The sequence below is a fragment of the Thermovirga sp. genome (assembly GCF_017656375.1).
Lineage (GTDB): Bacteria > Synergistota > Synergistia > Synergistales > Thermovirgaceae > Thermovirga.
The window spans coordinates 1-42608 of record NZ_JACDOB010000014.1 but is presented as its reverse complement, the minus strand read 5'-3'; the positions used below and the strand labels follow the sequence as shown (position 1 = coordinate 42608).

At 44.6% G+C, this 42608-nt stretch carries 32 protein-coding genes and 1 tRNA gene; all 33 read right to left on the bottom strand.

Translation table 11 applies throughout. From position 1 onward, the window contains the following. Positions 1-87: 87 nt before the first annotated feature. Positions 88-2160 carry an elongation factor G gene (fusA, locus tag H0Z23_RS05795; protein ID WP_296868144.1) on the bottom strand — a complete coding sequence of 691 codons (2073 nt, stop codon included), beginning with the start codon at positions 2158-2160 and terminating at the stop codon, positions 88-90. 44 nt (positions 2161-2204) lie between these two features. Further along, positions 2205-2675: a 30S ribosomal protein S7 gene (rpsG, locus tag H0Z23_RS05790; RefSeq protein WP_296868142.1), complete on the bottom strand. Its 471-nt coding sequence runs from the start codon at positions 2673-2675 to the stop codon at positions 2205-2207. 34 nt (positions 2676-2709) lie between these two features. Further along, entirely contained in the window at positions 2710-3081 is a 372-nt protein-coding gene (rpsL, locus tag H0Z23_RS05785) for a 30S ribosomal protein S12 (protein WP_014162795.1), read from the bottom strand. A 63-nt stretch (positions 3082-3144) separates the two neighbouring features. After that, positions 3145-3384, bottom strand: a complete 240-nt coding sequence (locus tag H0Z23_RS05780) for a ribosomal L7Ae/L30e/S12e/Gadd45 family protein (RefSeq protein ID WP_296868138.1) — start codon at positions 3382-3384, stop codon at positions 3145-3147. Positions 3385-3476: 92 nt separating this feature from the next. Next, the gene (rpoC, locus tag H0Z23_RS05775) at positions 3477-8465 is read right to left on the bottom strand and encodes a DNA-directed RNA polymerase subunit beta' (RefSeq protein ID WP_296868136.1); all 4989 of its coding nucleotides are present in this window, start codon (positions 8463-8465) and stop codon (positions 3477-3479) included. Then, entirely contained in the window at positions 8466-12041 is a 3576-nt protein-coding gene (gene rpoB, locus H0Z23_RS05770; protein WP_296868134.1) for a DNA-directed RNA polymerase subunit beta, read from the bottom strand. 182 nt (positions 12042-12223) lie between these two features. Beyond that, positions 12224-12310, bottom strand: a tRNA-Leu gene (locus H0Z23_RS05765). 56 nt (positions 12311-12366) lie between these two features. Further along, positions 12367-13356, bottom strand: coding sequence for an L-threonylcarbamoyladenylate synthase (locus tag H0Z23_RS05760; RefSeq protein WP_296868132.1), 990 nt, complete (start codon positions 13354-13356; stop codon positions 12367-12369). After that, entirely contained in the window at positions 13353-14474 is a 1122-nt protein-coding gene (gene tgt, locus H0Z23_RS05755) for a tRNA guanosine(34) transglycosylase Tgt (RefSeq protein ID WP_296868130.1), read from the bottom strand. Before tgt ends, H0Z23_RS05760 begins: the two co-directional genes overlap by 4 nt. 2 nt (positions 14475-14476) lie before the next feature. After that, entirely contained in the window at positions 14477-15268 is a 792-nt protein-coding gene (locus H0Z23_RS05750) for a TatD family hydrolase (protein WP_296868128.1), read from the bottom strand. Position 15269: 1 nt separating this feature from the next. Then, complete coding sequence (gene metG / locus H0Z23_RS05745) at positions 15270-17210, bottom strand: methionine--tRNA ligase (RefSeq protein WP_296868126.1); 1941 nt, start codon at positions 17208-17210, stop codon at positions 15270-15272. Next, complete coding sequence (rsmI, locus tag H0Z23_RS05740; protein WP_296868124.1) at positions 17207-18046, bottom strand: 16S rRNA (cytidine(1402)-2'-O)-methyltransferase; 840 nt, start codon at positions 18044-18046, stop codon at positions 17207-17209. The genes metG and rsmI overlap by 4 nt, the downstream gene beginning before the upstream one ends. After that, positions 18034-18777 carry a methyltransferase gene (locus H0Z23_RS05735; protein WP_296868123.1) on the bottom strand — a complete coding sequence of 248 codons (744 nt, stop codon included), beginning with the start codon at positions 18775-18777 and terminating at the stop codon, positions 18034-18036. The genes rsmI and H0Z23_RS05735 overlap by 13 nt, the downstream gene beginning before the upstream one ends. Then, a complete protein-coding gene (gene smc / locus H0Z23_RS05730) occupies positions 18777-22199 on the bottom strand; it encodes a chromosome segregation protein SMC (RefSeq protein ID WP_296868122.1) in 3423 nt (1140 codons plus the stop codon). Before smc ends, H0Z23_RS05735 begins: the two co-directional genes overlap by 1 nt. Next, positions 22174-23679, bottom strand: a complete 1506-nt coding sequence (locus H0Z23_RS05725; protein ID WP_296868120.1) for an Rne/Rng family ribonuclease — start codon at positions 23677-23679, stop codon at positions 22174-22176. The genes smc and H0Z23_RS05725 overlap by 26 nt, the downstream gene beginning before the upstream one ends. Then, entirely contained in the window at positions 23669-24292 is a 624-nt protein-coding gene (locus H0Z23_RS05720) for a TIGR03936 family radical SAM-associated protein (protein ID WP_296868119.1), read from the bottom strand. The genes H0Z23_RS05725 and H0Z23_RS05720 overlap by 11 nt, the downstream gene beginning before the upstream one ends. Then, positions 24289-26103 carry a TIGR03960 family B12-binding radical SAM protein gene (locus H0Z23_RS05715; RefSeq protein WP_296868117.1) on the bottom strand — a complete coding sequence of 605 codons (1815 nt, stop codon included), beginning with the start codon at positions 26101-26103 and terminating at the stop codon, positions 24289-24291. The genes H0Z23_RS05720 and H0Z23_RS05715 overlap by 4 nt, the downstream gene beginning before the upstream one ends. Positions 26104-26122: 19 nt before the next feature. Then, positions 26123-27271: a rod shape-determining protein RodA gene (rodA, locus tag H0Z23_RS05710; protein WP_296868116.1), complete on the bottom strand. Its 1149-nt coding sequence runs from the start codon at positions 27269-27271 to the stop codon at positions 26123-26125. Positions 27272-27285: 14 nt separating this feature from the next. After that, positions 27286-27576: a cell division topological specificity factor MinE gene (minE, locus tag H0Z23_RS05705; RefSeq protein WP_296868152.1), complete on the bottom strand. Its 291-nt coding sequence runs from the start codon at positions 27574-27576 to the stop codon at positions 27286-27288. An 18-nt stretch (positions 27577-27594) separates the two neighbouring features. Further along, a complete protein-coding gene (gene minD / locus H0Z23_RS05700) occupies positions 27595-28395 on the bottom strand; it encodes a septum site-determining protein MinD (RefSeq protein WP_296868114.1) in 801 nt (266 codons plus the stop codon). Between the two features lie 91 nt (positions 28396-28486). Continuing rightward, positions 28487-29137: a septum site-determining protein MinC gene (locus H0Z23_RS05695; RefSeq protein ID WP_296868112.1), complete on the bottom strand. Its 651-nt coding sequence runs from the start codon at positions 29135-29137 to the stop codon at positions 28487-28489. Between the two features lie 76 nt (positions 29138-29213). Next, positions 29214-30944 (bottom strand): penicillin-binding protein 2, encoded by a 1731-nt coding sequence (gene mrdA, locus H0Z23_RS05690; RefSeq protein WP_296868110.1) that lies wholly within the window; start codon positions 30942-30944, stop codon positions 29214-29216. After that, positions 30928-31401, bottom strand: coding sequence for a rod shape-determining protein MreD (gene mreD / locus H0Z23_RS05685; RefSeq protein WP_296868108.1), 474 nt, complete (start codon positions 31399-31401; stop codon positions 30928-30930). The genes mrdA and mreD overlap by 17 nt, the downstream gene beginning before the upstream one ends. Continuing rightward, the gene (gene mreC / locus H0Z23_RS05680; RefSeq protein WP_296868107.1) at positions 31398-32174 is read right to left on the bottom strand and encodes a rod shape-determining protein MreC; all 777 of its coding nucleotides are present in this window, start codon (positions 32172-32174) and stop codon (positions 31398-31400) included. The genes mreD and mreC overlap by 4 nt, the downstream gene beginning before the upstream one ends. 42 nt (positions 32175-32216) lie before the next feature. Beyond that, on the bottom strand, positions 32217-33284 hold the full coding sequence (locus tag H0Z23_RS05675; protein WP_296868105.1) for a rod shape-determining protein: 1068 nt from the start codon (positions 33282-33284) through the stop codon (positions 32217-32219). 25 nt (positions 33285-33309) lie between these two features. After that, positions 33310-33945, bottom strand: coding sequence for an MBL fold metallo-hydrolase (locus H0Z23_RS05670; RefSeq protein ID WP_296868102.1), 636 nt, complete (start codon positions 33943-33945; stop codon positions 33310-33312). Then, positions 33945-34397: a D-aminoacyl-tRNA deacylase gene (gene dtd, locus H0Z23_RS05665; protein ID WP_296868150.1), complete on the bottom strand. Its 453-nt coding sequence runs from the start codon at positions 34395-34397 to the stop codon at positions 33945-33947. Before dtd ends, H0Z23_RS05670 begins: the two co-directional genes overlap by 1 nt. 6 nt (positions 34398-34403) lie before the next feature. Further along, positions 34404-36680 (bottom strand): bifunctional (p)ppGpp synthetase/guanosine-3',5'-bis(diphosphate) 3'-pyrophosphohydrolase, encoded by a 2277-nt coding sequence (locus H0Z23_RS05660; protein ID WP_296868148.1) that lies wholly within the window; start codon positions 36678-36680, stop codon positions 34404-34406. A gap of 56 nt (positions 36681-36736) precedes the next feature. Continuing rightward, positions 36737-38395, bottom strand: coding sequence for a DHH family phosphoesterase (locus H0Z23_RS05655; RefSeq protein ID WP_296868100.1), 1659 nt, complete (start codon positions 38393-38395; stop codon positions 36737-36739). Positions 38396-38404: 9 nt separating this feature from the next. Further along, positions 38405-38797 (bottom strand): LapA family protein, encoded by a 393-nt coding sequence (locus H0Z23_RS05650; RefSeq protein ID WP_296868098.1) that lies wholly within the window; start codon positions 38795-38797, stop codon positions 38405-38407. Positions 38798-38831: 34 nt separating this feature from the next. Then, complete coding sequence (locus H0Z23_RS05645; protein WP_296868097.1) at positions 38832-40265, bottom strand: radical SAM protein; 1434 nt, start codon at positions 40263-40265, stop codon at positions 38832-38834. 42 nt (positions 40266-40307) lie between these two features. Continuing rightward, a complete protein-coding gene (gene secF / locus H0Z23_RS05640) occupies positions 40308-41183 on the bottom strand; it encodes a protein translocase subunit SecF (protein WP_296868095.1) in 876 nt (291 codons plus the stop codon). A 21-nt stretch (positions 41184-41204) separates the two neighbouring features. Then, the gene (gene secD / locus H0Z23_RS05635) at positions 41205-42590 is read right to left on the bottom strand and encodes a protein translocase subunit SecD (protein ID WP_296868146.1); all 1386 of its coding nucleotides are present in this window, start codon (positions 42588-42590) and stop codon (positions 41205-41207) included. Positions 42591-42608: the final 18 nt, after the last annotated feature.

Sequence of the window (42608 nt, the reverse complement as noted above, 5' to 3'; positions counted from 1 at the left end):
CGTACCTATGTTCAAATGCGGCTTAGACCTATCAAAATGCTCCTTCGCCATTTCTATTCCCTCCTCATAATTTTTCCTTAAACATTTTTATTTCTTCAAAAGCCCTTCCGCTATAGATTGCGGAACCTCTTCATAGTGAGAAAACTTCATGGAATAAGAAGCCCTACCTGAAGTTTTGCTCCTAAGCTCCGTTGCGTAGCCGAACATTTCTGCAAGGGGCACATACGCTTTTACTATACGAGCATTAGCCCGCATATCCATACCCTCTACCCTGCCCCTTCTGGAGTTAAGGTCTCCCATAACGTCTCCCATGTACTCCTCAGGAGTCACAACTTCTACCTCCATTATTGGCTCCAGCAATACTGGCTGAGCTTTCTTCATAGCCTCCTTAAAGCCCATAGAAGCAGCTATCTTAAACGCCATCTCAGAGCTATCCACCTCGTGATAACTGCCATCTACAAGGGTAGCTCGCACACCAATGACTGGATACCCACCCATGACTCCTGATCCCATCGCCTCTTCTATGCCCTTCTGGACAGCAGGAATATACTCCTTGGGGATGGCCCCTCCTACAATCTTATCGACGAACTCAAATCCAGACCTTTCCTCAAGAGGTTCAATTTCAAGAACTACGTGACCATACTGCCCCCTACCACCAGACTGCCTGATAAACTTGCCTTCCGCAGAAGCTTTTGCCTTTATAGTCTCACGGTAGGCAACCTGCGGCTTGCCGACCCGGACAGAAACTCCATACTCCCTCTTCAATCTATCGACAATTATCTCAAGATGAAGTTCACCCATACCTGATATAATGGTCTGCCCTGTCTCCTCGTCGGTACGAACCTTGAAGGTTGGGTCTTCTTCCGCCAAGCCAACCAATCCCTTTGACAGCTTTACCTGGTCAGCCTTACTCTGAGGTTCTACTGCCAGCGAAATAACAGGCTCAGGGAATTCCAAGCTCTCCAATATCACTGGACGTTTATCACTACACAAGGTGTCACCAGTTTTTGTCGCCTTGAGGCCCGGCAGAGCAACGATCATTCCAGCCTCTGCACGATCCAATTCTTCTCTTTTATTAGCATGCATGCGCAAGATCCTGCCAACTCTCTCTTTTGCCCTAGACGTGGTATTTACGAGCGTCTCCCCGGCATTCACTGTGCCAGAATAAACACGGCAATAAACCAGCCTTCCCACAAAAGGATCTACCACTATCTTGAACGCCAACGCGGCAAAAGCATCATCAGAATCCGGACTTATTTCTACAATTTCACCAGTACTCGGATCCGCACCCTGAACAGGAGGCAAATCCAATGGACTCGGAAGATAATCCACAACAGCATCCAATAAAGGCTGAACTCCCTTATTTTTAAAAGCAGAACCACAAAGAACAGGGAATATCTTAAGATTTACAGTGTTCTCTCTTATTGCTTTCTTAAGGAGATCCTCAGGTACGTCTTCGCCTTCGAGATAAAGCTCCATTATCTCTTCGTCGCAATCTGCCAGCGCTTCAATCATGGCATCTCTTGCAAGTGCAGCCTCTTCTTGAAGCTCGGGAGGCACATCCACTACTTTATATTGAGCCCCCAATTCATCCTGATATAAAACTGCTTTATAGCCAACCAGGTCAATAACACCAGAGAATGTATCCTCGCTTCCTATGGGCATCTGAATGGGTATAGCATTCGCCCCCAGCCTCTCCTTCATCTGAGAGACCACGGCGTAAAAATCTGCCCCAACCCTATCCATCTTATTTACAAAAGCTATCCTTGGCACTCTGTATTTATCTGCCTGCCGCCACACAGTCTCAGACTGAGGCTCAACACCCCCAACAGAACAAAAGACGGCTATAGCGCCATCAAGCACCCTCATGGAACGCTCGACTTCTACTGTAAAATCCACGTGGCCGGGCGTATCAATAATATTAATATGATGATCTTTCCACAAGCAGGTAGTGGCCGCAGAGGTAATAGTGATACCTCTTTCTTTCTCCTGCTCCATCCAATCCATCGTCGCAGCGCCCTCATGAACCTCTCCTATACGGTGCTTACGCCCTGTGTAAAAGAGAATCCTCTCCGTCGTAGTAGTTTTACCTGCGTCTATATGAGCCGCGATTCCTATATTTCTTATTTTCTTGAGCCTGTTTACTTTGTCGTTATCCATAACATTTCACCATCCCGTCACGGCCACATCGCACCTGACGATATCTACCAACGATAATGCGCAAAAGCCCTGTTAGCCTCTGCCATCTTATGGGTATCTTCCCTCTTTTTAACAGAACTACCCTCACCCTTGTAGGCATCCACAAACTCCCTAGCAAGCCTCTCGACCATCGGTATCCCCTTCTTCGCTCGCGCGTACTGAATTATCCATCTCGTAGCAAGCGCCTGCGCTCTATCTGGCTGAACCTCCACAGGCACCTGGTAGGTGGCTCCACCCACGCGCCTTGGCCTAACCTCAACTATAGGCTTGACATTCTCCATAGCCTTCTCAAAAACATCCAAGGGATCAGTATTCAAGCGCTTGGCAGCAATATCCAAAGCCCCGTACATTATCCTCTCCGCCAAACTTTTCTTGCCATCCCACATAATACAATTGATAAATTTTGCTATATCTGTCCTACCAAACCTGGAATCTACTTGTGGCTTTCTTTTACGAACATGACCTTTTCTTGGCATCCTCTAATTGCCCTCCTTCGGAACCCTTTTCAGGCTATTTAGGCCGCCTCGCTCCATACTTCGAACGACCCTGCTTTCTGCCTTCAACACCACCACAATCCAAAGTGCCTCGGACTATGTGATACCTAACACCTGGAAGGTCCTTAACACGACCACCCCTCACAAGTACAACCGAGTGCTCTTGCAAATTATGCCCCACACCAGGAATATAGGACGTAACCTCAAAACCATTAGTCAACCTCACCCTGGCAACCTTACGCAAAGCAGAGTTAGGCTTCTTAGGTGTAACGGTATAAACCCTGGTACAAACCCCTCTGCGCATGGGATTACCCTGTAGAGCCGGGGCTCCCGAACGCTTTTTCTTTTCTTCTCTACCTTTTCTTATAAGTTGATTAATAGTAGGCACAAAGCTCCCTCCTTCATGAGAACTTCCATATATATTAAAATTTATTATATTCAGGCTTTCCTTTTATATGCCAGCCGCAGAAGCAGGCCTATCTATAGCACAAGCTCTACCTAAAACAACCTTGCTATCTGCCCACTCAACTTCCACACCTAAACTGGCTGCCTGTTCCCACAAGCCATCCACAATCGACGGCTCTGCATCCTTCGCAATAAAAACCTTCTTCAAGCTCCCTCTGCTTAGAGCCTTTCTGACAGCTTTTGTCCCCACTACCCTATAGGGCACAGCCAACTCATGTAAGGGCATAGCACCCCCCCTTACTAGGGGACCGACACATGTTATCAATGTCGGCCCCTTATGTCAAGATTTTCTATACTTTTCAAACAACTGATTACGGCTTATTCGAAAATATCTTCTATCCCTTCTCTTCCTTCTCTTTCTTTACCTTCCTCAGACTCAGGCTCATCTCTTTTCAAGGTCACTTGTATTTTTCTATATTCATCTCTTCCAGTACCAGCCGGTATCAGGTGACCTATTATCACGTTCTCTTTCAATCCCTTAAGGTTGTCATGATCACCTCTGACCGCTGCTCCCGCCAAAACTTGGGCAGTCTGCTGGAACGAAGCGGCACTCAGGAAGCTATCAGTATTTAATGCGGCCTTGGTTATACCATGAATAACAGGCTTCCACACCGGTTCGTTTCTAAGACGGCGCACAAAGGAAACTCGCTGAATCACGCTTTTGGTCTCCGACTGCGCGTATATGGGCCTCACAACCAACACATCTGGGTCAGCTTCTACCAAAGAGTCCAACACTCGGTGATTTACATCCATCCCCGCAGAAGCGACAAGATTACCTTTCAGATCCACCACGTCTTCTAATAACACCTTGCCATAAGCCACCTCGGTGAGGGCCTGGCGTAATACGGACTGCCTGGTATGAATATGGCCTTCAACCTCTATGGCCGTCAATTCTTTGGCTATTAAGCCCCTTACGACTCTTCCATCCACCATATGGGCAATATCTTTTACTTCGTTACCTTCTTCGTCAACGGCCTTTGTTAAAGACTTACCCCACAATTCATCTATTAGCTTTTTCTGCATTGCATCAGCAACAGTAATCGTTTCTGGATTCTTCCACACTTTTAGCTCTTTTATGTTTTGTTCTCTAATTATTTTGACAACATCTCCAGTAAGCACTCTATCCTTGAAAGCTACAACTTCGCCATCTAAAACCAAATCATCAGCCAAATATGCCTTATCTTCCAGCTCTTCAAGGAGCTGGACATCTCTTGCTAAATACTCTACAGGCTTACCCTTAGTTAGGAGCGAAAGTTGGCCCGCCGACAATGGGACATTTGCTTCAATTTTCTTGCCTTCTTCAAGCAAAGCAGGCTCCACCAACTCAAAACCTTCCATTTCTCTCCTGAAGGAAGCTTCTCCGACAATTATTCGCAAAGCTCCTTTTTCATCTTCTAAGAGCAACTCGCTGACAGGCGTTCCAGGCATCAATATACGTCTTATTTTATTCTCGTCCAAAACTTCATCCCTGAAAGCCATAACATTTTCCAGATTGCCTTGCCCTTTGGCCTCCTTAAAGACTTTACCCTCTAAAGCATCCACAGCTTCTTCTATAAATTTATTATTTCCAGATCTAATCTCTTCTATTTCTTTTTCTAAGTCTCTGACCCAGACCAAGTCGTTGGCCACAAAGGAGCTATCGCCTTCATCTACTATTCTTACCCTGTTAACCGGAGCGACTTTCCTCAATATGACCTCAATATGCTTGTTGTTTATAGAAACGCCTTGAGAGCGATAGACATCCTGGATGTTGTCCACAAGGTAGTTTTGTACCGATTCTATACCCTCAATCTCCAACAGTTGATAAGGATCTACATAACCTTCTGTCAAGGCTTGCCCTTTCTTTACTTTCTGACCTTCTTCAACTAATAAGTTTTGAGACGCCGGAATTGTAAACGAAGATTTATATTCGACTCCACCCTGTTCTGATGTTATGAAGACCTTTCTTTTACCTTCCATCTCCCTTATTTCGCTTACAACGCCATCCATATCAGCAAGATAGGCAATCTTTTTGGGCTTTCTCACTTCGAAGAGTTGCTCTATCCTTGGGAGACCTTGAGTTATATCTTCTCCGGTTATTCTTACTCCACCAGTATGGAAAGTACGCATCGTAAGCTGAGTCCCGGGTTCCCCTATAGATTGGGCAGCCACTACCCCTACAGCTTCACCTATAGAGACCTTTTTCCTCTGGGACAAGTCTGTGCCATAGCAGGCTCTGCATATTCCGTTTTGGAGCGCACATGTCATTGGGCTTCTGACCATTACTTCTTCTATCCCCAGCTTCTCTATACGCTCCGCTGCGTCATTGTCAATTATTTCTCCAGATTTAACTACGACTTCACCTGTTGATGGATCAACAACATCTACAAGAGCCGTTCTTCCCGCAATTCTTTCATGTAATGGTATTACCACCTTACCATCCCTTACTAGAGGTCTTACAACTATGCCCTTATCTGTTCCACAGTCCTCTTCCGTTATTATCAAATCCTGGGCAACGTCCACTAGCCTTCTAGTCAAGTAACCAGATTTAGCAGTTCTCAACGCAGTATCTGCAAGACCTTTTCTCGCTCCGTGGGTAGAAATGAAGTATTCCAACATGTTAAGCCCTTCTCTAAAGTTTGACACTATAGGATAATCTATTATGCGCCCTGAAGGATCGGCCATAAGTCCCCTTATACCAGCCATCTGTGCAAGCTGGCTCTTGCTACCTCTAGCTCCAGATTGCACCATCATTTTAAGTGAGTTCGTGTCGCTCATGTTGGCCAGTATGGAATCGGCAGCTTGCCTGCTGGCCTCTGACCATAACGTCTCTTTCTGTCTCAAATACTCGTCCTCGGTCAAAATCCCCATCTGGTACTGGGCACTCAGCTCTTCCTCCTCCTCCAAGGCCTTTTTAACAATATCCTGCTTTTGAGGCGGAACAACCACATCGCTCAGACATAGGCTCAAACCACTAACTGTCGCCCAATGGTAACCCAAGGTTTTAATGTCATCCAGCATCTTGACCAATTCTTCATGGTCAACTTTATCGTACGCCGAATCTATAAGGGAAGCTAATGATTTCTTGTTCATTTGTATATTTATAAACCTTAGCTTTTCTGGGATAACGCTGTTAAAGAGCACCCTGCCTGGAGATGTCTCAATCCACTCTTCGTTATACTTCACCTTTATTTTTGCATTGACATGTACTAAGCCATGATCCAACGCGCTAAGAACATCATCGATATCTCTATAGTAGCTGCCTTCCCCTTTGAGGCCATCTCTCATCCCTGTAAGGTAATACACACCCAAAACTATGTCCTGCGTTGGGGTTACCACCGGCCTGCCGCTTGCTGGAGACAACAAATTATTAGCGGACAGCATTATCATTTGAGCTTCAACTCGAGCTTCAATGGACAGAGGCACGTGAACAGCCATCTGGTCTCCGTCAAAATCGGCATTGAAAGCTGCACAGACCAAAGGATGCAGGCGTATGGCCTTACCTTCCATCAACACAGGCTCAAAAGCTTGTATTCCCAATCTATGAAGCGTGGGAGCTCTGTTTAACAATACTGAATGTCCCTTAATAACCTCCTCAAGGGCCTCCCATATCTCCTCTTTTCTCCTCTCTATAGCCCTCTTAGCACTTTTAACGTTAGGGGCTAAGCCTTTTTGCACCAGCCTCTGAATGACAAATGGCTTAAACAGCTCCAAAGCCATATCCTTCGGAAGGCCGCACTGATTAAGTTTCAAACTAGGCCCTATAACGATAACAGAACGACCAGAGTAGTCGACCCTCTTACCTAAGAGGTTCTGTCTGAAACGGCCTTTTTTACCTCTCAAAAGATCAGTAAGGCTCTTCAAGGGCCTGTTACCTGCTCCCAAAACTGCCTTGCCCATTCTGCCATTATCAATAAGAGCATCCACTGATTCTTGGAGCATACGCTTTTCGTTTCTTATTATTATTTCTGGAGCTCTCAACTCCTGCAGTTTTTTCAGCCTGTTGTTTCTATTGATTACACGGCGATAAAGGTCGTTCAAATCCGAAGTGGCAAAACGACCACCATCCAGCTGGACCATTGGCCTCAGGTCTGGCGGGATGACCGGTAAAACTTCCAAGATCATCCATTCTGGCTTACTGCTTCCCTTGCGGAAATCTTCCACAACCTGAAGGCGCTTAATCAGTTTTCTCTTTTTTTGCCCCGTACTTTCGGCAATTTCCTCTCTCAAAGAAGCACTAAGCTCCTCTAAATCTAGCTCTTTCAGCAATGATAGAACACCTTCTGCGCCAATACCAGCCTTGAAGTTTTTATCGTAACTCGCACAGAGGTGATATTCTCTCTCCAGAATAACATCTCCCACCTCAAATGGAGAATTTCCTCCGTTAATGACTATGTAACATGGATCCTCTATCGTCACAGTTTCATGTTGTACAGTAAACCTTCCTGGATATTTTTGCGAAAAAAGCTGATTCTCACTAGCCGAAATAACGTCGCCCTTTGAAAAAGGCAACTTCGACACTGCCGTCACGACAAAACCTTCCTCACTCCCTGCAAGGGCTCTTTCCACCTCGAGTGAGATCCCCTCATTTCTGAGGTTGTTCAATTCAGCTTGGGAAAGAACGTCTCCTGCGGAGAAACGGCCATCATCGCTGTCCTTAACAACGCGAAAAGCAGGTTCTGCCTGAAAGATCTTATCTCCATAATCCCGCTTGTACACACCCAATTGATGTGCCGAGATTATATCCCCCTCGTTGAGGGGAACATCTTCTACATGGACAACTCTATAAGCTTCTTCCGACTTAAATTTATGATCGTAATGCCTGTGAATCCTATCCTCGCTTGCCGAAATCAAATCGCCCCTCTTGACCAAATTGGTTTTCTTGCCGTCTATAACCACCTTGAAAACTTGCTCTCTGCGCCTTATAGGGGCAAAATAAATTACTTTCTCCAAGTCCTTAGAGGAAGTACCCAGCAAAAGACTCAATCTGCTGGGTATTCCTTTCAAATACCATATGTGCACTACAGGAGCGGCTAGCTCTATATGACCCAATCTTTCACGTCTTACTCTACTATCTGTTATTTCAACACCACAACGGTCGCAAATTACCCCCTTAAATTTGGGGCCACTTCGCTTATATTTGCCACAGGCACACTCATAGCTCTTAGTGGGGCCAAAAATTCTTTCACAAAACAATCCATCCTTTTCTGGCCTTAATGTTCTATAATTTATGGTCTCAGGCTTTTTTACTTCTCCACTTGACAGCTCCCTTATCCTCTCCGGGCTCGCAAGCTTTATCTTTACCCCTACAATTTCATGTTGGCTCATTTACGCATCAGCCTCCCCATTTGACTCCCCGGAACCAGCATCGCCTTCGTCAGAACTGGGCTTTTCAAAAACATCCGCCAGCGCATCCACATCCAACAAAACTTCATCTTCCGCCTCCTGGGCTTCGGAGTTCTCTGATAGATTATCCTCTTCTGACCTCAATTCACCCATAGAACCGTCTTCATATTCCACTTCCACATCCAAGCCAAGGCCCTGAAGCTCCTTAACCAAGACCTTAAAGCTTTCAGGAACTCCATATTCACCTATATTCTGCCCTTTGACAATTTTCTCATAAGTCTTAAGCCTACCCCTTATATCGTCGGACTTGACAGTAAGAATCTCCTGAAGCACATGAGCCGCACCATATCCCTCAAGGGCCCATACCTCCATTTCTCCAAACCTCTGCCCACCAAATTGAGCTTTTCCGCCCAAAGGTTGCTGCGTAATAAGACTGTATGGGCCTATAGACCTCGCATGTATTTTGTCGTCAACTAGGTGGATTAGTTTCATCATGTACATGTAACCCATAGTTACAGGATACTCCATAGGCTCTCCTGTTCTACCGTCGTAAAGCACAATGCTCCCATCATCTCTGAGATCCTTAAGATCCCCCTTCTTTATATCTTTTATGAGCCTGATGATATCTTCTTCCTTGGCCCCTTCAAAAACAGGAGTGGCTATATGCCAACCATTCTGCACCGCAACAAATCCCATAATAGTTTCTAGAACCTGCCCCAAATTCATACGGCTAGGAACACCGAGGGGGTTCAACACCACATCTACAGGAGTGCCATCAGGCAAGTACGGCATATCCTCCTCTGGCAATATTTTAGAGACAACACCCTTGTTACCATGGCGTCCAGCCATCTTATCTCCTTCTGTTATCTTCCTCAATTGAGCAATATAGACCTTTACTACATCATTGACGCCCGGACTGAGATCTTCCCCATTCTTGTCTCTAGTAAGCCTCTTTACGGCTACAACCTTACCTCCCTCGCCATGTGGAACACGGAGAGAAGTATCTCTCACTTCTCTTGCCTTCTCACCAAAAATAGCTCTAAGCAATTTCTCTTCTGGCGATTGATCAGCTTCGCTCTTTGGTGTCACCTTACCTACAAGGATATCGCCTGCAGAGACCTCCGCTCCGACCCGGACTATCCCGTCTTCATCCAAGTTCTTGAGAGCATCTTCCCCAACATTCGGGATATCCCTGGTTATCTCCTCCGGACCAAGTTTTGTGTCTCTGGATTCTACTTCATACTCCTCTATATGTATGGACGTATAAACATCTTCCCTTACTAGCCTCTCGCTAAGAAGTATGGCGTCCTCAAAGTTGTATCCTTCCCAGGCCACAAAGGCAACCAATACGTTTCTACCCAAAGCTAGCTCTCCGTTATCAATGGATTGCCCATCTGCTATTATCTCTCCTTTTCTAACTTGATCTCCAACCTCTACTATCGGTTTCTGGTGAATCACCGTCCCTTGGTTAGAACGACGGAATTTTATGAGCCTATAAACGTCAGGCCCCTCGCCTTCCGCTGGCTGAATCATTATTTTATCCGCATCAACGTAGATCACTTGACCAGAACGTAAAGCCTTAACACACGAACCAGAATCCGCAGCAATTTTAGCCTCTATACCAGTCCCTATCACAGGCGCCTCGGTTTTTATGAGAGGAACCGCTTGCCTCTGCATATTGGATCCCATCAAAGCCCTGTTAGCGTCATCATGCTCCAGGAAAGGAATAAGCGCCGTCGAGGCAGAAACTATCTGTTTCGGAGAAATATCGAGAAAATCTACCCTCTCAGGGGGAACTTCCAATATCTCTCCTTTATGCCTTACGTGAACCACATCTTCAGCCAGAGTCACGCCATCATCCTTCAATGGAGTATTAGCCCGCCCCACATAGAATTCATCTTCCTCGTCAGCTGAAAGATAAACGACTTCGTCGGTCACTTTCCCATCTACTACTCTTCTTTTTGGCGTCTGCAAAAAACCATACTCATTTATCTTGGAATACGTAGCCAAAGAAGTTACAAGCCCTATATTAGGACCTTCAGGAGTCTCTATAGGGCACACCCTACCATAATGCGTGTAATGAACGTCTCGAGCCTCGAAACCTGCTCGCTCTCTGCTTAAACCACCAGGCCCCAAGGCAGAAAGGCGCCGCCTATGGGTAAGTTCGGCGAGAGGGTTAGTTTGATCCATGAACTGGGAAAGCTGGCCTGATCCAAAGAACTCTCTCAGCGCAGCAGATATAGGCCTTACATTTATTAAATCCTTTGCTGTAGCAGCGCTCAAATCAGGAATGGTGGTCATTCTCTCTTTCGCGATACGTTCCATCCTAAGAAGGCCTATCCGAACCTGGTTTTGAAGGAGTTCTCCAATTGCTCTAACTCGCCTATTGCCAAGGTGGTCTATATCGTCAGTTTTGCCCTTGCCGTCTCTCAGATCCCAAAGGCCTCTAACTATCAAGACAATATCCTCTACCGTAAGAAGCCTATTGGATTCAGGGATATCGGTGCCCAAACGACGGTTAAGCTTGTAACGGCCGACACGACCAAGGTTATACCTTCTAGAATCGAAGAAAAGCCCGTTTACATATTCTCTGGCATTCTCCATCCTAGCAGGCTCATTGGGCCTTAACCTTCGAAAGATTTCCAAGGTTGCTTCATCACTGTTTGATGTAGGATCTCGCTCCAAAGTAGCAGCTAACGAAGAATCCACGTCCCACACCCAAATTTTTGTCCTGGCAATATCCCAAAGGATCTCCATATCTTCTTTGGTTATCCTCTTATTCCTCGGAATAATAACCTGGCCAGACTCATCCATTATGCTCTCTGCCAACAAACACCCTCTGACTTCCTCTTCAACCATGTCTACTTGCTTTTCCTCGCCGCCAAAAAGCTTTATTACTTCATCGTTGTTGCGCACTCCATAAGCCTTAAGCAGCATAGTCAAAGGAAGCTTCTTCTTGTTATCTACGTTTACCGACAAAACTTCTCCAGGTGTAAGGTCAAACTCCAACCATACACCTCTATCCGGAATGACCTTGGCAGCATAGCGTTCCTGTCCTGGAACATTTTCTTCAGCGCTGAAATAAACGCCAGCAGAACGGGCAAGCTGGTTTACCACCACGCGCTCCGTACCGTTAATTATGAAAGTTCCTCTTGCCGTCATCGCCGGAAAATCACCGAGGTAAATCTCTTCTTCTTTGACCTCTTGGGCTTTTCTATTGACTAATCTTATTGTGGCTTTCACAGGACACGCCCAAGTCAAATCTCTCTGACGAGCTTCTTCCTCTGTTATAGTTGGAGGATCAACAGTATAGGAAACAAACTCCAAATAAAAAGATCCATCGTAACTTTCAATGGGGAAGACCTCATCAAATAACTCTTGCAGCCCTTGACTAACTCGGCTACTTGGCTCCACCAGCTTGCCATCTTCGTCAAACTGGAAAAACCATCTGTACGAGTCACGCTGTATGGACACCAAATCAGGCAACTCCACCAAGTCCCGCGCTCTACCAAAAGTTAACCGCTTGCGATTTCTACCAACAGATACAAACTCAGCCATGGGAGAAACACGACCTCCCTATCATAAAATTTGGGGATTCTTTATGTGACAAAATAAGAGGATAGCGAAAGGGTCACGTTGTGTCAAGAGCACAACATGACCCTTTTCCTGCTCATCTACTAACAGGCTATATTTTTTTTACTAATCTCGTTTCGTTCTATGTTGAACACCACCTGACTTAGTGGTGGGGAAGGGGGGATTCGAACCCCCACATCCGTAAAGGACACTGGCTCCTGAGGCCAGCGCGTCTACCATTCCGCCACTTCCCCTTCCAACGGCGATGATTGTAACAATGTAAAGACCTTTTGGCAAGTATTATTATATACTACTCCCATTCAGAAGCTGCCCTTATAAGCCTATCTCTAACTGCTGCTCCTATCCCACTTTCGGAAGGAAGCTCTACCAAAATAACCCCCACACTCCACCTTTCCATGGCTCTGAGGGCCGCAAAAAGCCCCCTTCCATAATGGACAACCGAATCAAATCTGATTTCTTCTTTTGTCTCGACAGGCGGAGCACTTAGACCAACAAAACCCACATTTGAAATATTGTTTAAGTACGCAGGATGTTCCTTCCATCTTCCTACTTCATCTATTATCACTACAGGCACCGAGGGAGCATAATGCCTGTATCTCGTCCCAGGTGAATGTTTCGCAGAAGAATTATCCTTCGTAGGAACCAAAACGGGAGCTACCTCTTCTAGAACCTCCAATGGACACCCCCCATGTCGCAGTAAGACGACCTCTTTATTTCTCACGTACAACACCGTAGATTCTACACCCACATCAGTGGGCCCAGAGTCCAAGATAACGTCCACACGATTCTTCATATCTTCCATAACTGCTTCAGCATCTGTTGGGCTTGGCCTTCCGCTTCTGTTCGCACTGGGAGCAGCGATAGGAACCTGGGCTTTATCTATCAAACCTAAAGCCACTGGGTGATTGGGCATCCTAACGGCAACAGTCTCCAATCCCCCTGTCGTAACTTTAGGCACTACGCCCTTTGCAGGCAACACTAAAGTTACCGGCCCAGGCCAAAATCTTTCCATAAATTTCAACGCCATTTCGTTTAAATGGGCAAGTTGATGAACATCTTCCATCCTTGAAACGTGAACTATTAAAGGATTATCTACCGGACGGTTTTTAGCCCTAAATATGGATAAAACAGCGTTTTCGTCCAATGCATTGGCTCCCAACCCATACACAGTTTCCGTGGGAAAGGCCACCAATCCGCCGCCCTTAACAATTTTAGCTGCTTCTTCCAACAGTTTCTCTTCTGGATTCCATTTATCAACCTTTATAAGCCTGGTTCTCATCTCTTGCCGCCTTCGTCTTTGAAGTTTTCCTCAAAACGCTTCTTGAAATCCTCGAAAGAGCCTTCTAATATTGCCGCTTGGGCCCTTGTCATCAAGTCAATCAAAAAATGGAGATTGTGCCAGGTGCACAACCGCGAAGCCAATATTTCCCCACTCCTGTACAAATGTCTAATATAAGCTTTAGAAAAGTTCCTACAAGCATAACAGCTACAATTAGGGTCTATAGGTGTAAAATCTCTCTCGTAAGCTTTGTTCTTGAGATTAATCCTGCCACTGTAGGTAAAGACAGTCCCATTCCTTCCATTTCTAGTTGGCAAAACACAGTCGAACATATCCACGCCTCGAGCAATACCCTCCAGAAGATTAAGGGGGTAACCAACCCCCATCAAATACCTGGGCTTTTCAATAGGAAGCTCTTCGGACAACACGTCCAACATAGCGTACATTTTTTCGTGAGGTTCACCTACTGACAGGCCTCCTATTGCATATCCTGGAAAATCCATCTTCTTGAGCTCAGCGGCACAGTATAACCTCTGATCCGAATATACAGAACCCTGAACGATACCAAACAAAGACTGATCAAAACGCTTGTGGGCTTTCTTACAGCGTTCAGCCCACGATATAGTACGTTCAACTGCTTTATACGAATCTTCAGGAGTACAAGGGTAAGGGACACACTCATCAAAACACATGGCTATGTCGCTTCCAAGCTGTTCCTGAACAAAAGTGGCCTTCTCAGGCGTCATAAAATGGCGAGTCCCATCTAAATGGGACTGGAATAAAACACCATCATCTGTTATCTCTCTGAGGGTAGACAAGGAAAAAACCTGAAACCCCCCACTATCTGTCAGGATTGGCCTATCCCACCCCATAAATTTATGTAATCCTCCAGCTGCAGAAACTATATCTGCCCCAGGCCTCAAATATAAATGGTAAGTGTTGCTCAGTATTATCTGGGCCCCAATCGCCTTCAGTTCAAAAGGCGCCATGGCCTTAACTGTAGCCCTGGTTCCCACCGGCATAAAAACCGGAGTTCTGATCTTGCCATGAGCTGTCTCTATAACACCGACTCGAGCCTTGGTTTTTCTGCATTTGGCCTCTATCTTGAAATTCAACATGGTTACACTACTCCACCAAACAAAGTTTTTATATTTAAGTAAATTTGCTCCGCCATGCCCTCGACTGTCACGCCTTTGACGGATGCCAAAACTTCATACACATATTTGACGAATGAAGGTTCATTCCTTTTGCCTCTTTTGGGGACAGGCGCCAAATACGGAGCATCAGTCTCACACAGCAAACGATCCACGGGGATCTTCTTGGCCGCCTCCCTCAGCTCCGAGGCTTTAGGAAATGTCAGGATGCCGGAGAAAGAAATATATAATCCCATATCCAAAGCCTTCTTGACATCATCATAAGTTCCCGAGAAACAGTGAACAATACCTCCTTTTTGAGGAAGCCCCTCCTCCCTCAAAATAGCGTAGGCATCACCAAAGGCATCTCTTATATGCATGATCAAGGGTTTTTCAACCTGTTTTGCTAATCCTATGTGGGCAACAAAAAGCTCCCTTTGAAGCTCTCTAGGAGAATTATCGTAATAATAATCTAATCCCGTCTCACCCACAGCAACAACAGGATTCCTCTCGGCTTGATCCTGCAAGTCGAGAGGAATCTTGCCTGAATACCGCTCTGCCTCGTGTGGATGTATGCCTACCGAAGCGCCCCAAACCACCTCTGAATAATTCTTTGCTATATCTATAGAAATCAAGCTATCCTCTTCGTTAGAGGCTACTGCTAAAACTCCTTTGACCCCTTCAAGATAAGCTCTATCTAATACGCTATCTAAATCTTCCCTTAGTTCTGGCATAGCCAAGTGGCAGTGGGTATCAAACAACTTCGGTGCTATTCCCATACTAATGAACCCTCGATCCCAACTTTATGTCGCTGTCAACTGTCAAAAGAGCTATTCCTTTACCATCAGGGGTCTCAGCAGCCAATAACATCCCGTTACTTACTACACCTCTCAGTTTAGCTGGCTTTAGGTTGCATATCACTATTATCTTCTTACCCTTCAACTCTTCCTCCGTATATGCTTCCCGAATGCCAGATACAATGGTGCGGCGCTCGTAACCTAAATCTAAATCTAACTTGTAAAGTTTATCAGCCTTGGGAACTGGCTCTACCGAGACTATCTTCGCCACCCTGAGCTCCACTTTCTTAAAATCGTCGATCGTTATCTGTTCCTCGTGCTCTCCTGGATCTGGCTCAAGGTTTTTAGATGCATCCCTTTTCGCCTTTTCTTCTTCCCACTTTTTCATATCTATTCTTGGGAAAAGGACCTCTTTTTTGCCCACTTCCGTTCCACTTTCCCTTTGCCCCCAATTAAAATCATCTATGGAGCATTTGCTTGGATCACCTTCCACTCCCAACTGGCTCCATATCCTCCTACTGGTTTCAGGCATAAACGGGGACAAAAGAAGGCCAACTAACCTTAAAACTTCTTCTAATGTGTACAAGACCGTACCTAACCTTGTAATATTTTTTTCTTTGCCCAGCTTCCACGGCATAGTCTCGTCGATATATTTGTTGCCTCTTCTAACCAGAGTCCACAAAGCCTTAAGAGCTTCATCGAAGGCATACACGTCCATATGCTTAAGATACGCCTGCATTGTCTCCTCAGCTAAATTTTTCACCTGCAAGTCCACATCTTCCAAAGCTCCCTGCTCTGGGATTTTGCCTTCAGTAAAATTGTTGATCATCTGCATGGTTCTATTGAGAAGGTTCCCCAGATCGTTAGCCAAATCGGAGTTGATCCTGCCCACAAGGGCTTTCTCAGAGAAATCTCCATCAAGGCCAAATGGCACTTCCCTAAGCAAGAAATATCGGAATGGATCTACCCCATAAAGGTCCACCATCTCAAAAGGATCAACGACGTTACCCTTCGATTTAGACATCTTCTCTCCCTCTACAGTCCACCATCCATGGGAGAAAACCCTTGCTGGCGGTTCAAGCCCTAAAGCCAACAACATAGCCGGCCATACTACGCAGTGAAACCTTATTATATCCTTTGCCATTATGTGGTTCACTGTAGGCCAAAACCTTCTTACCAACTCTTCATTGTCAGGATAACCACATACAGTCAAATAGTTTATAAGAGCATCAAACCACACGTATATGACATGTTTTTCGTCCCCTGGCAGAGGCACTCCCCAGGATATGCTAGTCCTAGAAATGGACTGATCCTTCAAGCCACCTTTTATAAAACTTACTGTCTCGTTATACCTGGTCCTAGGAAGAATGGCGTCGGGGTTTTTCTCGTAATATTCCAAAAGCGGTTTCTCATACTTGGACATTCTGAAAAAGTAGCTTTCCTCAGTCATCCTCTGGAGAGGTCGCTTACAGTCTGGACACACCTTCTCTTCACCAAGTTGGCTCTCGGTAAAATAAGTCTCACAGGGCACACAATACCACCCCTCGTATGTACCTTTATATATATCACCCTGCTTTAGCAATTTCTCAAAAATGTATTTAACCACTTTAAGGTGCCTCGGTTCCGTCGTTCTTATAAAATCCGTGTTGGTTATATCAAGCTTAGTCCATAAATTCTTAAAATTCACCACCACCTGATCCACCAACTGCTGAGGAGTAAGGCCCTTCGCCTCAGCAGCTTGCTGTATTTTCTGGCCATGCTCATCCGTTCCAGTAGCAAACATAACGTCATAACCCCTCATCCTTTTATAACGGGCCATAGTATCAGCTGCTATCGTCGTATAGGCATGACCTATGTGAGGCACATCATTGACATAATATATAGGAGTAGTAATGTAAAAAGCCTTCTTTTCCAACAAACTCATCCCCTTTCATTAGTTTCCTTTAAAATTTCTCTCTTAACTGTATTTTTCGGTATACCATACTCCTCTTGTATCCTTTTTGCAACATCCTTCACTGATTCGCCTTTCTCAATCAACTCTTTAGTTTTGTTCAACCAATCATGTTTGCATTCTTGTCCTTCCACCTTATCTGGCTCAGAAGGGTGTAAAACTAACACCATTTCCCCTTTAGGCTTGCTCTCTACCACCCAATCTAACAAAGATCTTAAAGAGCCTCGCACTACTTCTTCGTGTATTTTGGTACATTCCCTTACAATCACTCCATCTATGGGACCAAAAGCCTCCAGCAAATCAGAAAGATCAGCTTGAACCCTGTGGGGAGACACATATAACACTACAGGAGCCGGGGCCTTCTCTATTATCTTTAAACAAGCCTTTCTTTCTTTTCCCTTTCTTGGCAAAAAACCTAAAAAAGAAAAACATTTCAATGGAAACCCTGATAAGAGCAAAGCAGGCACGAAAGCCGTAGGCCCTGGTAAAGCCTCTACTTTTATTCCCTCTCTTATAGCCTGCTGTATCAGCACATATCCCGGGTCAGAGATTCCTGGCGTCCCCGCATCAGATACCAAGGCCACTGCTTTTCCTTCTTTAAGTGCCTCAATCAACTGCCCGGTTCTTTGCTTTTCGTTATGCTCATGATACGAAATAAGCTTTGCCTTTATATTAAAACGTTCAAGTATCTTCCTCGTTCTCCTCGTATCCTCGCAAGCCACTATGTCTGCATCACGCAAAGTTCTCAAAGCACGTAATGTTATATCTTCCATATTGCCTATTGGTGTGGGAACAATCAATAACGACAAAGGCTATCACCTATCCTGTAAGCCTTGAGCAGCTCCTCCGTATACGAACCATCACAATTATGAATATAAAGGGGAGGCTCTACCATCATACCAACCCCACAAGATCTGGTGGCCATCATAAGAAAAACTGATGCATCGCTGCTTGGCTTTGGATGAACAATCCTCAGGCTTCTAGGTTGAAGCCCATTCTGTATCAACTTGCCGCAAACCTCTGCTAGCCTTTTGGCCCTCATGACCAAATAAAGCCTCCCCTTGTTCCTTAAGAGAAACTTGGCCGCTTTTGCCACATCATCAAAGGTACAAAACGTTCCGTGCCTGGCTGTAGCCTCTCTAAGGTTGGGGCTAGGCCTGCTCCTGTCCACTTCATCATAAGGAGGATTGACCACAACGACGTCAAAGGACTGGCTCCTATATAATTTCCTTACATCCCTAAGGTCTCCCTGTCTAAAAGAAACCTTATCTGCAAGGTCGTTTTCCAGGGCGTTTTGTTTTGATAATTCCCACAGCTCTTTCTGAACCTCAAGGCCCTCTATGCTCAAAGCATGAGGATACCGCCTTCCTAACAACAAAGCCACTGCTCCATGGGCAGAACCTAATTCCAATACCTTTTCTCCCCGCCTTATCTTACAGTAAGCCGCCAAAATTATGGTATCTACATTCACCCGTGGCCCATCTGCAGGCTGCCTCAGAACCAGTTCCCCATACAAAATATCGTCATAGGTCGTTTCCATTAATCCCAGTCCTCCAAGCGAACTCCAACTATCTGAGATAATCCCGGCTCAGATAAAGTAACCCCGTACATTACATCGGCATGCTCCATGGTTACACGCCTGTGAGTCATACACAACAGCTGAATTTTCTGCCCGTATTCTTCAGCAAGAGTTGCAAATCGCCTTAAGTTAGACTCATCCAAGGCGGCGTCCACTTCATCTAATACCGCTATGGGGACCTCAGCTACCTCCATAGCGGCAAACAACAAGGAAATGGCCGCAAGGGATTGCTCCCCTCCTGAAAGTTGGCCGATATGCTGAGGCCTCTTGCCAGGGGGGCAAGCAATAACCTCAACTCCAGACTCCCAAAGGCCACCGCCCTCTTCCAAACGCAATTGGGCCTCCCCTCCGCCAAAGAGCCTTTTAAACAGGTCGCTAAAACGGCCATTTATATGTCTTAAAGATTCCTTGAAAGCCCTGCCCGCGTGTTCGTCAGTTCTTGAAATAAGTTTCTCAAGCTCCACTATGCCTTCGTTTACATCCTTTAATTGATCTCCCAAATAATCCAACCGTTCCTTCAATGAGTCGTTCTCTGAAAGAATTCCCATCTGGACATCCCCTATATCTTTTAGGCACTTTTCTAAGCTCCTGATCTTTTTTCTTATATTCTCAACATTCTCTGTTGCCTCTTCAATTGGCCTGTGTTCCTCCTCCTCCAGATCTCCCCACATATCCATAAGTTCTGCTAATTCAGCCTCAGCGGAAGCCTTTTTAGCCCTCAGCTCTTCTGTGGTCAGCGCCCATTGCCTGTACCTTGCATCCGACATGTTCTTCTTGTTTTTTATCCGTTCCGCCCTCTTGCTCCATAACGCTACCTCTCTATGGAGCTTATCTGCTTTTGCCTTAAATTCATTAATAGAACCCCACTCCGATAAATAATGCTCTCCTAAGACCTTCAACTTATCAAAAGCCGTCTTTCGCCTCTGGCCAGCTAACCTGGCTGCCTCTTCTCTAGATAAAATATTTTTTCTCAATCGCTCTTCTTCTTGTTCAATCCTCCTCAAGATATCCTGAGCTGCCTTGCACTTTTCTGCCTCTAATTCCACTGCCACTCGGGCCTGAGTTTCTTCTTTTGCCAATTTCTCTATAGAAAGATGTTCCTCTTCCTCAGAGGAAAGAATTTCATTCAATTTCTCAAGTTCCTGCAAAGCCTTAAGGTATCTATCTCCCAATTCCTTAAGTTTTTTCAGCGACTTCTGCTTAAAATCATCAATGTCTCCTTGTCTTTTGGCAATTCTTGCCAGTTTTTTCCGATGCTCCTCCAAAGCTCCCTTAATCAAATCCACGTTGCGAAGCGCATCTTGTTTCTTCATGGACCATGTGTGTTCTTCCTTTTCCAAAGCTTCCATTTTCTTCTGTAACTTCTCTCTCTCTTCCTTCAGCTTGTTAAGGAACTGCTTCTTTTCCAACAAATTAGCTCTTGAAGTAATAGCTCCTGTTCGCCTGTTTTTGGCGCCACCTACAACAGTCCCTGATGGATTGATAACATCCCCTTCCAAGCTCACTATGGGACAAGAGAAACCCCGTCTGGAAAGTTCTTTTGCAACTTTGTAGTCTCTGACAATCAATAAGTCACCTATAAGATGCCTGACAGCCAAATCCCATTTTTCGTCAACTCTTATAAGGTCACACGCCCATGAGACCACTCCATCAATTCCTTCAGGAATTCCCCCCACTGAGGGACGGCGGGGCCTAACTTTCTCTAAAGGTAAAAATGTGGCTCTTCCTGCAGAACTGACCTTCAAGCTATCAATGCACTGCCCAGCAGCATCCAAATTTTCAACTAAAACCCAATACTGACGGCCTCCTAAAAAAGCTTCAATAGCCGAAAGGATCTCTGTAGGCCCTTCCATAGTTTCTGCCACAACCGTTAACTCCACATTCAACTTGCCTAACCTAGAGGCCGAAAGCAGGTGCCTAACTGCCTTGGGGTAGTTCTCAGCATATATAGAGTCTTCCATCTCTTCCACAAGAGAGGCCGTCCTGGTTATTTCCTTTCTTAGCCCTTGAATTCGCGTTGCAACGCTTTGGAGCTTAGAGAAAAGTTCACTATGGCAGCTAAGGGCCTCATCCAAGTTCCTCCGGGCTTTTTTTTCTTCGTCAGCCAACTCCTTTATTTTGTTTTGAAGGGATGCTATTTCACCTTGGGTCTCTGTGTACTCTTTCCCAAACTCCCAATAAATACTTCCCGTTTTCGATAACTCAGAGTGCAACAACTCCAAGTTTTTTTCTAGATTCTCTTTCTTATTAAGTAAAGCGCTTCTTTTTCTCTCTTGTTCTCGTATTTTATCTTTAAGAATCCGCTTTTTCTCCTCCAGTTTTTTAAGCTCTTTTTCTTTATCCAACAAGCGCTCTCGCGCAAGGATGAAGTTTCTATCTGCCCTCTCTTTCTCCTTCAACAGGTTTTCCAAAAAGTGCCTTTCTTTATCAAGCTCCCCTAAAACATCCTCCTCGTGACCCAAAAAATCTTTTATGGTTGTACCGTATCCAAACATTTCCTTTTTCATCTTTTCCAAGGTCTTGTGTTTTTCTTTAACGGCTTCTTCCAAAAGCCGTAATTCCCCTTCAAGTCGGTCCATTAAAGTATCACAATGGTTTAGAGCTTTGGCCCAAAGGCTCGGCCATAAAGATACAACCCCCTTAGTCCTCTCTAATGCCCTAAGCTTTTCTGTAACTTCAAATATAACTCTCTCCGCCCTTGCTTTTTTTATGAAGTAGTATTTTCTCTTTAATTCAGCAAGGCGAGTCATAATATCCTTAGCTTTAAGAGCCCTTTCCACTTCAGGAGCAATGGTTTCCTTTCTGGCTCTTAGCTCGGCCGCTAAAGTCTGAAGCCTCACAAGCTCATTTTTCGCCTCGGCCAATCTTGCCAGGGCATCCTCTCGCTGCTTTCTGTACACATCTATACCAAAAAGGGCCTCAAAATGTTCTCTTCTTTGAGACGGCCTCTGCTGTATAATTTCCGATATCTCTCCTTGCCCTATGAAGGCAAAACGGTCAATTCCAAGTTTCCATCTTCTTTTAACTTCATCTAAATCAGATAGTCTAATTTTCTCTCCATCAACAAAAACAGATCCTCCCTCTGAAAGGGACCATCTCCTTTTTATGTCACAAGATGCCTCTTTGTCCTTAAGCACCAAAGAGACCTCTACAAACTTAGCTGGAGGTTTTGTCAAGCTTCCCTGAAAAATTAAATCCTGTTGGCGTTGTATTCTCAACCTCCCGGGATTGGAATCTCCCAACACCCATTTCAATGCATCAAGTATATTACTCTTACCGCTCCCATTGGGCCCAACTATAGCTGTAAGGCCTGGCGCTAGCTCTAAATGATGAGTTCCGCCGAAGCTTTTAAAACCTTTAAGCAGGATCCGTTCTATAAACAACGCATCCTGCCTCCCTTTCTTTCAAAAGGTTCACCCTGTGAAGTACCTGCTGCAAATTGCCCTGAGCTTCTATCCTGTATTTATCCCACGCCATTTTGCTGTTCGGCATTATGAAAAGCTTTATTCCCATCTGTTCTTCCCACTGCTTTTGAATGCTACCATGTATGAAATCAGCTATGGCACTGCTCGCTTCCAGCAATATCGCCTCAGGGGCACTAGATTTTACGACCTTTCTTAAAAAACGTTTTATAGATGCCGATATGGCTTCTTCCCGCAATACTTGGCCTGTCCCCCCACAAAAAGGACAACCCCTGGTAAAGGTAGCCCTCATGTCCGATCTGGCTCTTTTGCGGGTCAATTCCACCAATCCCAACTGAGTAAGCCCAAACACTTTGGCTTTGCAACGGTCGTTTTTAAACACTTCTTCTAGGCGTTCCAGCAAGGCATGCTGGTCCTCTTCGTTGCCCATATCTATAAAATCTACCACGACTATTCCGCCTATAGCCCTGAGCCTAAGCTGCCTGGCTATCTCTTCTGCAGCTTCTATATTAGTCTTTAGGACAGTTCTTCTGAGATCTTTATCCCCCACATATTTACCTGTATTAACATCAATAACGGTCAAAGCCTCAGTTTGATCTATAACAAGATACGCTCCGGAACCTAGCCACACCTTTCGGTCCAAGGCAGTGGAAAGCTCATTTTCGATCCCATACATTTCAAAAAGAGGAATTTTGCCCCTGTGCAAGGAAACATGTGGAAGGCTTTCTTTGTTGCAAAAGCGCTCCACATACTTTTGGGCCAAATAGAACTCTTCTTCCGAGTCTGTAACTATCTCTGTTACAAACTCATCGAGCTCATCCCTCAGGACCTTCCCTAAAAGCCCCATATCCTGATATAAGAGGCAAGGTGCATTCTGCCTGGATGCTTCGTGCTCTATTTCTTTCCAAGTTGAAAGCAATTCAGAAACGTCCTTTAATAAGAATTCTTCATCGGTACCAACCGCTGCTGTTCGAACAATTAGCCCAAAGCCTTCAGGACGGATCTTCCTGCCTATCGCCCTCAAATGTTCCCTTTCTTCTGAAGCAATCTTCCTTGAGACCCCTACATCGTTTCCTCCAGGCACTAAAACCAGGTATCTCCCCGGTAACGAAATTCTTGTTGTCACTCTCGCCCCTTTACCTTTCCTGGCCGCTCTTGATATTTGTACCACTATCTCCTGGCCCTTTTCTATCTTCATGCTCTTCACTTCGGCAAGATATAAAAAAGCGTTCCTGCCCTGACCTAGATCCACAAAAGCAGCATTCATCCCAGGCAAAACACTGTCAACTCTGGCTTTGTATATATCCCCTGTCCTCTGGCTATCCCAAAGACGATCTACAAATAACTCCACCAATCTACCGTTCTCTACTATAGCGACTCTCATCTCCTCAGGATCTATGCAATTTGCAAAAATCTTTTTTTCTACTGGCTCATTCACCATTTAAGTTTGTAGCCCCTAATAAGGGACTTACCCTTCCTCCCTTCAAAGTACCAACTGCAAGACGAACCATGAAAAGGTCTTCCCACCCATGTATTATCTCTTTTTCCTTCAGCAGAGAAACCAACTTCGAAAGCCCAGCTTTAGCTGGATCAAGCTGTATATACTCAACATAATCAGGACCAAAGCGCAAATCCCCGATCTTTCCCAATGTGGTCCAATCTTCTTCAAAAAAAGCTTTCAGTTTATCCATAACACCAAAAGCTTGTGGGTATACTCTATAGCATGCGGCAGTGCAAAGCTTACTTAAGCTCGGAGATTCCTCTACTTCAGCCATGTGGGTTACCTTTAATCCCTGAGGCATATGTTCATTAACATCCTTAACAGAAGGCACCCCGCCCCTTTCAAGCCATACCTCGGCAGGCTCTGCCAACCCTACCACCCCAATCGGCAAGGCTGGGCCTAAACTTACCTTGTCTTTTGGTGAAAATCCCTTTGTTCGCGATATGCTGCATCCAGCACGCCGAAGCGCTCTACATATAAGCGGAGGCAACTCTACATGAGGAACAAAACACAAAAGGCCTCTTTTCTCATAAGTGAACCTAACCCTTATCATGATCTGCCACTTACCTTTCCTATAACGGGACAGCCGCGCATCTCCCACCCACAGGCATTACATTTACCGCTCCTGCAGTCCCCGGTTAATTCTCCGTTTAATGCCTTACTTCTCTCTCTCCACAAAAAGTCCTTTGATATTCCGATGTCAATATGATCCCAAGCCAGCACTTCTTCTTTGTCCCTTGCCCTATTTGCGTAACAATGAGGATCAAGACCAACAATTTCAAAAGCCTTCATCCATAAGTTAAGGTCAAAACACTCTGACCACCCATCAAACCTGGCCCCCATTCTCCAGGCCTCCTCTATAACAGCCCCTAACTTCCTGTCGCCTCTAGCTATCACTCCTTCCAAAAATGTCTGATCTGGGTCATGATAGCTCAAATTAAATCTCGACTTTTTGGCCTGGTTTTTCAACCATTTCCCTGTAGAGCTCAAATATTCCCTAGATGCCTGAGCCTCCCACTGGAAAGGAGTGTGAGGTTTAGGGACAAAACCGGCAACAGATACATTTACCCTCAACCTATGCTTATATTGTCTACCCTTCTTAATGGCTCTCTTGGCTATGTCTATTATCCCCTCTAAATCCTCCGAATCTTCTGTAGGAAGACCCATCATAAAATACAGCTTTATACCTTCCCAACCCCTTTTGGCTACCTCCTCAAAAGTCTGTTCTATATCCTCTTCAGTAACACCTTTGTTAATTACATCCCTTAATCTCTGGGTTCCCGCCTCAGGGGCAAAAGTCAAGCTACTCCTAGATAAAGATTTGAGATTCTGGGCCAATTGGATTGAGAAAGCATCCATCCTCAAGCTAGGCAGGCTTAATACTATATTTTTTTCTTCCATGAATGGAGTAAGTCCCTCTATAACCTTATTAAGCCCTGTGTAATCACAAGAAGCCAAAGAAACTAATCCTAACTCCTCCCAACCTGTCTTAACCAAAATCTTCTTAGCTATATCTATAACAGATTCAGGGGATCTCTCTCGCAAAGGCCTGTATATCATGCCAGCTTGACAAAAACGACACCCCCTGGTGCATCCTCTGAAAACTTCCACGGCCGCCCTGTCATGAACTATCCCCGCAAGGGGGACCAACATTGAGGAGGGAGTGAAAGCATCATCCAAACTGAGGACCACTCTCTTTCTGTATGTACGACCCTCTGTTGAGGGAGATCCTTCATCCAATAAAGGGACATAAAACCCCTCCCTCTTGCTCAGTTCCTCCATAATTGCCAACCTGTTTCCTCTATGCTCCTTAACAACCTCGAGCATCTCAGGCAAAAGCACTTCACCATCGCCAAGACAAAACACATCAAAAAAATCTCTCAGAGGCTCAGGGCAAAGGGCCCCTGGGCCACCAGCCACGATCAAAGGATCATCTTTGCCTCTATTGCAACTTTTTAGCGGCACACCGCCCAGATCAAGCATAGTCAATATGTTGGTATACGTAAGTTCATATTGAAGGGTAAACCCCACCACATCAAATTTCCTAAGAGGAATCTCAGAATTTATGCCCGTAAGCGGAAGATCTCTCTTTCGTAATTCTTTTTCCATATCAAGCCATGGACAGTAACATCTATCTACACATACATAGGGCATTTGTCTTGCCAAGTCGAACAAAATCTGAAAACCAAGATAACTCATCCCTACCTCATATGTATCAGGAAAGGCAAAACAAAGCCTCACTTTTCCTGGATCCTGGCAATTTTCTAATTCACTCGTGCCCCATTCTCCACCAATGTAGCGGCAAGGCTTTTTTACTTTGCTCAATATAGCTCTTCGGTAATCTGACCTTTCAGGAAAATCCATCTACTAACATTCCTCCTGTTTAATCTAACGTCAACCTATACTGCTTTTTCGTAGAAACATATATGCTCTGTACTATACCCAAAGCTATGCCGACAGAGACTAAAGAGCTACCTCCATAGGATAAAAAGGGAAGCGGCAATCCTGTTACTGGCGCAAGCCCCATACTCATAGCAAGAGATTCGATAACCTGGAACCATATCCAAGCAGAAATTCCTACTATAAAAATTTTAGCTCTTTTATCTTTGACAATCTTTGCTATACCTAAGAGCCTCCAAAGCAAAAAACCAAACAACAATATTATTATTGTGGATCCTACAAATCCAAACTCTTCCGCAAAAACACTAAATATAAAATCCGTATGTGGCTCAGGCAGAAAGTAAAGTTTGCTTTGGGTACCTTTCAAAAAGCCTTTACCCCACAAACCTCCTGCTCCCACCGCTATTCGAGACTGAATGACATTATAACCTGCCCCAAGAGGATCCAGATAAGGGTTTATGAACACCAGTAACCTTAGCCTCTGATACTCCTTCAGGAAATGCCACCCCAAAGGCATGCATCCTACAACAATGGATAGCAAAATGGCAAGATACTTTCCTAATGCTCCAGAAGCAAACAAAGCAGCCAAAGTTATACATCCATATACTGCTGCCGTTCCCAAATCAGGTTGCAATAAAACCAAGGCACCGCTTAAACCAGCGATCGCCAAAGCACCCAAGAAATTCTTCAATTTATTGGGAGGAAACCGGGAAAGCCAGGATGCCAAAACAAGAGAGAGGGCAACCTTCCCTAATTCAGAGGGCTGAATCCTAACTTGCCCAAGGTGTAATAGAGTTCCTATATCTATCCAACTTTGAGAGCCCCTAGATACTGTCCCTGCTATTAGCACCAGAGCCATCAAAAATAAGACACTCGCATACACAATGGCTGACCACTTTAAAAGCCTCTCGTGCCCCACACAGAACACAAATAAAAATGCCCCGAAAGCTATTGTTCCCCATATGGCCTGCCGGTAGACAAAGTACTTTACGATATCCCCTCTCCCAGCCGTAGCACTATATATGCTCACAAGTCCCACCAAAAAAAGCAAAAAGACTAGTACAAGGGTGAGGAAATCCATCTCCCGGAGGGCATAAACTCTTTCAAAAAGGGATCTTAAAAATTTTTTCATCGTCCTCCCGGTTTCTACTCCCCCTTGTTGGAACTTGTCTTAACGTTGCGGTAATTTCTTTTGACCTTAACTATGGGTATATTGGCAACCAAGGCCACAGATTTGTTTTCCTTTTCCAATTCCAACTCTATTTGGCTCTCATCTATCTCCATATAGCGGCTTATAACTTCTATAATGTCTTTTCTCAGCATTTCCATCATTCCTGCAGAAATATCAGCCCTATCATGTATGAGAACAAGCTGAAGCCTCTCCTTTGCTTTCTTTTTAGAATCTCCTACTTTAAAGAAACGAGAAAGGAAACCCATGACTTCACTCCTTTTCATCTATAGCCTAAATAAACTCTTAATTCCTTCCCAAAACCCCTTGCCCTCATTTTCATCAGGATACTTGAGGGGAATATCCTTCCCCAAAATTCTATGGCATATATCTCTGAAGGCTTTTGCAGCAGGAGAACTATATCCCATAGACAGAGGCTCACCTTTATTGGTGGAAACTACAACTGCCTCGTCTTCAGGGACAACTCCCAGTAATTTGACAGCTAAGATCTCGCTCACATCGGTTACGTCCAACATGTTGCCCTTTTTGACCATACTGGAACGATATCTGTTAACTATAAGGCTTATGCTCTTTTTCCCCTCGGATTCCAAAAGCCCTATTATCCTGTCAGCATCCCTTACCGAAGAAACCTCTGGAGTAGCCACTACCAGCGCCTCGTCGGCAGCTACAGCTGCATTTTTGAAGCCACCTTCTATTCCAGCTGGGCTATCGATCAAAACAAAATCATACGAATCTCTCAAAGCCTCACAGAGCTCTACCATCTGTTCAGGGGAAACTGCGTCCTTTGTTCTAGTTTGGGCAGCGGGCAACAAATATAAATTGTCTACCCTTTTGTCTCTTACTAGGGCCTGTTCCAAGCGGCAGCTTCCTTCAACTACGTCAACTAAATTGTAAACGATTCGATTTTCCAAGCCCATAACGACATCCAGGTTTCTAAGTCCTATATCCGCGTCAATAGCAACCACGGAATAGCCCTCTTTTGCTAAAGCCACAGATATATTGGCTGTAACCGTGGTTTTCCCTACGCCTCCCTTTCCGGATGTAACAACAATTATCCGCGCATTCAAAGGATATCCCTCCATCGTCTTTAGGTGATTTTAACTCTCATCTATTATATTAAAGCCCCAAGGAGCTCTAACATCTCTCCTAATCTTCATCCTATCCTGAAAGCTCCGAAACAGCTATAACTCCTTGTGCAACGTACACCTTCACAGACTTTCCTATCCAGTGAGTATCAGGTCCAACATAAGATATCTTATCGCTTATCCTCACTTGATTTGCATCAAAACAACCCGCAACTATGAAAACATCATCTTTTCCTTCACATCCTGCATGAGCCAAGCCACATAACCTACCCCATACGCAAATGGAGCCTGTGGCATATATCTCCGCTCCTTCATTCACGTTACCCAACACTATCACATCGCCGTCATGCTCAATTGTTTTTCCCGATCTCAAGGACCTATGGACAAAAAGAGTTCCTCGTCCCTGATACAACCTGCCCCTTTCCTGAGTTTTAAATCCCATGCTACTAAAAAGCTCCCTGCTCCCCTCATTAGAGGATCTCCACTCTTTTATCTTTAAGTGCCTCTTGCATACAACATTGGATAAAAGACCGAAAATGTCGTCCTGTACCAATTGCCTACTCTTGAAATCCAATATTAAAGGAACCCCTCCAACAAGCTTCCTCGCTTTGTCTATAGCCAAATTGATAGCTTCGTGCAAAAATTCTGCAGGAATGCTTTCTGAGACTATCAAGCGTATGTGCTCGCCTTCACCTTTAAACTGTATTTTTCCTGAGTAATCCATGGACTTCACCTTTCTCAAATAATTTACCAATCTTATATTATTATAAATATAATGCCACATATTTACATATGCCACATCATCGGGAACCATTACAGAGGAAACTCAAAAGTTGACCCACTATGGGTGCAGCAGCACTGCTTCCATGTCCTCCTCCTTCTACCAGAGCTACAGCCACATACTTAGGATCTTTAGAAGGAGCATAACCAACAAACCATGCATGGTCTTCACCGTGGGGGTTCTGAGCCGTTCCCGTCTTGCCTGAAACCTCCACCCCATACCTTCCTGCTGGCCTTCCAGTACCCGATTTTACGACCTGATATAAAGCTTTCCTTATAAAGCTTAAAGTCTTATTTGAAAGGCCCAAATCTTGAACCTCTACGGCTCTGCCCATGTAAAGTCTCGGACGAACTAATTTGCCTCCATTTGCTATGGCCGCAAATACTCTTGCCATCTGGATCGGAGTAGTTAGCAAAAAACCTTGGCCTATAGAATAATTAACCGTATCCCCAAGGTACCAACTCTCCCCAAAGGTACGTTTCTTCCATGTCGGATCAGCTACAAGGCCATCTGCCTCTCCCGGTAAATCTATACCTGTTATTTCTCCTAACCCTAACTTCCTGCTCCAAAAGGCTAGTGCGTTTATCCCTGCCTCTAACCCAACCTGATAAAAGTAAACGTCACAGGAATCCCTGATTGCTCTCTCTAAATTTTCAGTTCCATGACCTGTCTTTTTCCAGCACCGAAAAGTTCTGTTACCTAATCTGAATGCACCTCCACAATAATACGTCGTATTCGGAGATATCTTTTTTTCAGCTAAGGCGGCATAGGCCGTTACGACTTTATACGTCGATCCCGGCGGATATGTGCCACTTATTACCCTATTCATCATTGGCTTATCTCTATTTTTCAGGATAAGTTTCCACTCCTTGCTTGAGAGCCCCCAAGCGAGGGAGTTTGGATCGTAACCTGGAAAACTGTATAAAACTTTCACATCACCATTTTTTACGTCCATAGCAAAAACAGCACCTTTTCTGCCACCAAGTAGAGATGCTGCATAACTTTGAGCATTCAGATCTATTGTTAGGACCACCTTTTCCCCAGGCATAGGTTCTTTTCTATTCACCACTCTTACCCTTCTGCCCTTGGCATCCACTTCTATTGCTTCCTCACCATATTCTCCTCTTAGCTTGTCCTCGTAGACCAGCTCCACACCAGCTTTACCTATTACGTCCCCACCTCTGTACCCTTTTTCACCTAAATTCTCAAGCTCTTCCTTTGTAATTTCTCCTACGTAGCCTAAAACGTGGGGCAATAAATTACCTGTTGGGTAAACTCTCCGCATCACAGGCAGAGGAAAAAGAAACTCAGGAAATTCTGGATCGCTGATCAAATCGGAAACCTGTGCAAGGGTAAGATTGAGAAGCACAGTAACTGCATTATAAGGAACAGTATACTGTTTTTTGATAATGTCTTTTATCTTTTTTTTCGAAATGGGGATACCGTGTCTTAAAAATATTCTCTCCAGGAGCTGTAGCCTTCCTTTTTTCATTAAATCCTGGGGATATCCCATGAGATTGAAAACCTTCATGCTGGTGGCCAAAATAGCCCCATTAGCATCTACGATATCCCCTCGCGATGGTGAAAGCCTTATAAACCTCAACCTGTTTTGCGCAGCCAAACTAATATATTTATCCGCTTGAATAATCTGGAATCTGAAAAGGGCTACGATTAGCAGCAACAGGGAAAAAACAACTAACAATCTGAGTATTTGAATCCTATTCTTGTTAGGATCAAGCTTGTGGGGCATTGCTCTTATTCCCTCGCTTATAAAAGACAAAGCCAAAGATGATAGATAGCACAACAGCATATGACTGCTGGAGGGCCACCTGGTATAATAAATAATGAGAAGGAATCCCTAAAATGATCAACCTAAAAACGGCCACGGTTAAATGACCCATCAACATCACAGCAGCTAAGATCACAGGTGTGCGGCCGTTTTTGGGCATTAAATTCCAAAACCAAAATGATAATATTAAAGCTACAGTATAAGCCAAAGCGTTGAGTCCCAATATTCCTGCCCACCTGAGATCCCAACACAAACCACCCACAAAAGCAATCCATATCATCCTTGATAGTCCATAATTTGATGTGATAGATTTATAGCACACAAACATCAACATAAAATCAGGGATCAACATCCATCCCCTTAAAAACACCTGAAGTAGATCCTGCAAAAACCACATCAAAAGGGAATTTATTATCATTTTTCGCCACCACTAGGGATATATATCTGAACCTGATACATACGAGAAAGCTGAGCCTTACTTTTTACAACGAAAACACTATAACCGTCTTTTTCCTCCAATACGCCTCCCACAGTACCAATAGGTAGACCTGCCGGTAAATATTCATTAACTAAAGCTGTCTCAATGTTCATGCCACTAGCTACAGGGCTTTCTGAAGGAATATAAAGGAGGCGCAGGGAGCCTTTGCCATCTCCTGCAACAACACCTAAATCCCTTGTTTCCGAAACAACTGCAGGGACCATCATTTCCAAGCCTGTTAGAAGCCTCACCCAGGCCTGATGGGCACTAACCTTATAGACCCTTCCTACCAAAAATCCGTTGTTTAAGACAGCAAAGCCTGGTCTTATCCCCTCTTTACTGCCTTTGTTTATCCTGAACTTTTCCCACCAATCTTCAGGTCTGCGCAGAGTTATTTCCGCCGTCAACATGTCAGATTCACCAAGTTTTACATCGCCTTGCCTAGCTGCCAGCAACACTTTAAGCTTCACATTTTCGTCCCTCAGTACCTCGAGCTCTTCTTTAAGGTTCAAGCCTTGATCAAACCAAAATACGGCCTTAGCCACAATCCTTCTCGCAGTAAAAGCAGGAAACTCCGGTAAGCGCAAGGCCCTCTCTGAGAAATCGGAAAGCCTCTGAGTAAGGTTAGTGTTAGCAGAGGACAAAAGCAAGGTAACCCCTAACAACAAAGCTATAGTTCCATGTACAATTGCAAAATTTAGCTGTCTAAACAAGGAGCCTCACCTGTTTCAAAACAGCATCTTCCTTCATCTCCATTACCGCGTACCATGGTCCACGGAAATTACCACCTTTTTCATTGAGCCTAAATTATCCAAAAGTTTGCCTAGTCCTTTAGCTACAGAATATTTTGGTTCTTCCGCCATAACAACAGGGGCATTCAGTTCCTGTGATAACCTATGGTCAAGTCCTTCTAGCATTGCCACACCTCCTGTTAGCACCAACCCTTGATCTGCTATATCTCTGGCCAGCTCAGGAGGCGTTTCTTCCAAAGTTTCTCTCACCATCTCTATTATTTTGACTATTACAGGGTCGATCGCCTCCCTGACCTCAGAGCTTGAAATACAAATAGCTTTAGGAAGGCCATCTTTGAGATTCCTACCCCTTATTTCCATTATCTTCTCATTTTCCAAGGGCAATGCCGAACCCAGGGTGTTTTTTATCTCCTCAGCTGTAGAAGGACCTATGACCAAGGTGTATTTTTGTCTTATCATATTCATTATGTTCTCATCCATATCGTTCCCAGCCATTCTCAAAGAGTTGCTAACTACTACTCCACCCAGAGAAAGGACCGCTATTTCGCTGGTCCCACCTCCTATGTCGAGGATCATGTTTCCCCTTGGTTCATTTATAGGCAAACCAACTCCCAATGCTGCAGCCAACGGTTCTTCTATTACATATGCCTCCCTCGCTCCGCCATCCAAAGTGACATCGATAAAAGCTTTTCTCTCCACTTCGGTTACGTATACAGGTGCACATATAACAACCTTTGGGTGACTAAAAAAACCTACACCTCCACTGACCTCGTTTAGGACGTGACTGATCAGCGCTCCTGTCATTTCAAAATCAGCTATGACACCATTTTGGAGGGGTCTTACGGCTTCCACCCCTTTAGGGGTCTTGCCTTCCATAGCTTTTGCTTCTCTACCGAAAGCAATAATCTCTTTAGCGCTCTTCCTGGTCGGGCGCCTATAAGCTATGACAGAAGGCTCATCTATGACAATTCCCTTACCCTTCACATACACTACAATGTTAGAGGTTCCCAAATCTATGCCTATATCCTTACCAAAAACCCCAGCAAGTGAACCAAACATTCCTTTCACCATCTTTCAATAAAATCTATTAAGGCCTTTACTCTTCCATAGGCCAAAAAGGATTATTTCTCCTCTCTGCCCCTATAGTGGTATCTGGACCATGACCGGGAAAAACTTGCATGTCATCCTTAAGCCGAGCAAGTTTTTTTAAAGAACACTCTAGTTCCCTCTGATCTCCTCCAGGCAGGTCTGTCCTTCCTATACTTTGGGCAAAAAGGGTATCACCTGATAAAAGTATAGCTTCGTCTTCGTCATTGGCCATCAAGCAGCAGCTTCCTCTAGTGTGTCCCGGCGTATGAATAACTTCTACTTTCATAGAGCCTATCTCTAAAACTTGACCATCTTGCAATTTCTGTTCCGCAGGCTTAGCAGCACACGGCTTGCTAAGAAATGCAGAAAGGTTGAGCTCAGGCTTTTCCAATAACGGAGCATCTAACTCATGAATTCCTACTCCTTTTTTCGCCAAAGGTCTTATCTCCTCTAGGCCGAAAATGTGATCAGAGTGGCCATGGGTAAGTAACACCATTTCCAATCCTATATTGGCATTCTTTATAAATTCTATAACTTCTCCCATAGGACCGCCAGGGTCAACGAAAAATCCTCTGCCATCTGAATCCCAAACTAAATAGCCGTTAGTCCATAAGGGACCTAAAGGAAACCTTTTTATGTTCATTAACCTAAGACCTCCTTACTATCCACTATAAGTGTAACCGGCCCATCATTACACAACTTTACCTCCATGTGGGCTTGGAACTTGCCCTCCTCTACCTGTGTACCAAGGGACCTTACGGAGTCTATAAATGCTTCATATAATTTTTTAGCCTTTGAAGGCTCAGCAGCCTTCACAAAAGAAGGCCTTCTGCCTTTACGACAGTCTCCGTATAAGGTAAATTGGGAAACCACCAACATTTGGCCTCCTAAATCCTTCAGGGAAAGGTTCATCTTGCCCATTTGATCCTCAAAAATCCTTAAATTTACAATCTTCTCCACCATCCAACTGACATCTTTATCTGTATCGCTCTCAGTGACACCTAAAAGGACTAAAAGCCCCTTATCTATTGCTCCTATAGTTTCACCTTCGACTGTCACTTCTGCCCAATTTACCCTCTGTATCACAGCCCGCACAGGCATTCACCCCCGTATTACTTCTATTACACCCTTTACCACATTGATTTTAGCTATTATTTGATAAAGATGTTCTATATCCTTCACCTTCAGATCCACAACCATCCTGGCTCTCCCTGTACCTGTGACGGAAGCTCTTACCTGAAGGATAGTCCCATCACATGTATTTATGGTATGAGCAACATCTGCAAATAGCCCAGGCCTGTCTGTCCCATCAATTCTGAGTCTCGTACTGTAGCGTTCTGATCTTCTACTACCCCACTCAACTTCTACCAATCTGTCCCTGGGAATCTTACTAATGTTAGGACAGTCGTCCTTATGCACAATTACGCCTCTTCGCTTTGTAACTACTCCCACTATGCGATCCCCTGGAAGAGGCTTGCAACAATTTGCCCTGCCCACAAGAAGGCCTTGAATGCCTTGTACTACTATCTCTGCATCATATGTCTTAGCTTCTTCCTTTTCTTCTTTTACTGCCTCTAGAACCACCTCTTCTTTTGCCGCCTTTGAAGTTTCCAATCCCAGATACTTAGAGGCAACCTGGGATGCCCCAACTTCGCCTGTCCCTATGGCCATTAGTAACTCCTCAAAATTGGAGTACCCTATATCTTTAGCCACCTTGTTTAATAGAGACGTTGATAAAGCTACGCCTTTGTCTTCCTCTTTTTCCTTGTGCAATCTCTTTTTTATTTCTCTTGTAAGGTATTCTTTCCCTTTTGTAATCTTTTCTTCTCTTTCGTTCTTCTCTTGTTGCCTAAAATAAGACCTTATCTTACTTTTTGCCCTATTGCTTTTCGCTATATTTAGCCAGTCCCTTGACGGCTTTCCATGAGGAGAGGTAAGAATCTTTACTATATCGCCATTTTGGAGCTCGTAGTCCATAGGCACGATCCGGTTATTTACCATGGCCCCAATGAATTTATTGCCCACCTCTGTGTGAATTGTATAGGCAAAGTCCAGCGGTGTAGAACCTAAAGGAAGGGAAATTACATCTCCTTTCGGAGTGAACACAAAGACCTCAGAGGAGAGTACATCAGCTTTCACATGCTCCAAGAATTCAGAGGGTTCAGATGTTTCTGCTTGCGCCTCCAAAGCTTGTCTTATCCATGATAGTTTCTGATCTAGCTCGTCAAGCTTTTGCTTGCCCTCCTTGTACCTCCAGTGGGAAGCGACACCGTACTCCGCCAGCCAATGCATATCCCAGGTTCTTATCTGAACCTCCAAAGGCTCACCACTAGGGCCTATAACTGCTGTATGTAAAGATTGGTACATATTGCTCTTGGGATTAGCTATATAATCGTCAAACTGACCTGGAAGAGGTTTCCAAATAGTATGCACTACACCTAATACCGTATAACAAGTTGCCACATCATCAACTATAACTCTAAGGGCCAATAGGTCGAAAAGTTCCTCTAAAGAGACGTTTTTCCTGCGCATCTTCTCATATATGCTGTAGAAGTGCTTGGCCCTACCAGTTATATGGGCCTTTACGCCCATCTCATTAAGCTTCCCTTCCAATATAGTCATGGCCTGTTTTATGATACTTTCCCTTTCCGGAAGCTTCTTTTTAACCCTCCGCCTTATATCATAATAGGCCTCCGGATCGGCCACTTTGAAAGCTGCGTCCTCCAATTCTCTCTTTATTTGGTATATACCCAACCTATGTGCCAGAGGGGCATAAATCTCCAAGGTTTCCTTTGCTATTCTGACCTGTTTATCCGTCCTCAGATACTGTATGGTCTTAATGTTATGGAGCCTATCCGCCAACTTTATAAGAACTACTCTAATATCTTTTGCCATAACGAGGAACATCTTCCTGAGGTTCTCTGCCTGATAATCCTCGAAGGACTTAAAAGTGATTTTCCCAAGCTTGGTAACTCCGTCAACCAACAAAAAAACGTCTTCCCCAAACAGAGTTGCAATCTCCTCAGGGGGCACGGAAGTATCCTCCAACACGTCGTGCAAAAAGGCAGCTTTCAATGTACTTACATCTAGTTCCATATCAGCAAGGATAGCAGCCACGCGCACAGGGTGAACCACATAGGGTTCCTTGGAAAGCCTGAACTGGCCATCATGGGCCGTGGCGGCAAATACAAACGCTTCTCCACATCTGATAAGATCTTCCTTTGGCAAATAGCTGGACGCTTTAGCCCAAAATTCTTGCCAGGCCATTTTTACGGACATATCTCTTTGGTCTTTGGGCAAACGCCCGACAAAGCTATCCCTTAGAAGACGCATGGATTTTTTCTTCTGGGTTGCCTGCATCTCCGTGGCTTTCTTCATTTTCATATTCTCATCATCTTTCGGCCTATTTACATCACCCGTCATGGTCAATCCCTTTATTCACACCGATTCACTACTACTCGATCTAACAACATATCAACCTTGACGTTTCCTCGCCAATAATTTATTTTGGGCCTATAAATCCAGCCATATGAATCTATTATTATATCCTTACTTGACGCCCCATTGAAGGCTATGTAGCTGTTTTCTCCCGATTTTACCCTGAAATGCCTTCCATCCTTACCTAGGGGGAGTAATTCCAAAGGACTTTCTCTTTTGGCAAAAAACAAAGGAGCGGGGTTGCCCACCCCAAAGGGACCCAATTGCTTTATTTGTAACACTTCGTTCAAAGACAAACAAGAAGGAGAAATATCCAATACTTCCAGTTCTTCAAAGGAAGGTTCTATGCCTTTAAGTATGTTGTCCATGCGTTCTTTCAGCTCATCCCACTTTTTAGCATCCACAGAAAAACCTGCAGCAAACTTATGCCCTCCCCATGCCTCAAGATATGGTGCCACCTCCGTTAAAACCTGAAGGGCATCTGATCCTTTCGGCACCCTCAGGGTGCCTCTTATAACCTTCCCAACTGGTGCAGCCAAAGCTATGGCCTTCCCCGTTTCACTGCACAAGCGGCTAGCTACACCGCTCAAGACGCCAGCAGGCCATTTTTCATCGCATACTACATGTTCTCCTCTTTCAATTAATGGCCAAAGTTCTTCTAACAAGTTACTTGATAGACATTGCCGTCTTCTGTTCAACGCTATAAGCTTTTGCACATAGGTTTTCACATTATCATGCCCCAAAAGGACTTTCACGGAAAGTTCTGCTAAGTCAAGCCTACCTGCTGCGTTCAGCGCAGGAATAACTCTCATGGAAAGGTCTTCCTCATCAATAACGTTGACGTTAAGCCTCATTTCACCAGCCAAAGCAGCAAGACCACCTCTGGTTTGCTTGCGCAATACATTTATACCTGCCTTGACAAGCGCCCTATTCAGAAGCCCTAACGGCATTGAATCTGCTATAGTTGCGAGGGCAACAAGGTCAAGTTTAGAAATCAGCCACTTGGGATCAAAAATACGGCTCTTTACGGCCCACTTCCACAAAACCCCAGTGGCACAAAGAGTTTTGCTCTCTGGGCTTCCGGTTACATAGGGATTGACGACTACTACCCCTTCCGGAAGGGCATCTCCAGGCGCGTGATGATCAAATACCAAAACATCAATACCTGCTTTTGCAGCTTCAGATAAAGCTTCTATATCTCTGGTGCCACAGTCAACCACTATCAAGAGGTTACATCGATCGCGAGCCAAATCTCTGATGATACTCTTATGAACTCCGTATCCTTGTTCATGCCTGTGAGGAATAAAATACCGCACGCTTAAAAAACTTTTCAGTGCCATCTCCACAGCTAGAGTGGTGGCACAAACGCCATCCACATCGTAGTCTCCGTAAACTGCTACTCTTGCGGCACCTTTGTTCCTCTGCCACACATTTGCAGCTTCTTTCTCTTCTTCGGTATACTCTAGCGATAGCAAGGCGCTTTTTAGGCTCGGGTTAAGCCACTCCCGAGCCCTTAGAATGTCACCTCTGCCAAAACCATATTTAATCCTTAAAAGGGCAGCCACTATAGGTGAACAGCCGCACTTGGCTGCCAGTTCGTCATCTTCCGATTTTAGGGTCTTGAGGGAAACCCTTTCTAATGGCCATATGTTCAAAACGTCTTACTAGTCCCCCTCTTTCTCTGTTTTTTCAGTTGGCTGAGTCTTTATTTCTTTGACTTCTTCAGCAGCCGAAGGATAGGTGGTCTCAGATTCCACCTTCTCATTCTTTTCGCCTATCGCTTTGATCAGTGAATTTTTTTCTGCTTCTAGGTCTTTGATTTTCTTATCTTTTTCTTTAATTTGCTTTATTAATTTAGCTCGACTTTCCACAAGAGCAAACAAAGAAACCAGCCACATTAACACTCCTCCGGCCGCAAAAAGCAGAACCTCCCATATACCTTGAGGTAGCTCTCTTTCCCAACTGAAAAATTTAACGACTACTTCCTGAGGATTCTGAAATGCATAAAGAGCCGCAACCAACATAGCCACCGCTATTGCCAAAGCATAACTTCTCACCCTTTACCACCTTCCCCCTTGAGCCTAAAAACTTTTATTTGACCTCTATCCTTTTCTTTATTCTCTCCAAAGGCTCCTTTTTGTCTTCCTTTTCCAAGCTTTTAAGATACTTGCTGCGACCTCTTTCTTCCCACTCAGGCCCAAAAATTGATCTTATTTCTTCACTATATTTGTCCAACCCAAGCACAAGATCTTTTAAGAGCGCCTCTGCCCCTGGATGGGTAGGTTTTGCCCTATATTTTTTAACCAACTCTCTCAGTACGTGGGGGTGATCTATTATCAAACAAGGACAAAGGAGATTATCGTCATCATAAGGCTGAGCTTCTCTTATAGCCTTAAAAAAGTCGCTCTGGAGCACCTCCAAGAGGGACTTCTCCTTTATATTATCCACCGCGAAGTGAACGAACACACACGGCTCAACATCTCCGCTCGAAATAATGTGAAGATATCTCTGCCCTCCAGCCATACATCCATCTACATAAGGACCGTCGTTCCAAAAATCCCCCAAAAATATGGGATATTTGCTTCGCCATTCTTCCACTTTTTCGTGAAGCGCGGCCCTCTGCTGTGGAGTCGCCATATAATTCAAATCAGGCGCGCCACCCGTGGGAATATACTGGAAAAACCATCCGACCTTACAACCTTTATCCAGCATCTTTTCGATAAATTCATCTTTTAGAAGATACTCCGCACTACTTCGAGTAAAGGTAGCACTGAACCCATACAATATCCCTTTTCGCCTCAAAAGTTCAAAAGAGTTCATAACCTTTTCGTATACACCAGGCCCTCGCCTGTAATCTGTTTCTTCCTTCGACCCTTCCACCGAGAGCATAGGGGCTACATTGCCCATCTCGGCTAGCCTATCGGTCATCTTATCATCCAGCAGTGTGCCATTCGTGTAAACCTGAAAATAGCAATCATCATGCTTCTCCCAAAAGTCAAGAAGATCCTCCCTAATAAAGCATTCGCCTCCAGAAAAAGTAAAAAAGTACATTCCCAACTCTTTTGCCTCACTGATAACCCTGTCCACAACCTCTATGGGAAGGTCGCCTTCCTTGGAATACGCCGACGCATAGCATCCTTTACAATTGAGATTGCAGCGCATTGTGGGGCTTATAACCATAAAATTGGGGATGTGTACTCCTAACTCCTTTTCCTTACGGTCTCGGATAGCTCTCCCCAAAATTATAAAATTGACCAAAAAATTTAAAATTGCTTTCTTTCTGCAGTTTTCGTTGAGCTCAGTAAATACTCGGCGAAATACCCCAACGAACGGATGGTTCGTTCTGGCCATTTCTGCCAGCTGAGCAAAACTTTCCCTGAAATATTTTGCCGGAGCAAGCTTGGACAGAAGGTCAAACAAACCAGCCAGTTTTTTTTCATCCCCACTCTCAACTACCTTCACTATTCTCTCTATGAGAGTGGCCGATATCACCCCTTTCAACCTTTCAAAAGCTGAAATAGACATTGCGGCACACTCCTTTCGGTTTATAACTCCTACCTAAATTATCTATTTTTTCTCCGGAGAAGCCAAATACCACTCTGCCAACAAGGCACTAGCTACATAAATAGAACTATAAGTTCCAACTATTATTCCTACCATTATAGCGAACGCGAAATTGGCAATAACCGGCCCTCCCCACAAGAACAAGGCTGCTACGGGCAAGAACGTGGTCAACGAAGTATTTATGGTCCTAGATAGGGTCTGATTAATGGACATGTTAAGCACATTGATTATTCCCTCTTTACCCAAAGACTTCCAATTTTCCCTTATCCTGTCCAATACAACTATAGTATCATTTAGCGAATAACCCACAATGGTAAGTATTGCCGCTATAAAGGGAAGAGATATCTCTCTGCCCGTCAGGCTGAATACCCCTAAAGTTATCAAAGAATCATGCACTAGGGCTATTACGCTCACAACGGCAAAGCGGAATCTAAATCGAAGGGTTATGTATATCAGTATGCCAACTAAGGCTATGCAGACAGCAACTATCGCCTGTTTCCGCAAAGCCTTTCCCACTACAGGGCCTACTTTTTCCAGGCGTAAAAGCTCCATGCCAGGATATTTAACTTTTAGAACAGAAAGAATGCTGCTTACAGCTTCATCACTGTCGGTCTTCAGTCGTATTATGAACCCACGATCGCTATAAGCCTGTATTATGGCCTGCTCCGCTCCAGCTTCACTCATCACGCTTCTTACCTCGGAAACATCTGTTGGTGCTGGCAACTGAATTTGAAGGAGATTCCCTCCTCTAAAATCTATGCCCAAGTTCAAGCCCCTAAACACTAACAAAGATATGCTTCCTAAGACTAGAATTATGCTCAGAAGCAGGGCTATTCTCCTAACGTTCATAAAATCTATCGAAAAATTCTTTCCAAACATAACCATTTTCCTCCCCCGCTCCTACTTTACGGACCTAGCCCGATATAGTCTATAAAAGGTCTGCAAAAGCGCTCTTGTTACCACTACCGCACTAAAGACACTGGCAAAAATACCTATACTCAAAGTGACGGCAAAACCCTTTATAGGGCCACTACCAAAATAAAACAAAACTCCAGCAGCTATTAGCGTCGTCAAATTTGCGTCCACTATAGTCGTAAAGGCTTTGCGGAATCCGGCATCCACGGATGCATAATATGTCTTTCCAGAGCGAAGCTCCTCTTTTATCCGCTCATAAATCAAAATATTGCCATCCACGGCCATGCCTATGCTCAAAATTATACCCGCTATACCAGGCAAAGTTAGAGTGGCTTTAAGGCTCACTAAACCAGCAAAAAGAAGAAGCAAGGCTGTCAGAAGGGCGATGTTCGCCACGACTCCAAGCCAACGATAATAAATAAACATGAAAACCAAAACCAAAATAGCACCTATAATTCCTGCTTTTAAACCAGAACGTATGGAATCCGCGCCCAACGTGGGGCCTACCGAACGATTCTCCAATATCTCTACTGGCACAGGTAAAGCTCCAGCTCTAAGCATTATAGCCAGCCTCTGAGCTGAAGACGCCGAAAATCTGCCAGAAATTTGAGCCCTTCCACCACTTATCCTTTCCTGAACAACGGGAGCCGAAATAACTTTACCGTCCAACACTATGGCTATCTGCCTTCCAACATTGGACGCTGTGGCATCCTCAAAAAGCTTGCTGCCCTCTTTATCAAACTCCAAAGAAACAACAGGTCTGCCAAGATTATCGTAGGTAGCCTTAGCATCCACCAGCGATTTACCAGTGACATACACCTTGCCAAGCAAGTAAACAGCCCCTTCGTCATCTGTGGACAAAGTCAAGCCAGCTTTCTTTCCTACTTCTTCCTTAAGTTGGGCAGCAAGAGCATCACGCTCCTCTTTCAATGAGTTCCACCGGGAAAGGGCCTCCTCATATTCTTCCTGGCTATCATAATTTTGCCTTTGGGGCCCTGGAGGCATAGGAGGTTGGGAGCTAAGAACCTCTCGGAACTCAAGCTGAGCAGTTTTACCTATGAGTTCCAATGCAGCCTCAGGATCAGAGACTCCAGGAAGGTCCACAATAACCCTATCCTTCCCTTCCCTTTGAATGACCGGCTCTGAAACACCATACTGGTCAACTCTATTCCTTAAAACTGCAATCAAGCGTTCTATACTATCGTCCGTAAGCGGATTTTCTGGTGTCCCCTTGGCTTTAAGGAGTATATGGGCTCCTCCTTTCAAATCCAACCCTAGCTTTATTTTCCCCTCTATGGGATAAATGGTAACAGCAGCAGCTAAAATAACTAAAGCCACAAGCATTAGCCGCCACTTATCTCGCCTTTGCATCATCAATATCCTCCTTTA

Coding starts and splice junctions, on each gene's coding strand:
- secD (WP_296868146.1), bottom strand. CDS start 42,590: ATGCAAAGGCGAGATAAGTGGCGGCTAATGCTTGTGGCTTTAGTTATT.
- H0Z23_RS05660 (WP_296868148.1), bottom strand. CDS start 36,680: ATGAAGAAAGCCACGGAGATGCAGGCAACCCAGAAGAAAAAATCCATG.
- H0Z23_RS05645 (WP_296868097.1), bottom strand. CDS start 40,265: ATGTCTATTTCAGCTTTTGAAAGGTTGAAAGGGGTGATATCGGCCACT.
- H0Z23_RS05715 (WP_296868117.1), bottom strand. CDS start 26,103: ATGGATTTTCCTGAAAGGTCAGATTACCGAAGAGCTATATTGAGCAAA.
- rodA (WP_296868116.1), bottom strand. CDS start 27,271: ATGAAAAAATTTTTAAGATCCCTTTTTGAAAGAGTTTATGCCCTCCGG.
- metG (WP_296868126.1), bottom strand. CDS start 17,210: ATGAGTTTGTTGGAAAAGAAGGCTTTTTACATTACTACTCCTATATAT.
- fusA (WP_296868144.1), bottom strand. CDS start 2,160: ATGGATAACGACAAAGTAAACAGGCTCAAGAAAATAAGAAATATAGGA.
- mrdA (WP_296868110.1), bottom strand. CDS start 30,944: ATGCCCCACAAGCTTGATCCTAACAAGAATAGGATTCAAATACTCAGA.
- tgt (WP_296868130.1), bottom strand. CDS start 14,474: ATGTTGAATTTCAAGATAGAGGCCAAATGCAGAAAAACCAAGGCTCGA.
- rpoC (WP_296868136.1), bottom strand. CDS start 8,465: ATGAGCCAACATGAAATTGTAGGGGTAAAGATAAAGCTTGCGAGCCCG.
- H0Z23_RS05760 (WP_296868132.1), bottom strand. CDS start 13,356: ATGAGAACCAGGCTTATAAAGGTTGATAAATGGAATCCAGAAGAGAAA.
- H0Z23_RS05780 (WP_296868138.1), bottom strand. CDS start 3,384: ATGCCCTTACATGAGTTGGCTGTGCCCTATAGGGTAGTGGGGACAAAA.
- rpoB (WP_296868134.1), bottom strand. CDS start 12,041: ATGGCTGAGTTTGTATCTGTTGGTAGAAATCGCAAGCGGTTAACTTTT.
- H0Z23_RS05695 (WP_296868112.1), bottom strand. CDS start 29,137: ATGGATTACTCAGGAAAAATACAGTTTAAAGGTGAAGGCGAGCACATA.
- H0Z23_RS05725 (WP_296868120.1), bottom strand. CDS start 23,679: ATGGTGAATGAGCCAGTAGAAAAAAAGATTTTTGCAAATTGCATAGAT.
- H0Z23_RS05670 (WP_296868102.1), bottom strand. CDS start 33,945: ATGAACATAAAAAGGTTTCCTTTAGGTCCCTTATGGACTAACGGCTAT.
- H0Z23_RS05675 (WP_296868105.1), bottom strand. CDS start 33,284: ATGGTGAAAGGAATGTTTGGTTCACTTGCTGGGGTTTTTGGTAAGGAT.
- minE (WP_296868152.1), bottom strand. CDS start 27,576: ATGGGTTTCCTTTCTCGTTTCTTTAAAGTAGGAGATTCTAAAAAGAAA.
- H0Z23_RS05750 (WP_296868128.1), bottom strand. CDS start 15,268: ATGGGAATAGCACCGAAGTTGTTTGATACCCACTGCCACTTGGCTATG.
- mreD (WP_296868108.1), bottom strand. CDS start 31,401: ATGATAATAAATTCCCTTTTGATGTGGTTTTTGCAGGATCTACTTCAG.
- secF (WP_296868095.1), bottom strand. CDS start 41,183: ATGTTTGGAAAGAATTTTTCGATAGATTTTATGAACGTTAGGAGAATA.
- rpsG (WP_296868142.1), bottom strand. CDS start 2,675: ATGCCAAGAAAAGGTCATGTTCGTAAAAGAAAGCCACAAGTAGATTCC.
- H0Z23_RS05720 (WP_296868119.1), bottom strand. CDS start 24,292: ATGATAAGGGTTAGGTTCACTTATGAGAAAAGAGGCCTTTTGTGTTTT.
- H0Z23_RS05735 (WP_296868123.1), bottom strand. CDS start 18,777: ATGGAAACGACCTATGACGATATTTTGTATGGGGAACTGGTTCTGAGG.